This is a genomic window from Blastomonas sp. (assembly GCF_046294995.1).
Lineage (GTDB): Bacteria > Pseudomonadota > Alphaproteobacteria > Sphingomonadales > Sphingomonadaceae > Blastomonas.
In genome coordinates this window covers 66,672-122,855 of record NZ_JBKBOG010000009.1, presented here as the reverse complement: position 1 = coordinate 122,855, position 56,184 = coordinate 66,672, and the positions used below count along the sequence as shown (strand labels likewise).

Annotated in this window: 53 protein-coding genes and 1 riboswitch (2 of these 54 running past the window's edge); of the genes, 13 read left to right on the top strand and 40 right to left on the bottom strand. The window is 63.7% G+C overall.

Going from position 1 to position 56,184, the window contains the following annotated elements; translation table 11 throughout:
* The 4 genes from ACK4R0_RS11555 to ACK4R0_RS11540 all read right to left on the bottom strand — a co-directional run.
* Positions 1 to 162 carry the 5' portion of an esterase/lipase family protein gene (locus ACK4R0_RS11555; protein WP_409674084.1) on the bottom strand. The gene continues 630 nt to the left of window position 1, outside the view, so only the first 162 of its 792 coding nucleotides appear in the window; its start codon is at positions 160 to 162; the stop codon falls past the left edge of the window.
* An 87-nt stretch (positions 163 to 249) separates the two neighbouring features.
* Positions 250 to 1,023 carry an enoyl-CoA hydratase gene (locus ACK4R0_RS11550; protein WP_409674083.1) on the bottom strand — a complete coding sequence of 258 codons (774 nt, stop codon included), beginning with the start codon at positions 1,021 to 1,023 and terminating at the stop codon, positions 250 to 252.
* On the bottom strand, positions 1,020 to 2,075 hold the full coding sequence (locus ACK4R0_RS11545; RefSeq protein ID WP_409674082.1) for an enoyl-CoA hydratase/isomerase family protein: 1,056 nt from the start codon (positions 2,073 to 2,075) through the stop codon (positions 1,020 to 1,022). The genes ACK4R0_RS11550 and ACK4R0_RS11545 overlap by 4 nt, the downstream gene beginning before the upstream one ends.
* 10 nt (positions 2,076 to 2,085) lie before the next feature.
* Positions 2,086 to 3,231, bottom strand: a complete 1,146-nt coding sequence (locus ACK4R0_RS11540) for an acyl-CoA dehydrogenase family protein (protein WP_409674081.1) — start codon at positions 3,229 to 3,231, stop codon at positions 2,086 to 2,088.
* A gap of 204 nt (positions 3,232 to 3,435) precedes the next feature.
* On the opposite strand from ACK4R0_RS11540, the gene ACK4R0_RS11535 reads away from it, so the two are divergent.
* Positions 3,436 to 4,383, top strand: coding sequence for a DMT family transporter (locus ACK4R0_RS11535; protein WP_409674080.1), 948 nt, complete (start codon positions 3,436 to 3,438; stop codon positions 4,381 to 4,383).
* Here ACK4R0_RS11535 and ACK4R0_RS11530 read toward each other — a convergent pair.
* Positions 4,371 to 5,954, bottom strand: a complete 1,584-nt coding sequence (locus tag ACK4R0_RS11530) for a fatty acid--CoA ligase (RefSeq protein ID WP_409674079.1) — start codon at positions 5,952 to 5,954, stop codon at positions 4,371 to 4,373. The genes ACK4R0_RS11535 and ACK4R0_RS11530 overlap by 13 nt on opposite strands.
* 976 nt (positions 5,955 to 6,930) lie before the next feature.
* Positions 6,931 to 7,575: a DUF938 domain-containing protein gene (locus ACK4R0_RS11525; RefSeq protein WP_409674078.1), complete on the bottom strand. Its 645-nt coding sequence runs from the start codon at positions 7,573 to 7,575 to the stop codon at positions 6,931 to 6,933.
* An 83-nt stretch (positions 7,576 to 7,658) separates the two neighbouring features.
* Here ACK4R0_RS11525 and ACK4R0_RS11520 point away from each other — a divergent pair, with 83 nt between their 5' ends.
* Positions 7,659 to 8,156 carry a methyltransferase family protein gene (locus tag ACK4R0_RS11520; protein WP_409674077.1) on the top strand — a complete coding sequence of 166 codons (498 nt, stop codon included), beginning with the start codon at positions 7,659 to 7,661 and terminating at the stop codon, positions 8,154 to 8,156.
* Between the two features lie 55 nt (positions 8,157 to 8,211).
* On the opposite strand, the gene gcvPB is transcribed toward ACK4R0_RS11520, so the two are convergent.
* The 11 genes from gcvPB to ACK4R0_RS11465 form a co-directional block, all read right to left on the bottom strand.
* The gene (gcvPB, locus tag ACK4R0_RS11515) at positions 8,212 to 9,792 is read right to left on the bottom strand and encodes an aminomethyl-transferring glycine dehydrogenase subunit GcvPB (protein WP_409674076.1); all 1,581 of its coding nucleotides are present in this window, start codon (positions 9,790 to 9,792) and stop codon (positions 8,212 to 8,214) included.
* Entirely contained in the window at positions 9,789 to 11,147 is a 1,359-nt protein-coding gene (gene gcvPA / locus ACK4R0_RS11510) for an aminomethyl-transferring glycine dehydrogenase subunit GcvPA (protein ID WP_409674075.1), read from the bottom strand. Before gcvPA ends, gcvPB begins: the two co-directional genes overlap by 4 nt.
* A gap of 58 nt (positions 11,148 to 11,205) precedes the next feature.
* A complete protein-coding gene (gcvH, locus tag ACK4R0_RS11505) occupies positions 11,206 to 11,577 on the bottom strand; it encodes a glycine cleavage system protein GcvH (RefSeq protein WP_409674074.1) in 372 nt (123 codons plus the stop codon).
* Between the two features lie 27 nt (positions 11,578 to 11,604).
* Positions 11,605 to 12,741 (bottom strand): glycine cleavage system aminomethyltransferase GcvT, encoded by a 1,137-nt coding sequence (gene gcvT / locus ACK4R0_RS11500; RefSeq protein WP_409674073.1) that lies wholly within the window; start codon positions 12,739 to 12,741, stop codon positions 11,605 to 11,607.
* Positions 12,742 to 12,914: 173 nt separating this feature from the next.
* Positions 12,915 to 13,007: riboswitch (glycine riboswitch) on the bottom strand.
* A gap of 88 nt (positions 13,008 to 13,095) precedes the next feature.
* Complete coding sequence (locus ACK4R0_RS11495) at positions 13,096 to 14,265, bottom strand: deoxyguanosinetriphosphate triphosphohydrolase (protein WP_409674072.1); 1,170 nt, start codon at positions 14,263 to 14,265, stop codon at positions 13,096 to 13,098.
* A 117-nt stretch (positions 14,266 to 14,382) separates the two neighbouring features.
* Positions 14,383 to 15,078: an aspartate/glutamate racemase family protein gene (locus ACK4R0_RS11490; protein WP_409674071.1), complete on the bottom strand. Its 696-nt coding sequence runs from the start codon at positions 15,076 to 15,078 to the stop codon at positions 14,383 to 14,385.
* Positions 15,079 to 15,083: 5 nt separating this feature from the next.
* Positions 15,084 to 16,613 carry an NAD(P)(+) transhydrogenase (Re/Si-specific) subunit beta gene (locus ACK4R0_RS11485; protein WP_409674070.1) on the bottom strand — a complete coding sequence of 510 codons (1,530 nt, stop codon included), beginning with the start codon at positions 16,611 to 16,613 and terminating at the stop codon, positions 15,084 to 15,086.
* The gene (locus ACK4R0_RS11480) at positions 16,613 to 16,897 is read right to left on the bottom strand and encodes an NAD(P) transhydrogenase subunit alpha (protein WP_409674069.1); all 285 of its coding nucleotides are present in this window, start codon (positions 16,895 to 16,897) and stop codon (positions 16,613 to 16,615) included. Before ACK4R0_RS11480 ends, ACK4R0_RS11485 begins: the two co-directional genes overlap by 1 nt.
* A gap of 21 nt (positions 16,898 to 16,918) precedes the next feature.
* The gene (locus ACK4R0_RS11475; RefSeq protein WP_409674068.1) at positions 16,919 to 17,134 is read right to left on the bottom strand and encodes a type II toxin-antitoxin system HicB family antitoxin; all 216 of its coding nucleotides are present in this window, start codon (positions 17,132 to 17,134) and stop codon (positions 16,919 to 16,921) included.
* 99 nt (positions 17,135 to 17,233) lie between these two features.
* Positions 17,234 to 18,361: a Re/Si-specific NAD(P)(+) transhydrogenase subunit alpha gene (locus ACK4R0_RS11470; protein ID WP_409674067.1), complete on the bottom strand. Its 1,128-nt coding sequence runs from the start codon at positions 18,359 to 18,361 to the stop codon at positions 17,234 to 17,236.
* Positions 18,362 to 18,373: 12 nt separating this feature from the next.
* Entirely contained in the window at positions 18,374 to 18,508 is a 135-nt protein-coding gene (locus ACK4R0_RS11465; RefSeq protein WP_409674066.1) for an aa3-type cytochrome c oxidase subunit IV, read from the bottom strand.
* Positions 18,509 to 18,712: 204 nt separating this feature from the next.
* Here ACK4R0_RS11465 and ACK4R0_RS11460 point away from each other — a divergent pair, with 204 nt between their 5' ends.
* From ACK4R0_RS11460 to ACK4R0_RS11440, 5 genes are all read left to right on the top strand, one after another.
* Positions 18,713 to 20,104: a sigma-54-dependent transcriptional regulator gene (locus tag ACK4R0_RS11460; protein WP_409674065.1), complete on the top strand. Its 1,392-nt coding sequence runs from the start codon at positions 18,713 to 18,715 to the stop codon at positions 20,102 to 20,104.
* Positions 20,105 to 20,169: 65 nt separating this feature from the next.
* The gene (gene recQ, locus ACK4R0_RS11455; RefSeq protein ID WP_409674064.1) at positions 20,170 to 21,945 is read left to right on the top strand and encodes a DNA helicase RecQ; all 1,776 of its coding nucleotides are present in this window, start codon (positions 20,170 to 20,172) and stop codon (positions 21,943 to 21,945) included.
* A gap of 73 nt (positions 21,946 to 22,018) precedes the next feature.
* Positions 22,019 to 22,501, top strand: a complete 483-nt coding sequence (locus tag ACK4R0_RS11450; protein WP_409674063.1) for a DUF1330 domain-containing protein — start codon at positions 22,019 to 22,021, stop codon at positions 22,499 to 22,501.
* A gap of 32 nt (positions 22,502 to 22,533) precedes the next feature.
* On the top strand, positions 22,534 to 23,130 hold the full coding sequence (locus tag ACK4R0_RS11445) for a TetR/AcrR family transcriptional regulator (RefSeq protein WP_409674062.1): 597 nt from the start codon (positions 22,534 to 22,536) through the stop codon (positions 23,128 to 23,130).
* 116 nt (positions 23,131 to 23,246) lie between these two features.
* On the top strand, positions 23,247 to 24,068 hold the full coding sequence (locus tag ACK4R0_RS11440) for an SUMF1/EgtB/PvdO family nonheme iron enzyme (protein ID WP_409674061.1): 822 nt from the start codon (positions 23,247 to 23,249) through the stop codon (positions 24,066 to 24,068).
* On the opposite strand, the gene ACK4R0_RS11435 is transcribed toward ACK4R0_RS11440, so the two are convergent.
* The 6 genes from ACK4R0_RS11435 to ACK4R0_RS11410 all read right to left on the bottom strand — a co-directional run bounded on the left by ACK4R0_RS11435 (position 24,025) and on the right by ACK4R0_RS11410 (position 32,384).
* Positions 24,025 to 24,447 carry a hypothetical protein gene (locus tag ACK4R0_RS11435; protein WP_409674060.1) on the bottom strand — a complete coding sequence of 141 codons (423 nt, stop codon included), beginning with the start codon at positions 24,445 to 24,447 and terminating at the stop codon, positions 24,025 to 24,027. The two genes, ACK4R0_RS11440 and ACK4R0_RS11435, sit on opposite strands and share 44 nt — an antisense overlap.
* Positions 24,447 to 26,108, bottom strand: coding sequence for a sulfatase (locus ACK4R0_RS11430; RefSeq protein ID WP_409674059.1), 1,662 nt, complete (start codon positions 26,106 to 26,108; stop codon positions 24,447 to 24,449). The genes ACK4R0_RS11435 and ACK4R0_RS11430 overlap by 1 nt, the downstream gene beginning before the upstream one ends.
* Positions 26,105 to 27,133: a glutathione S-transferase C-terminal domain-containing protein gene (locus ACK4R0_RS11425; protein ID WP_409674058.1), complete on the bottom strand. Its 1,029-nt coding sequence runs from the start codon at positions 27,131 to 27,133 to the stop codon at positions 26,105 to 26,107. Before ACK4R0_RS11425 ends, ACK4R0_RS11430 begins: the two co-directional genes overlap by 4 nt.
* A 53-nt stretch (positions 27,134 to 27,186) precedes the next feature.
* A complete protein-coding gene (locus ACK4R0_RS11420) occupies positions 27,187 to 28,998 on the bottom strand; it encodes an arylsulfatase (RefSeq protein WP_409674057.1) in 1,812 nt (603 codons plus the stop codon).
* Between the two features lie 86 nt (positions 28,999 to 29,084).
* Entirely contained in the window at positions 29,085 to 29,696 is a 612-nt protein-coding gene (locus ACK4R0_RS11415) for a YceI family protein (RefSeq protein WP_409674056.1), read from the bottom strand.
* Between the two features lie 81 nt (positions 29,697 to 29,777).
* Positions 29,778 to 32,384 carry an EAL domain-containing protein gene (locus tag ACK4R0_RS11410; RefSeq protein ID WP_409674055.1) on the bottom strand — a complete coding sequence of 869 codons (2,607 nt, stop codon included), beginning with the start codon at positions 32,382 to 32,384 and terminating at the stop codon, positions 29,778 to 29,780.
* 196 nt (positions 32,385 to 32,580) lie between these two features.
* Here ACK4R0_RS11410 and ACK4R0_RS11405 point away from each other — a divergent pair, with 196 nt between their 5' ends.
* The gene (locus ACK4R0_RS11405; RefSeq protein ID WP_409674054.1) at positions 32,581 to 33,441 is read left to right on the top strand and encodes an oxygenase MpaB family protein; all 861 of its coding nucleotides are present in this window, start codon (positions 32,581 to 32,583) and stop codon (positions 33,439 to 33,441) included.
* Between the two features lie 6 nt (positions 33,442 to 33,447).
* On the opposite strand, the gene ACK4R0_RS11400 is transcribed toward ACK4R0_RS11405, so the two are convergent.
* The 3 genes from ACK4R0_RS11400 to ACK4R0_RS11390 form a co-directional block, all read right to left on the bottom strand.
* Positions 33,448 to 34,320 (bottom strand): S-methyl-5'-thioadenosine phosphorylase, encoded by an 873-nt coding sequence (locus tag ACK4R0_RS11400; protein ID WP_409674053.1) that lies wholly within the window; start codon positions 34,318 to 34,320, stop codon positions 33,448 to 33,450.
* Between the two features lie 64 nt (positions 34,321 to 34,384).
* Complete coding sequence (locus ACK4R0_RS11395) at positions 34,385 to 35,410, bottom strand: SO2930 family diheme c-type cytochrome (RefSeq protein WP_409674052.1); 1,026 nt, start codon at positions 35,408 to 35,410, stop codon at positions 34,385 to 34,387.
* Positions 35,407 to 36,612, bottom strand: coding sequence for a parallel beta-helix domain-containing protein (locus ACK4R0_RS11390; RefSeq protein ID WP_409674051.1), 1,206 nt, complete (start codon positions 36,610 to 36,612; stop codon positions 35,407 to 35,409). The genes ACK4R0_RS11395 and ACK4R0_RS11390 overlap by 4 nt, the downstream gene beginning before the upstream one ends.
* Positions 36,613 to 36,717: 105 nt before the next feature.
* Here ACK4R0_RS11390 and ACK4R0_RS11385 point away from each other — a divergent pair, with 105 nt between their 5' ends.
* Entirely contained in the window at positions 36,718 to 37,140 is a 423-nt protein-coding gene (locus tag ACK4R0_RS11385; protein WP_409674050.1) for a DUF2147 domain-containing protein, read from the top strand.
* 189 nt (positions 37,141 to 37,329) lie between these two features.
* Here ACK4R0_RS11385 and ACK4R0_RS11380 read toward each other — a convergent pair whose 3' ends face one another.
* The 12 genes from ACK4R0_RS11380 to ACK4R0_RS11325 form a co-directional block, all read right to left on the bottom strand.
* A complete protein-coding gene (locus tag ACK4R0_RS11380; protein WP_409674049.1) occupies positions 37,330 to 37,656 on the bottom strand; it encodes a hypothetical protein in 327 nt (108 codons plus the stop codon).
* Positions 37,657 to 37,755: 99 nt separating this feature from the next.
* Complete coding sequence (locus ACK4R0_RS11375; protein WP_409674048.1) at positions 37,756 to 38,409, bottom strand: TetR family transcriptional regulator; 654 nt, start codon at positions 38,407 to 38,409, stop codon at positions 37,756 to 37,758.
* Positions 38,390 to 39,256: a crotonase/enoyl-CoA hydratase family protein gene (locus ACK4R0_RS11370; RefSeq protein ID WP_409674047.1), complete on the bottom strand. Its 867-nt coding sequence runs from the start codon at positions 39,254 to 39,256 to the stop codon at positions 38,390 to 38,392. The genes ACK4R0_RS11375 and ACK4R0_RS11370 overlap by 20 nt, the downstream gene beginning before the upstream one ends.
* A 62-nt stretch (positions 39,257 to 39,318) precedes the next feature.
* Entirely contained in the window at positions 39,319 to 40,101 is a 783-nt protein-coding gene (locus ACK4R0_RS11365; protein WP_409674046.1) for an SDR family NAD(P)-dependent oxidoreductase, read from the bottom strand.
* A gap of 163 nt (positions 40,102 to 40,264) precedes the next feature.
* On the bottom strand, positions 40,265 to 41,437 hold the full coding sequence (locus ACK4R0_RS11360) for an acetyl-CoA C-acetyltransferase (protein WP_409674045.1): 1,173 nt from the start codon (positions 41,435 to 41,437) through the stop codon (positions 40,265 to 40,267).
* A gap of 262 nt (positions 41,438 to 41,699) precedes the next feature.
* On the bottom strand, positions 41,700 to 43,127 hold the full coding sequence (locus tag ACK4R0_RS11355) for an aldehyde dehydrogenase family protein (RefSeq protein ID WP_409674044.1): 1,428 nt from the start codon (positions 43,125 to 43,127) through the stop codon (positions 41,700 to 41,702).
* A gap of 138 nt (positions 43,128 to 43,265) precedes the next feature.
* Positions 43,266 to 44,558, bottom strand: coding sequence for a cytochrome P450 (locus tag ACK4R0_RS11350; protein WP_409674043.1), 1,293 nt, complete (start codon positions 44,556 to 44,558; stop codon positions 43,266 to 43,268).
* A 3-nt stretch (positions 44,559 to 44,561) separates the two neighbouring features.
* Entirely contained in the window at positions 44,562 to 46,100 is a 1,539-nt protein-coding gene (locus ACK4R0_RS11345) for an acyl-CoA synthetase (RefSeq protein ID WP_409674042.1), read from the bottom strand.
* Positions 46,101 to 46,306: 206 nt separating this feature from the next.
* The gene (locus ACK4R0_RS11340) at positions 46,307 to 46,975 is read right to left on the bottom strand and encodes a M23 family metallopeptidase (protein WP_409674041.1); all 669 of its coding nucleotides are present in this window, start codon (positions 46,973 to 46,975) and stop codon (positions 46,307 to 46,309) included.
* Between the two features lie 415 nt (positions 46,976 to 47,390).
* Complete coding sequence (locus ACK4R0_RS11335; protein WP_409674095.1) at positions 47,391 to 47,861, bottom strand: peroxiredoxin; 471 nt, start codon at positions 47,859 to 47,861, stop codon at positions 47,391 to 47,393.
* A gap of 8 nt (positions 47,862 to 47,869) precedes the next feature.
* Entirely contained in the window at positions 47,870 to 50,593 is a 2,724-nt protein-coding gene (locus ACK4R0_RS11330) for a bifunctional [glutamine synthetase] adenylyltransferase/[glutamine synthetase]-adenylyl-L-tyrosine phosphorylase (protein ID WP_409674040.1), read from the bottom strand.
* Between the two features lie 66 nt (positions 50,594 to 50,659).
* Complete coding sequence (locus ACK4R0_RS11325; protein WP_409674039.1) at positions 50,660 to 51,304, bottom strand: sigma-70 family RNA polymerase sigma factor; 645 nt, start codon at positions 51,302 to 51,304, stop codon at positions 50,660 to 50,662.
* 244 nt (positions 51,305 to 51,548) lie between these two features.
* On the opposite strand from ACK4R0_RS11325, the gene ACK4R0_RS11320 reads away from it, so the two are divergent.
* Entirely contained in the window at positions 51,549 to 53,222 is a 1,674-nt protein-coding gene (locus tag ACK4R0_RS11320; RefSeq protein WP_409674038.1) for a M28 family metallopeptidase, read from the top strand.
* A gap of 10 nt (positions 53,223 to 53,232) precedes the next feature.
* Here the strand turns inward: ACK4R0_RS11320 and ACK4R0_RS11315 are convergent, their stop codons facing one another.
* Entirely contained in the window at positions 53,233 to 53,595 is a 363-nt protein-coding gene (locus ACK4R0_RS11315) for a type II toxin-antitoxin system VapC family toxin (RefSeq protein ID WP_409674037.1), read from the bottom strand.
* Positions 53,592 to 54,062 (bottom strand): hypothetical protein, encoded by a 471-nt coding sequence (locus ACK4R0_RS11310; protein ID WP_409674036.1) that lies wholly within the window; start codon positions 54,060 to 54,062, stop codon positions 53,592 to 53,594. Before ACK4R0_RS11310 ends, ACK4R0_RS11315 begins: the two co-directional genes overlap by 4 nt.
* 49 nt (positions 54,063 to 54,111) lie before the next feature.
* On the opposite strand from ACK4R0_RS11310, the gene ACK4R0_RS11305 reads away from it, so the two are divergent.
* From ACK4R0_RS11305 to aguB, 3 genes are all read left to right on the top strand, one after another.
* The gene (locus tag ACK4R0_RS11305; RefSeq protein ID WP_409674035.1) at positions 54,112 to 55,113 is read left to right on the top strand and encodes an agmatine deiminase family protein; all 1,002 of its coding nucleotides are present in this window, start codon (positions 54,112 to 54,114) and stop codon (positions 55,111 to 55,113) included.
* A 95-nt stretch (positions 55,114 to 55,208) separates the two neighbouring features.
* Positions 55,209 to 56,060, top strand: a complete 852-nt coding sequence (locus tag ACK4R0_RS11300; protein WP_409674034.1) for a class I SAM-dependent methyltransferase — start codon at positions 55,209 to 55,211, stop codon at positions 56,058 to 56,060.
* Between the two features lie 10 nt (positions 56,061 to 56,070).
* Positions 56,071 to 56,184, top strand: the 5' portion of a protein-coding gene (gene aguB / locus ACK4R0_RS11295; RefSeq protein WP_409674033.1) for an N-carbamoylputrescine amidase. The gene runs 735 nt beyond the window's last position; the window shows 114 of its 849 coding nt (coding positions 1-114); it begins with the start codon at positions 56,071 to 56,073; its stop codon lies beyond the right edge, outside the window.

Genomic DNA, 56,184 nt, shown 5'->3' with positions numbered 1-56,184 from the left:
GATCACGGCGTGTCCATCGCCCTTGGGCAACCGCTTCATCGCGCGGCGCAGCGCGACGAACCAGCCGAGCTCGAACACCGCCCGCCCTTCGGTCAGAGTGAGCAGGGGATGCGGCGGGCGGGCTTGGGAGGCGGTGGGAGCCTGGGTCTGGGTCTGGTTCATGATGCGGCGGTTCCTGTCTGCTGGAGAAGATAGGAATGCGCCCGCGCGGTTGTAAGTCTCACTCCACCAGCAACTGTCCACCGTCGATCAGCGACCGGTCCAGTTGCCGGGGCGCTTTTCGACGAATGCCGCCATGCCCTCGGTCTGGTCCTCGCTGCCGAACAGCCCGTGGAACAGCCGGCGTTCGAACACGACGCCCTGCTGCAGCGTGGTCTCGAACGCAGCGTTGACCATTTCCTTGACTGCGAGCGTCGCCAGCGGCGCCATGCCCGCGATGGTTGCAGCCGCCTTGACGGCTTCCTCGACGAGATCGGCGACCGGCACGACACGCGCGACCAGACCCGATTGCTCTGCTTCGGTCGCGTCCATCATCCGCCCGGTCAGGCACATGTCCATCGTCTTGGCCTTGCCGATCGCGCGCGCCATGCGCTGCGATCCTCCCATGCCCGGCGTCACCGCCAGCTTGATCTCGGGCTGGCCGAACTTGGCGTTGTCCCCTGCGATGATGAAGTCGCACATCATCGCCAGCTCGCAGCCACCGCCCAGAGCATAGCCTGCAACCGCCGCGATCACCGGCTTGCGCGTCGCGGTGACCCGGTCATAGCCGGCGAAGAAGTTGCTGCCGTACATGTCGGCGAACGACTGCGACGCCATTTCCTTGATGTCGGCGCCGGCGGCGAACGCCTTTTCGCTGCCGGTCAGCACTGCGCAGCCCTGGCTGGAGTCGGCATCAAACGCGGCGAGCGCGGCGATCAGATCGGCGAGCACCTGGCTGTTGAGCGCGTTGAGCGCCTGGGGACGGTTCAGCGTGATCAGCGTGACGGCGCCGCGCTGTTCGACGAGCAGGGTTTCATAGGTCATCGTGCAATCTCCAATGGCGTCCACGCCTGATCAGCGGGAAGCGGCGCAAAAATGGTGTCGAGCAGTTCGTCGGTCACGCCTTCGGGCGTTTCCGGGTTCCAGCGCGGCGCGTTGTCCTTCTCGATGATCAACGCGCGCACGCCCTCGATGAAATCATGCATCTGCACGACGCGCGCGCCGATGGCATATTCCTGGACCATTTCCGACGCGAAATCAGGCATCTGCGCGCCTTCCTTGAGCTGGCGCAGAGCAACCTTGCAGGTCTGCGGCGATTTGTGGCTCAGCGTGGCAAGCTCCTTGGCGCTCCACTCTGAACCCTCGGCGGTCAGCGCGGCGAGAATGTCCTCATACCGGTCTGATTCGAAAAGCCGGTCGATCAGCTGGCGGTTGCCGAGGATGCGCGCGGGCGGCGGTTCGACCGCGAGGCTCTCGAGAATGGCGTCGATCCGGTCGGGATGCTCGGCGATCTGCGCCTTGGCGTTGGCGAGCACGTCCGATGGCAGATAGTGCGTGGCGAGGCCCAGCGCATGGCATTCGGCGCCATCGAGCCGCGCTCCGGTGAGCGCGAGGAATTGCCCGGTACGGCCCGGCAGTCGCGAAAGGAACCAGCCGCCGCCGACATCGGGGAACAGGCCGATCCCGGTTTCGGGCATGGCAAAGCGGGTGTTTTCGTTGGCAATGCGATAGCGCGCGGGCTGCGACAGACCCACCCCGCCCCCCATGGTGATCCCGTCCATGAACGCGACCACCGGCTTGGGATAGACGAACAGCAGATGGTTGAGCCGGTATTCGACGAAGAAGAACGCGCGTGCCTCGACCCCGTCTTGCGCGCCGCTCGTGGCCAGCATGCGAATGTCGCCGCCCGCGCAGAAACCGCGGCCTTCGGCGTGATCGATCAGGACCGCCTCGACCGCTGGGTCATCGATCCAGGCGACCAGAGCGTCGGTCATGGCCTGGCACATCGCGGTTGTCAGCGCGTGGATCGCCTGCGGGCGGTTGAGGCTGATGATGCCGGTGCGCCCTTCGACGCGGGTGAGAACATCGCTGGTCATGGTCGTGTCCTTACTGGCGCAGCATTTCGCGCGCGACGATCATCCGCATCACCTGGTTGGTGCCCTCGAGGATCGAATGCACGCGCAGGTCGCGCCAGAATCGTTCGATCGGGTAATCCTGCAAATAGCCATATCCGCCAAACAGTTGCAGCGCATCATTGACAATCTTCGACCCGCTATCCGTGCTCAGGCGCTTGGCCATGGCGGCGAACTTGGTCTTGTCGGGCGCATTGGCCGAAACCTTGGCGGCGGCAAGATACAGCAGCGCACGCGCCGCTTCGAGATCGGTCGCCATGTCGGCGAGCATGAACTGGGTGTTCTGGAACTCGCTGATCCGCTTGCCGAACTGTTTGCGGTCGTTGGTATAGGCGACCGCCTCGTCGAGGCAACGCTGCGCCCCGCCGAGCGAGCATGCGCCGATGTTAAGACGTCCGCCATCGAGCCCCATCATCGCAAACCGGAAGCCATCGCCTTCTGCGCCGACGCGGTTGGCGACGGGGATGCGGGCATTGTCGAAGATCACCTGCGCGGTGGGCTGGCTGTGCCAACCGAGCTTCTTCTCGTTCGCACCAAAGGAGACTCCCGGCGTGTCCTTGTCGACCACCAGGCACGAGATGCCCTTGGGGCCATCCTCGCCGGTGCGCACCATGGTGACGTAGACGTCGTTCTCGCCCGCGCCGCTGATGAACTGCTTGGAGCCGTTGACGACGTAATGTTCGCCATCGAGCACCGCCTTGGTCTTGAGTGCGGCGGCATCCGATCCCGAACCGGGCTCGGTCAGGCAATAGCTCGCGATCTTGTCCATCGTGACGAGATCGGGGAGATAGCGGCCCTTCAACTCGTCCGAGCCGAAGGTATCGATCATCCATGCCGCCATGTTGTGGATCGAGATGAAGGCGCTGGTCGACGGGCAGCCATAGGCCATCGCCTCCATGATCAGCGCGGCTTCAAGCCGTCCCAGACCGATCCCGCCGCTTTCTTCGCTGACATAGATCGCGGCAAATCCGAGATCGGCGGCTTCCTTGATCGTGTCGCGCGGGAAGATGTGTTTCTCGTCCCATTCGGCTGCGAACGGCGCGATCCGGTCGGCGGTGAACTTGCGCGCGGCGTCCTGGATCGCAAGCTGGTCTTCGGTGAGCTCGAACTGGTCGGTCATGGCATTCCTGTCGCTGCTGTTCGTTCTTCTATGCGTTGAGCGACTATCGCAATCGTCGGACTTTGGCCAGAGTGTCCACCCTGCCGTTTTCCACACGCGGCATGCAGAAATGCCCCGGTTCATCGCGGCTGGTTGCATAAATATCGGCGGAGCCGTCGCTGCAGGGATGACGCGGCGGGTACGGGCTGATAGCAGCCGTGCGACATGGCGCAGCCTTCACCCCCCTCTGCCAGCGACGCGGCGACCCGCATCGACGCGCCGGCCCACCGGCCGCTGTTTGCGGTTCTGACCCGGCTGTTCGCGGCATTGTGCCTCACCGCGATGTTCGCGTGCGTGAAGATCGCCTCGACGCGGGGCGTGCACGTGCTCGAAAGCGTGTTCTACCGCCAGTTGACCGGACTAGCGCTGATGATCCCGGTGGCGTTGGCCGGTGCGGGCATTGCGGTGCTGAAAACCTCGCGCCCCTGGACCCATGCCGCGCGCATGGCGGTCGGCCTGACGGGCATGACGCTCAACTTCCTCTCGTTCACGCTGCTGCCGATCGCCGAGGCCACCGCGATCGGCTTCATGGTGCCGATCGTCGCGACCTTGCTGTCGGTCATATTGCTGAGCGAAGCGGTCGGCGTGCACCGCTGGGCGGCGATTGCGCTGGGCCTGACGGGGGTTCTCATCGTCATCCAGCCAGGCAATGGACACATCCCGCTCAACGGCGCGCTTGTCGCCCTGGCAGGTGTCGGGGTCACCGCATGGGTCAGCATCCTGATCCGCAAGCTGGGCGAGACCGAAAAGTCGGTGACGACGATGTTCTGGTTCTCGCTGACCTCGCTGCTCCCGCTGGGCATCGCGATGCTGTTCGTCGGCCAGGCACACGATCTCGAGACATGGGGCATCATCGGCCTGATCAGCGTGTTCGGGGCCGCGGCGCAATTGGCGATCACCTCGTCGCTGCGCTTCGCGCCGGTATCGGTGGTGCTGCCGATGGACTATTCCAGCCTGATCTGGGCCGCGTTGATCGGCTATCTGATCTGGGACCGTTGGCCGGTCCCCGCGACATGGCTCGGCGCGCCGCTAATCATCGGATCGGGGCTGTACATCGTCTGGCGCGAACACCGGCTCTCGCGGCCGGCGCGCCAGAGCGTTCAGCCGACCTGACGCTCACGCCCCTGCCAGTATGGCTCGCGCAGCGATCGCCGCAAGATCTTGCCCGTGGCGTTGCGCGGCATCTCGGGGATGATGTCGATCGACTTGGGGGTCTTGAACGGCGCGATCCGTTCGCGCGCCCAGGCGATCACCGATGCGGGGTCGACCTCATGACCCGGCTTGGGCACGACCACGGCTTTGACCGCCTCGCCCCATTTGGCGTCGGGAACGCCGATCACCGCGACCTCGAGCACATCGGGATGGCCGAAGATCGCGTTCTCGACCTCGGCGGGATAGACGTTCTCGCCGCCCGAGATGATCATGTCTTTCACCCGGTCCTGGATGAAGACATAGCCGTCGTCATCCATATACGCCGCATCACCGGTGCGCAGCCAGCCATCGGCATCGACTGTTTCGCGCGTCTTGGCGTCGTTGCGCCAGTACCCCACCATGTTGAGCGGCGAGCGCGTGGCGATCTCGCCGATCGTGCCGTTGGGCACCGGGTTGCCGCCACCATCGACGATCCGCACCTCGACCCCGGGAAGCGCCTTGCCCGCCGAGCGCATCCGCTCGTTGCCTGCGGGATCGTGATCTTCGGGCGGCAGCGCGCAGAAGGTGCCGGTGGTCTCGGTCATGCCGTATTGCTGGCAGAAATCGGCGCCCATCGTCTGCATGCACTGGCGCAGCAGTTCGAGCGGGATCGGGGCTGCGCCATACATCACCAGCTTGAGCCGCGACCAGTCGGTGCTGGCGGCGCGCGGGTGGTTGACCACCATCTGCAGCGCGGTGGGCACCAGGAACATGTGGGTGACGCCATCGGCAACGCAATCGAGCACCGCATCGGGCGAGAACTCGGCGCGGATCACCGCGCGGCAGCCATTGTAGAATGCGATCGTCCCCACGCCCGAGCCCGCGATATGCGCCACCGGCATGATCACCAGCATCGAATCGTCGCTGCTGATCTTGTACCAGTCGACATCGGACGCCTCGATGATGGGGCGCAGGCCGAACATATTGCGGTTGCACAGCACCGCGCCCTTGGGGTTGCCGGTGGTGCCGGATGTGTAGAGCTGCAGCACGCCGCGATCGGGATCGGCTTCGGGCAGGTCGCCTTTCGGCTGCGCATCGACCCAGGCCTCGAGCGAGGTCATGGCGCCGACATCGCTGTCACCTTCGACCAGTGTGTACCGCAGCGTATCGAGCCCTTCGCTCGCAGCGGCCGCCAGCCCGGCGCAGGCGCTCTGGCAGACCAACATCGCAGCGCCGGTGTCGGACAGGATGTACCGGACCTCCGGCACCGCGAGGCGCCAGCCGACCGGGACCATGGCCAACCCTGCGCGCGAGGCGGCGACGAGCAGGGTAAAATACAGGCTGGCGTTCTTGCCGAGCCAGGCGATGCGATCACCCGGTTGCAGTCCAGCGCCTGCAAACGCGTGGGCGTACCTATCGACCATCGCATCAAGCTGCCGATAAGTGATGCGGACCGAACCATCGTCCAATGCCACGCCATCAGGTCGCTCCTCGGCCCAATAAGCAATGGTGGAACCCAGGTCGGTACGCGCCTCAGCGACGGTTGCCAGCATCTCTCTCTCCAATATCGTGTGGCGGGCCGTTCCGACCCTGCCGTTTACGTCAACAGGCTAGGCGGAAACCGGGCGGTTTGACAATAGATTTGCTTCAGGCGCGGCGATAGACCAGCGACAGAGCGTCGGCGGGCATCGCGATAACCAAAACCGCGTTGGAAAGCCGCCCCACCCCTCATCGTCACCCCGGACTTGATCCGGGACCCAGAGCGATCACGGGCGCCGCCTGGAATTAAAACCCTGGGTCCCGGGTCAAGCCCGGGATGACGGAAAAAGCGGGCTGCCCGCCAAGGGGTCTGTGAGAGGGTCGCCGGCTTTGGCAGAATTGATCCGATAGCTGCCTGACCGGACTTGGGGAGTTACTGACGCATCGGGAGTGGCTGTTTGTTGGCAGATACCGGCGACGCAACAAAGGCGACTGGCCAATACTCATCAGGCATCGTGGGGCCAAAAGTTAATTCCGTTTTGGGTAAACAGTAAGTGCTGGCACGGCTTTCAGGCGCGTGACTACACAAGATTTTTGTTGTTCGTCTACACCAACGGGGAAATGCAACCCTAACCCGCTGAACGACGGTGGTCGCGCGGTATGATGCCACACGAAAACACTGGGCGGTGCGTTGCACGCATCGGTTGCAGATTTTATATCTTGTTCAGTTTCATTCGGAATCCAATAGCGATCCGTCACGGGACTTCCCCAGTCTACAGTGTAGCCCTTTGGTCCAATTATGAGGTGCTCCGATGCAACGACACTGGATTCAGTCAACGTAGCGCAGGACGAAAGCATAACGACAATTGGCATGATCGCCGCGCCCGGCAACGTCAATCTGAACATCGGATAGTTCTCCTTCCGCGAGCCTGCAAAGACGAATGTGCCTGGAAATTGCTCGGTAACGTAGATGCCCGCAATTGGGTCGCTTGCAGAACGGCCGCTTTTTTTCTACCCTCAAAATCCGACATAGCAACGATCCAGCACGCGCTATGCCGAACGCTTCCGATAAACGAGCGCAAGATTGTTGGCTGGCATTGCATGGCGGCTGGTGCGCGCGAAGCCATGGTCTGATGCCACGCGATCCACGGCATCGAGGTGGCGCAGCCCCCATGCCGGGTTTCTCGCCTTGAGCGATTCGTCGAACGCAAGATTGGAGGCTGCTGTCTCCACGCCCTGCTCGAGATACGGCCCATAGAGAATAATGGGCGCCTCCTCAGTGAGCGCCTGAGCGCAGCCCTTGAACAATCCCAGCGTCGCATCCCACGGGCTGATGTGCATCATGTTGATGCAAAGGATGGCGTCGGCGCTCCCGATCGGCCAGTCGGGCTGCGCGGCATCGATCGGCAGCGGCGGCTGCACGTTGGATGCGCCGGCTTGCGCAGCCCAGGCGGCGATCGAGGCGAGCGCGGCGGGCTCGCAATCGCTGGGTTGCCAGACGAGATGCGGGAAGGCTTGCGCGAAATGCACGATATGCTCGCCGCTGCCGCTGGCGATCTCCAGAACGGTGCCGCTAGCGGGCAGATAGTCGCGCAGGACATCAACGATCGCGTCGCGGTTGCGCAAGGTCGCAGGCGCATGGCGGCGCGCCTCGGAACCTGCCTCGTCGATCAGCCATGGTTTCGGTTCGGTCATGCGAAGGACCATGCCGCGATATCCGTCATGTTTCAATCAGCCAGCTTGCCACGGGCGGTGCGAGCCGCCACGGTGAACCGATCATGCAAGACGAACCACCCCAGTTGCCGCGCATCGATGCCAGCATCGCGCCATCGGTCGGCTTTCCGCCGCCTCTGGTGTTTCTAGGCTTCATCCTGCTCGGGCTGCTCGCCGACCGGGTGCTCGGCCTGCCGACGATGCCGATCGGCCGCGATATCGGCTGGATCGGCTTTGCGCTGATGATGGCGGGGATCGCGGTGCTGATCGTCTCGCTTGGCATGTTCCGCGCCTATGGCGAAAACCCCGAGCCGTGGACGCCGAGCCAGGCGATCATCGCGCGCGGGCCCTATCGGCACAGCCGCAACCCGATGTATCTGGCGATGGTGATCATCCATATCGGCTATGCGATCTGGGACGCGAGTGCAGGCGTGCTGCTGTTCGTGCCGTTCGCGTTCATTGCCATCGACCGGGCGGTAATCGCGAAGGAAGAGAAGTACTTGGCCCAAAGATTTGGCAAGCCGTATCAGGATTATTGCCGTCAGGTGCGCCGCTGGCTGTGACGGTCTAGCGGTGGAAACGGGTCCACCCGGCGCGGGGCCGGGTGGACCTTCTCTCCTATTCTGCAGCTTCGGCCTGTTCGGCGGCGGGCTCGGTCCACACCAGCACGGGCTTGCGTGCCGCCAGCGTCTCGTCGAGACGGCGGCGCGGGGCGAAATGCGGCGCGCTGTGCAGCGACTGGTCGCCCGCCTTGGCCCGCTGTGCCACCGAACGCAGCGCGCCGATGAACTGGTCGAGCGCAGCCTTGCTTTCGGTCTCGGTCGGTTCGACCAGCATCGCGCCATGCACCACCAGCGGGAAATACACCGTCATCGGGTGGAAGCCCTCGTCGATCAGTCCCTTGGCGATGTCGATGGTCGAGAAACCCTCGGCCAGCCCGGCATCGGAGAACAAGGCTTCGTGCATGCACGGGCCCGCCGCACCGAACGGCGCATCGAGAACGTCCTCAAGCGAGCGCAGGATGTAGTTGGCATTGAGCACCGCATCCTCGGCGACTTGCTGCAGACCATCGGCGCCATGGCTGAGGATGTAGGCCAACGCGCGGGTAAACATGCCCATCTGGCCATGGAACGCGACCATCCGGCCGAAGCTCGACGCGTGATGGTCCTCGGCGCTTTCCTCTTCAATCAGTGCCAGATGGCCATCGTCCATCCGCTCGACGAACGGCAGCGGGGCAAACGGGGCGAGCGCTTCGGAGAACACCACCGGCCCCGAACCCGGACCACCGCCGCCATGCGGGGTGGAGAAGGTCTTGTGCAGGTTGATGTGCATCGCATCGACGCCAAGGTCACCCGGGCGCACCTTGCCGACCACCGCGTTGAAGTTGGCGCCATCGCAATAGACGAACCCGCCTGCTGCATGCACCGCGTCCGAGATGGCCTTGAGATCGCGCTCGAACAGCCCGCAGGTGTTGGGGTTGGTGATCATCACGCCCGCGACATCGGGGCCCAGACGCGCGATCAGCGCCTCGAGGTTGATGCGGCCATCGGGGTTGGCGGGGATGTCCTCGACCTGATAGCCGACGAATGCCGCGGTCGCCGGGTTGGTGCCGTGCGCGCTTTCGGGCACCAGGATCACCGAGCGCTTGTCGCCGCGCGCTTCGAGCGCCGAGCGGATCGCAAGGATACCGCAGAGCTCGCCATGCGCGCCAGCCTTGGGCGACATCGCGACGCCCGCCATTCCGGTGAGCTTGATCAGCCATTCGCCGAGTTCATCGATGACGGCCAACGCGCCCTGCACGGTGTGGATCGGCTGAAGCGGGTGAATGTCGGCAAAGCCGGGCAGCCGCGCCATCTTCTCGTTGAGGCGCGGATTGTGCTTCATCGTGCACGATCCCAGCGGGAACAGGCCAAGGTCGATGGCATAGTTCTGGCGGCTGAGCCGGGTGTAATGCCGCACGGTTTCCTGCTCGGAAAGTCCGGGCAAACCAATCGCAGCCTTGCGCTCGAGCCCGCCGAGGCGCGAGGCGACCTTGGGGGCTTCCATCAGGTCAACCCCGGTGCGGGTGGAATCGCTGATCTCGAAGATCAACGCTTCCTCGAGCATCAGCGCGCGGTTGCCGGTGCTGGTCGCCTGTGCGCCATTGGCCGAATCCTCGACCGACTGTCGTGTCGGGCGGCCCTGGTTGTTCATGCTCATGCCAGCACCTCCTGCAAAGCGGCCGCAAAGGCCTCGATATCCTCATGGGTCGCCGTCTCGGTCACCGCGACGATCAGCCCGTTCGAAAGCTCTGCTTCATCGGGATAGAGGCGCCCCAGCGACACCCCACCCAGGATCTGGCGATCGGCCAGTTCGCGCACGATCGCGCGCGCATCCTTGGGAAGAACCAGCGTGAACTCGTTGAAAAAGCTGTCATTCAGCACCGTAACGCCAGGGACCTGTGCCAGACGGTCTGCAGCGGTGACCGCCATGGCGTGGTTGAGCTCTGCCAGCGCGCGCAGGCCCTTTTCGCCCAGTAAGGTCATGTGGATGCTGAACGCCAGCGCGCACAGCCCCGAATTGGTGCAGATGTTGCTCGTCGCCTTTTCGCGGCGGATATGCTGCTCGCGGGTCGACAGCGTGAGCACATAGCCGCGCTTGCCCTCGGCATCGACGGTCTCGCCGCACAACCGCCCCGGCATCTGCCGGACATATTTCTGCTTGCAGCCGAACAGCCCGACATAAGGTCCGCCGAACTGCAGGCCGACGCCGAGCGACTGGCCCTCGCCAACGACGATATCCGCGCCCATTTCGCCCGGGCTGCGCAGGGCGCCCAGCGCGACCGGTTCGGTCACCACCGCGATCAGCAGCGCGCCGGCTGCCTGCGTGGCCTTCGCCAGCGCGGTGAGATCGCCGACGCGGCCGAGGATATCGGGGTACTGGACCACGACGCAGCTGGTGTTCTTGTCGATCTGCGCGATCAGCGCGTCGATATCGGTCTCGGCGGTCAGCGTCGGCGCGCTGTGCACCAGCGCATCGCCGGTAAAGCGCGCCATCGTCTTGGCGACCCCGACATAATGCGGATGCAGGCCCGACGACAGCAGGGCGGTCGCGCGCTTGGTGATCCGCCGCGCCATGCCGATCGCTTCCCAGCACGCGGTCGAGCCGTCGTACATCGACGCATTGGCGACATCGACGCCCAGCAGCCGCGCGACCTGGGTCTGGAATTCGAACAGCATCTGCAGCGTGCCCTGCGCGATTTCGGGCTGATAGGGCGTGTAGGCGGTGAGGAACTCGCCGCGCTGGATCAGGTGATCGACCGATGCGGGCACGTGGTGGCGATAGGCCCCTGCCCCCATGAAGAACGGCACCTCGCCCGCCACCAGATTCTGGCCAGCGAGCTTTTTCATGTGGCGCTCGACCATCATTTCGGGCGCGTGCATCGGCAGGTCGTGGATCGGCCCGGTCAGCCGCGCTTCCTGCGGGATATCAACGAACAAATCATCGATCGTTGCAGCGCCGACGGTTGCCAGCATCGCCTGCCGGTCATGGGAGTTCAAGGGAAGATAGCGCATGGGTGGTTGATGTCCTGTGGCGGGATAGCCAGGGTGAAATCAGGGGTTGCGTGTTAAATCAGAGACCTGCGACGTATTTCTTGTAGGCGCCCTCATCCATCAGGCCCTCGAGCTCGCTCGCATCCGCCAGTTCGAGCTTGAAGAACCAGCCATCGCCCTCGGGGTCGGTGTTGACCAGGGCAGGCTCGTCGGCGAGCACGTCGTTGCCCTCGACGATGGTGCCCGAAACCGGGCTGTAGACATCGCTTGCAGCCTTGACCGATTCGACCACGGCAGCCTCATCGCCCTTGTCGAACTGCTTGCCCTCGGCAGGCACGTCGACGAACACGACGTCGCCCAGCTGCTGCTGCGCATATTCGGTGATGCCGACGGTGGCGATGTCGCCCTCCACTTCGACCCATTCATGTTCTTCGGTAAAGTAGCGGCTCATGATGTGGCTCCGTTCGTTCAGGTAAAATCAGGCCGCTTTGGGCCGGTGATAGCGATGGGGTACGAAAGGCATTGCGGCGACGGTGACCGGAATGCGCTTGCCGCGCACTTCGGCTTCCAGCGTGGTGCCGATTGCCGCTTGGGCAGATTTGACCATGCCCATTGCGATCGGCGCGCCGAGGCTGGGGGCAAACCCGCCCGAGGTGACCTTGCCCACCAGCGTGTCGCCCGCAAACAGCTCAGCGCCTTCGCGCACCGGCTGGCGGCCCTCGACGGTGAGGCCGACCCGCTTGCGCGGTGCTCCGCCGGTCAGTTCGCCCAGTACGCGCTGGGCACCGGCAAAGCCGCCTTCCGCGCGGCGCCGCTTGCTGATCGCAAAACCGAGGTCACCCTCGATCGGGCTGGTGTCTTCGTCGAGATCGTGGCCGTAGAGAGGCAGGCCTGCCTCGAGCCGCAGCGAATCGCGCGCGCCCAGGCCGATCGGCTTGACGCTCTCGATCGCGCAAAGACGGTCGGCAAATGCGGCGGCATGATCGCAATCGATGCTGATCTCGAAACCGTCTTCGCCGGTGTAGCCCGAGCGGCTGATCCACAGCGACATGCCTTCGAAGGTGAACGCACCGGCCTGCATGAAATACAGATCGGCGACCTCGGGGATCAGGCTCGAAAGCGCTTCGGCCGCCTTGGGCCCCTGCAGCGCGAGCAGTGCGCGCTCGTCTAGCAGCGTGATCACCACCTCATCGGGGAAGGTCTCGCGCATATGGGCAAGGTCGTCGTACTTGCAGGCGCCGTTGACCACGAGATACAGATCGCTTGTCCGGCGAGTGACCATCAGGTCGTCGAGAACCCCGCCCTCGTCATTGAGCAGCAACGAATAGCGCATGCGGTTGACGCCCAGGCCCTTGATTTCGCCGGGCACGATGGTTTCCAACGCGCCATCAGGGTCCTCGCCGGTGAGCAGCACCTGGCCCATATGGCTGACATCGAACAGCCCGGCATTTTCGCGCGTCCACAGATGCTCTGCCATCACGCCTTCATACTGCACCGGCATCTGATAGCCCGCGAACGAGACCATCCGGCCGCCGCGATCGCGGTGCCAGGCGTCCAGCGGCAGATGCTTGTCGGGAATGCGCTCGAGCATTTCGGCGATATAGTCGGTGGTCATCAGGCACTCCGGTGGCATGAGGCTGAATGGCACGGCACAGCCCATTGGCCGTGCCCGACATCCAACCCCCTCTGTCACTTGAACCTGAGAGCTTTCATGATGGCCCAGTGCAGGCCGCCATTTACCCCTTCGGTGGAGCAACCCGGCAGGGCCACTCGCTTTCCAGAGCGCCGACTAACGACACGGTCCCGATGACCTGAGAGATTCCGGGGCGGTTGCTCCTTCGGTGGCGGGGCTTGCACCCCGCGCTCTCCCGTGCCGTTTTCAAGGGCTTGCGCCCCATCGACGTTCCACGGAATGACCAAAGCCAAAGGGGCTGTCAATCAAATTACGCTGCAATGCAATATCCGCACGTCAGACGTGGCTGAGACCCTCGGGTGCATGGCCGAACATAGTCCGGTGGCAGGTCAGCGCAAAGCGATCGGTCATGCCCGCCATGAAGTCGGCAATGTGCCGACTTTGCGCGGTTTCGCCCTCGGGCATCCTGGCGCGCCAGTCTTCGGGAAGCAGGCGGTGATCGCTGCGATACGCGGCGAACAGCGCGGCGATGACGTCGCGCGCCAGCGCAGCGGCTTCCAGCTGGCGCGGGTGGTGGTAGACGCGCTCATACATGAACGCCTTGAGCTGGCGTTCCTGTGCCGCCATGCCATCGGAAAACCCTGCGACCGTCTCGCCTGCGCGGCGGACATCGTCGATCGACTGGATACCCAGGCTGGAAATTCGCGCTCTGGTCGACGCAATGACGTCATTGACCATCAGCCCGATCTGGTCGCGGATGAATTCGCCCTGGAGCCGGTCAACGCCGACATCGGCAAAACGCTGGCGGATGGCATCCCATTGGCGGGCGGCGAAAGGCAGCGCGAGCAGATCATCGAACGTCAGAAACCCCGCGCGCAGGCCATCGTCGATATCGTGATTGTCATAGGCGATGTCGTCGGCCACCGCCGCGACCTGCGCCTCCAGCGATGCGTACCGGGTGAGATCGAGGTCGAACCCGGCGTCGATCTGCGCAAGCGCCCAGGGCGGGTTGGCCACCGGGCCGTTATGCTTGGCGAGCCCTTCGAGCACCTCCCAGCTGAGGTTCAGCCCCTGCCAGCGCGGATAGGGCGATTCGAGCACGTGCAGCGCGCGCAGCGTGTGCGCGTTGTGATCGAACCCGCCCTGCCCCGCCATTGCCTCGCGCAGCGCATCCTCGCCGGCATGGCCGAACGGCGGGTGGCCGATATCGTGCGCCAGGCACAGGGCTTCGGTCAGGTCCTCGTCGAGCCCCAGCGAACGCGCGATGGTGCGCCCGATCTGCGCGACTTCGAGGCTGTGGGTCAGCCGTACACGGTAATGGTCGCCGTCGGGCGCGACGAACACCTGGGTCTTGTGCCGCAGGCGGCGGAAGCTGATCGAATGGATGATGCGGTCGCGATCGCGCTGGAAGGCGCTGCGCGGACCGCGGGTCGGGGCGCCACCTTCGGCATATTGCCGCCCGCGCGTGGCGTCGGGATCGCAGGCATAGGGTGCGCGGGGATGCATGATGGGGCGGCTCCAGTAGCAGGCCCGTTCTCCGGCGAAAGCCGGAGCCCAGGGGCGGGATTGCTCTGCACACGCTCTGGATTCCGGGTCAAGCCCGGAAAACGGACGGACAGAGGCTCACCCCTCGCCCATGATCCAATCGACAGCTGCATGCGCGTGGATCGCGGTGCCGTCGTAGATCGGCAGGACATTGGCCTTGGTGTCGATGATCATCTCGAGTTCGGTACAGCCCAGCACCACCGCCTCAACGTCTTCCTTGGCGATATTGGTGAGGAGGGTCTTCATCGTCCGCTCCGATTCGCGCACGACACGGCCTTCCATCAATTCCTCGTAGATGATCCGGTCGATCTCCTCGACCCGCTCCATCTTGGGTGCAAGCAGCCCAATGCCATGGCGGATCAGCCGCTGGCGGTAGAAGCTTTCGAGCATCACGTTGCGCGTGCCGATGATCGCCGCGCGCTTGACGCCGTCGGCCTGCATCTTCTCGCCGACGCAATCGGCAATGTGCAGGATCGGCACCGAAACCGCGCCCTGCACGCGGTCATAGACCTTGTGCATCGAATTGGCGCAGATCAGGATCGCGGTCGCGCCAGCCTGTTCGAGCGAACGGGCCGCAACAGTCAACGTGTCCGCCGCGTGGTCCCACCCCTCGGGCGTGGTGATCTGCGCAATATCGCAGAAGTTCAGGCTCTCGATCGCGATCGGACCGCTGCACAGCGATCCGGCGCGTTTCTGAACTTCGGTGTTGATCAGCCGGTAATAAGTTTCGGTCGAAACCCAGCTCATCCCGCCGATCAGGCCGATCTTGCGCATCCCGCTCAGTGGCCCAGGTTCTTGTTGATGTCCTCGACCATCTTCTTCGCATCGGCCAGCAGCATCATCGTCTGGTCCATGTAGAAGACGTCGTTGTCGACGCCCGCATAGCCCACGCCGCCCATCGAGCGCTTGATGAAGAACACGGTTTTGGCCTTGTCGACATCGAACACGGGCATGCCGTAGATCGGCGAGGACTTGTCGGTCTTCGCCGCCGGATTGACCACGTCGTTGGCACCGATGATGAACGCAACATCGGTCTGCGCGAACTCGCTGTTGATGTCCTCGAGCTCGAACACCTCGTCATAGGGCACGTTGGCTTCGGCGAGCAGCACGTTCATGTGACCGGGCATGCGGCCTGCGACCGGGTGGATCGCGTACTTGACGCTGACGCCTTCCTTCTTGAGCAGGTCGCCCATTTCACGCAGCGCGTGCTGCGCCTGCGCCACCGCCATGCCGTATCCCGGTACGATGATCACGCTTTCGGCCTGCTTCATCATGTACGCCGCGTCTTCGGCGCTGCCGCGCTTCCACGGCCGGTCGATCTTGACCGCGCCTGCGCCGCCGCCGCCCGATTCGGCACCGAAGCCGCCGGCGATCACCGAAATGAAGCTGCGGTTCATCGCCTTGCACATGATGTAGGAAAGGATCGCACCCGACGAGCCGACGAGCGCGCCGGTGATGATCATCGCGGTGTTCGACAGGGTGAAGCCCATCGCGGCTGCCGCCCAACCCGAATAGCTGTTGAGCATCGAGACGACGACCGGCATGTCCGCGCCGCCGATCGGGATGATCAGCAGGAAGCCGATGATGAACGCGAGCAGCGTGATCGCGAGGAACAGCCAGCCTTCGCCGGGGCCGCCTGCAGGCGATACGGTGTAGACGGCAATCATCCCGAGGATCGCGGCAAGCACGCCAAGGTTGATGACATGACGGCCCGGCAGCATGATCGGCGAACCCGACATGTTGCCATTCAGTTTGAGGAAAGCGATGACCGAGCCTGAAAAGGTGATCGCGCCGATCGCGACGCCGAGACCCATCTCGATCCGGCTGACCGCAAGGATCTGCCCTGTCGCGTCGAGAATGCCGAACGCTTCGGGGTTGAGCCACGCGGCCAGCGCAACCAGAACCGCGGCCAGGCCGACCAGCGAGTGGAATGCTGCGACCAGCTGCGGCATGTCGGTCATCTTGATCTTGCGTGCGATAACAAAGCCCGCAACCCCGCCGATCGCGATGGCGGCGATGATTTCGACGATGTTGGCAATGTCATGCGTGATCAGCGTGGTGATCACAGCGATGCCCATGCCGATCATGCCGAAACGGTTGCCGTCGCGGCTGGTCTCGGGGCTGGAAAGGCCGCGCAGCGCGAGGATGAAGAACACGCCTGCGACCAGATAGGCGAGCGACACCCACGGGCTCACCGCAGTGCCCTCGCCGCCTGCGGCGAACGCGGGAGCCGAAGTCAAGGTGCTGGCGGCGGCCGCTGCGAAAGCCAAGGGATGACGGTTGAAATTCATGATTGCCCCCAGAGCCATCACTTGCGCTCCTTCTTCTTGTACATCGCAAGCATGCGCTCGGTGACGGCGAAACCGCCGAAAATGTTGACGCTGGCAAAGACGACCGCCAGCAGACCCAGATATTTGGCGACATCGGATCCCGCTTCCGCGCTGGCAATCAGCGCGCCAACGATGATCACCGACGAAATCGCATTGGTCACCGCCATCAAGGGCGTGTGCAGCGCGGGCGTGACCGACCAGACGACGTAATAGCCGACAAAGCAGGCCATCACGAAGATCGAGAGGATTGAGATGAAGTCCATAAAGCTCGCCCTTTTTCGTTATCAGGCCGCCGCTCGGCGCGGCTGGGGGATGGCACGCCCCATTTCGTGTGATGCCTCAAGCCAGCAGGCAATAGCATCATAAATGTTTTCGAGAGCTTCTTGCGGAGTGGAACCGTCAGAACGACACCCGGGCAAATCCGGAGCAACAGCGCCAAAACCTCCGCCTTCCTCTGGCGAAAGCGGAAATATGTCGACCTCATAATCCTGTGGCTTCATCTCGGACTTCCTTCGACCGCATCTATGAACTTGAGCAATTCGCGGATGTATATTGGCTTGATCGGACGATGCGCCTAGGCTTACCGAAGCGGTCCGGCGTTAACCCAGCAACCTCTCGCTCACAACCTTGCCGCCCATCGTCACGCGGATGCCCTGCACGATCTCATCGTCGTCTGGGAAGACAGGCGCCTTGGCCTCCTTGTCCCAGAACGCGGAGAAGAAGTTGAACAGGTTGCGCGCGAACAAAGCCGAGGCGTCGGTCGCAAGCCGCGAGGGCACGTTGCGGTGGCCGACGATCTTGACGCCGTGCTTGACGACGACCTCGCCTGCAACAGCGCCTTCGACATTGCCGCCCTGTTCGACCGCAAGGTCGACCAGCACGCTGCCGGGCTTCATGCTGGCGATCTGGGCGTCGGTGATCAGCCGCGGCGCAGGGCGCCCCGGGATCAGCGCGGTGGTGATCACGATATCCTGCTTGGCGATGTGCGATGAGACCAATTCGGCCTGCGCCGCCTTGTATTCATCGGACATTTCGGTGGCATAGCCGCCTGCGCCCTCGCCCTCGATGCCAGCGACATTCTCGACGAAGATCGCCTTGGCGCCCAGCGACTGGATCTGTTCCTTGGTGGCCGAGCGGACGTCGGTGGCCGACACCTGCGCGCCCAGGCGGCGCGCGGTGGCGATCGCCTGGAGTCCGGCAACACCGACACCCATCACGAACACCTTGGCGGCAGACACGGTGCCTGCAGCGGTCATCATCATCGGGAACGCCTTGCCGTATTCCGATGCGCCATCGAGCACCGCCTTGTATCCGGCAAGGTTGGACTGCGACGAAAGGATATCCATCGATTGCGCGCGGGTGATGCGCGGCATGAACTCCATCGCCAGCGCCTGGAAGCCTGCGCTGGCATAAGCGTCGATCCGCGCCCGCTCACCAAACGGGTTGAGCGATGCGGCGATCATCGCGCCTGGCTTTGCACCAGCCAGGCTGTCGGGATCGGGTCCCTGGACACCAAAGATGATGTCGGCACCGGCAAGCACTTCGGCGCGCGAGGCGACGGTGGCACCGGCGGCGGAAAAATCAGCGTCGGATACCGATGCAAATTCTCCCGCGCCGGTTTCGACCGCCATTTCCGCGCCCAGGGCGATGAATTTTTTCACCGTTTCCGGGCTCGCCGAAACGCGCCGTTCACCCGGTGCCTGCTCCTTGAGGACCGCGATTTTCATGCAGGTCGCCGCTCAGCTAGCGATAAGGACGACGACGAACGCTGTTACCAGCGCCGCGATGATGGTGCCGGTCTTCATCCAGCCCATGAAGCCTTCATATGTCTGGCGAGCGGATTCGATGTTGTTGTTGGACATGTCGTTGGCCATGGTCAGAGCCTTCCCCATTAAAAAGTTGCCGAAATTTATCTCGGTTCGCCTTAACCGAATGCCGGGTACGGCTCAATCCCGCAAGCGCCAATTCAATAAGGGGGGGGGCAAGCTTAGCTTTAATCGGGTTTTTACCACATGTGCCTAGGAAGGCTCATGATGGCAAAAGAACGAGCAGACACGGATCAGCAAATCCGCCGGGTGATGTTGATCGACAACGAGCCGGCGCAGTGCCGCCTGGTTGCCGCTTTGGCGGCCAAGGCTGGCTGGCGCACGGTATTCGCGCACGATTCAGAAACCGCCATTGCGATGCTGGGAACGCAGGAAGGGATGTTGCTCGACGCGATCATCCTCGACCAATGGGTCCCCGGCGACGAAGCGGCCGAACTGATCGCAGAACTCAAATCGCGCCGCCCGGCGCTGCCGATCCTGATGCTCACCGCCAGTACCTCGCCTCTGCTCGCGGTTGAGGCGATGCGCGCGGGTGCCACCGACTATTTGATCAAGCCGATAGCACCCGATCGTCTGGTCGCGGCGCTCAACGCTGCCGCCCGCAAGGACGACGTCGACGAACTGCGCCCACTGACCGAAAAGATCGCAGCGCCACTCGATTTCGACGAGATGATCGGCTCGTCTCCGCGATTCCGCGCCGCGCTGGCCATCGCCGCCAAGTCGGCGCGCACCCATACCCCGGTGCTGATCGAGGGCGAAAGTGGCACCGGCAAGGAGATGATTGCGCGCGCCATCCACGCCTCAAGCCCCCGCGCCAAGCTGGCGCTGCGGCTGGTCACCTGCGCGGGTGCATCGAGCGGCCAGATCGAATCGCAACTGTTCGGGCATGAGCGCGGCGCCTTCCCGGGCGCGTTCGATCGGCATATCGGCGTGATCCAGCGAGTCGAGGGCGGTACTTTGTTCATCGACGAGATCGATCAGATTCCGCTCGAATCGCAGGCCAAGCTTGCCGATGCGATCCGCGAGGGCGAGTTCCGCGCGCTCGGCGCACGGCACAGCCAGCGCTGCGACGTGCGCTTCATCTGCGCCAGCAACTCGCCGCTCAAGCCGATGATCGAGGCGGGCACCTTTCGCGAAGACCTGTATTATGCGATCGCGCCGGTGCAGATCACCATCCCCGCGCTGCGCGACCGATCGAGCGACATTCCCGCACTGGTGCGCCATTTTCTCAACCGCATCGCCGAGCAACCCGGCATGCGCGGACTCGGCATCACCGATGAAGCGCTGTCGCTGCTCACGAGCTTCGGCTGGCCGGGCAACGTTCGCCAGCTGCAGAACGCCCTGTTCCGCGCAGCGATCTTCTGCGACGGCGACGCGCTGACCACGACCGAATTTCCTCAGCTCACCACCATGCTGGGTGAGGAAGAGCCGCGACGTGCGTCGGCGAGCCATGACGGCATCGGCATTCAGCTGTACGCCGAAGATGGCAACCTTCGTCCGCTCGAGGAAATCGAGGCCGATGTCATTCGCCTGGCGATCGGCCATTATCGCGGAAGGATGACCGAGGTCGCGCGGCGGCTGGGGATCGGCCGCTCGACCTTGTATCGCAAGCTGACCGAGCTGGGCATCGACAACGCCGCCTGACCCCTTTGGGGTCCACGCGGCTTTTTCCCTTCCCTGCGCTGCCCGCCGCCCATAAGAGCGGGCGGATGACTCGGCCCACCCTTGACGTATTGCAGGAGACCTTCGGTTTCTCGGCCTTTCGCGGCGTGCAGGACCAGGTGGTCAGCCGCGTCATGGCCGGGCGCAACACGCTGGCGATCATGCCCACCGGTGCGGGCAAATCCTTGTGCTATCAGCTGCCGGCGGTGGCGCTTGATGGCTGCTGTGTCGTCATCTCACCGCTGATTGCGCTGATGCACGACCAGCTGCGCGCAGCGACTGCGCTCGGGATCCGCGCCGCCAGCCTGACCTCGGTCGATGCAGACTGGCAGGAGACGCAGGACCGCTTTCGCGCGGGCGAACTCGACCTTCTCTATGTCGCCCCCGAACGTGCGAGCTCGGAAGGGTTCCGCACTCTGCTGGGCCGCGCGCCGATATCGATGTTCGCGATCGACGAGGCGCATTGCGTGTCCGAATGGGGGCATGATTTCCGTCCCGATTACCGGCTGCTGCGGCCGCTGCTCGACAGCTTTCCCGATCGCCCGCGCCTCGCGCTGACCGCGACTGCCGATGGGCACACCCGCGAGGACATCCTCAAGCAGCTGGGGATCGAACGCGACGGGATGATCATCGCCGGGTTCGACCGGCCCAATATCCGTTACGCGGTCCACCCGCGCGATGGACTGACACAGCAGATCGCCGGTCTGGTCGCGAGCAACCCCGGCCCGGGCATCGTCTATGCCCAGACCCGCGCGGGCACCGAGAAGCTGGCCGAGCAACTCGGGCGCGAAGGCAAGCGGCAGGTCCGTGCCTATCACGCCGGAATGCCGCCCGAGATGCGCCGCGCCAATCAGGACGCGTTCATCGCCAGCGAGGACATGGTGATGTGCGCAACGGTCGCCTTCGGCATGGGCATCGACAAGCCCGATGTGCGCTTCGTCGTGCACGCCGGGCTGCCCAAGTCGATCGAGGGCTATTATCAGGAATCGGGCCGCGCGGGCCGCGACGGCGAGCCCGCCGAGGCTCATCTGTTCTGGGGCGCGGACGATTTCGCGCGCGCGCGGATGCGGATCGGCGAGATCGAGCCCGAGCGTCAGGCCGGCGAGCGCGCGCGCATCTCGGCGCTGGGCGCGCTGGTCGAAACCGGAAGCTGCCGCCGTGCGATTCTGCTGCGCCACTTCGGCGAGAGCCCGCCCGAGACCTGCGGCAATTGCGACAACTGCCTCAACCCACCCGCCAGCGTCGATGCGACGCAGACCGCGCGCAAGTTGCTTTCGGCCGTCTATCGCACCGGGCAGAGCTTCGGCATCGGCCATCTCGAGGCGGTGCTGCGCGGCCAGTCCAACGACAAGGTGACGCAGCGCGGCCACGACAAGCTGTCGGTGTTCGGGATCGTGCAGGATGACGAGGTGGCGCTGATCAAGCCGGTCGCGCGCGCGCTGCTGCTGCGCGATGCGCTCGACACCAACGAACATGGCGGGCTGATGCTGGGTCCGCAGGCGCGCGCGATCCTGCGCGACGAGGTGCAACTGTCGCTGGTGCTGCCGCCCAAGCGCGCGCGGCGCAGCAAGCGGGGCGGAGGCGACTCACCCAATCCTGTCAGCAATCCCCTGTTCGAAGCGCTGCGGGCTTGCCGCCGCGCACTGGCGCAGGAGGCAGGCGTGCCGCCCTATGTGATCTTCCACGACAGCACGCTGCGCGAAATGACCGACCGCAGCCCGCGCACGCTCGATGCGCTGTCGCGGATTTCAGGCGTCGGCACGCGCAAGCTGGAAGCCTATGGCGACGCGTTCCTGCAGGTAATCCTCGACCACAACAGCTAATCTGCGGATATATTGACATGGTATATGTCAATATATAGTCTGGCGCCGATAACTCCAGCCAGCGAGTCCTGCGATGCCCCAGCCCTTCACCGTGTTGAACGAGGTTTTTCCCGGGAATGCTGCCACCATGGCAGGGCTGATGCAGCCGGGCCCCGATGGACCGATCTTCATGATCAACCTGCTCAAGTTCAAGGACAAGGCAGTCTATGAAGACGGCCGCGAAACCGATCTTTCCGGGCGAGAGGCCTATATGATCTATGGGCGCGCAGTGTCGCAGCTGCTGCCGAAGTTCGGCGGCATGGCGATCTTTGCTGCCGACGTGACGTTCCTGTCGCTCGGCCAGGTCGGCGAGCTGTGGGACGAGGTCGCGATTGGCGTCTACCCCAAGCGCGGCGACATGGTGCGCATGTCGATGTCCGAGGAATGGCGCGAAATCGCGGTCCACCGCAGCGCCGGGCTCGACGGCCAGCTCAACATCGAAACCGTGCTGTCAAACGAAGCGATGGCCATGCCCTGGCTGCAGCCTATCCTTGCCCAGATCGGCAGCAAGGGGTGACAGCGGGAAGGCTTGATAGTAAGCCGATGGACATGGATGCACCCTCCCCAGCCCGCCAACCCGCCAGCCATCCCGATGGCCGCAAACAGCGCAGCGAGCGCAGCCGCCTCGCGATCGTCGATGCCATGCTCGAGCTGATCATGGACGGCACGATGGAACCGAGCGCTGCCGAGATCGCCGAACGCGCAGGGGTCAGCGCGCGCACCGTGTTCCGTCATTTCGAGGAAATGGATACTCTTTACTGCGAGATGACCGAGCGGATGGAGGCGCAGATCATGCCGATCATCCAGCAACCGTTCACCGGTGAGGGCTGGCAGTCGCAACTCGACCAGTTGCTCGAGCGCCGGGCGGCGATCTATGAACGGATCATGCCGCTGAAAATCGCCGCCAGTATCCGGCGGTTCAGCTCGCAATATCTGATGGTCAACTATCAGCGCTTCCTGCATCTGGAGCGCACTGGGCTGGAGAACGTGCTTCCCGAGGCTGTACGGCGCAATGTAGCGCAGTTTTCCGCGATCGAGATGTGCGCCGGATTCCAGACCTGGCGCAGGCTGCGGCAGGATCAGGACCTGACGACCGAACAGGCTACCGAGGTCGTGAAGCTGGCCATCGCCAAGCTGCTGGCCTGATCGCGATGCGTGGCGCGCTGGCCGTGCTGTGTGCAGCGTCGATGGTGCTGCCAGGTTGCAAGGCGCAGCCGCCCACCGCACCGGAAAGCCAGGCAACCGCCAGTCCTGACTGTGCCATGGCGCCTTTCACCGAGGGCCGCTTTGTCTCCCTGCCCGGTGGATCGTTCATCAAGGGCGCCGATCCGCTCTACCCCGAAGAAGCCCCGTCGATGCGGCTCAGCGTCAGCGGATTCGCTATCCAAAGCCATGAAGTGACGAACGATCAGTTCGCCGCTTTCGTCAAGGCGACCGGCTATGTCACCGAGGCGGAAAAGGCCGCTGCGAGCGACGATCCCGCTGCCGGGTCGGCGTTGTTTGTCCGCGATGACCAGGGGCGCAACGGCCGCTGGGTGCTGCGCAAGGGCGCGACATGGCGCGCGCCCGAAGGCCCGGGTTCGTCGATTTCGGGCATCGGCCGCCACCCGGTGGTGCATGTGACGCTCGCCGATGCGCGCGCTTATGCAAAATGGGCGGGCGGGCGGCTGCCGACCGAGGAGGAATGGGAATACGCCGCGAGCACCGGTCTTCCCGACAGCGCGAACCGGTTCTCCGGCGCGATCGACGATGCCGGAAAGCCGCGCGCCAACCATTGGCAGGGCGTGTTTCCGGCCGTCGACGAGGGCACCGACGGCTTTTCGGGCACTGCCCCTGCGGCCTGCTTCCCGGCGGACCGCAACCGCGTTCACGATCTGATCGGCAACGTCTGGGAGTGGACCGACAGCCCGGTCGATGACGCACGTATGATCATCAAGGGCGGCAGCTGGCTGTGCGCGGCGAATTTCTGCGCGCGCTACCGCCCGGCAGCGCGCCAGCCGCAGGAGGCCGACTTTTCCTCCAACCATATCGGCTTCCGCATCATCCGCGATGCCGCAGCGCCAGCGCCAGGAACAGCGCGATGACCGGCAGCGCAATCAGCACCGCATAGCTTTCCGGCGGGTGGTGCGTGCCCGGTTTGGTCACCCAGAAATTGAGCGCGTGCAAGCTGCGCTCGAGCAGCAGCAATGCCAGCACCAAAGGCACCAGCGCGCGATAGCGCAGAGCCACCGCCAGCATCATCGAACCCCAGGCGATCTGCGTCGCGCCTGCCCAGGCGAACAGGCCGATCGTGCGGCCGCCATCGCGCGCCAGATCCAGCCCGGCGATCACCCCCGCCCCGCCATCGGGCGCGAACACATGGATCATCCCCGGTACCACCGCCAGCACACCGCACACCGCCAGAAAGCGCGACGGGGTCGACGCGACCTGTTCAGGCTGGGGAACCGGCAGCAACGCGGCCATCAATTGGGCCAGTAGATATAGGGATCGCTCTTCTTGAACTTCACGCCCAGGGGCTTGTCGATCGCCACCGGCGCCTCGATGGTATGCGGATAGAGCGGCTTGCGTGCGCCCTGGCGGTGCTTGGCCAGCAGCGCCTTGAGTTCGGCCACCTTGGCGGGGTTGGCAGCGGCGAGATCGCGCTTTTCGGTCGGGTCGTCGCGCAGGTTGAATAGCCACGTCTTGGCGGGGCGTTCGGTCACCTGCAGCTTCCAGTCCCCCTGCCGCACGACCTTGTAATAGGCGCTCTGCCAGTAGATCGCGTCATCGGGGCGCTTGCCCACGGGGTTGGCAGGGTCGTCACCAAGCAGATCGACGCCATCGATGACAAGGTCGGCGGGCAAGGTCGCGCCGCCCGCTCTGGCAAAGGTCGGCATCAGATCGATATGCGCGACCGGGGTATCCACCACCGTCCCCGGCTGGATCCTTCCGGGCCAGCGCACGAACATCGGCACGCGGATGCCGCCCTCGAACAGGGTGAGCTTCCATCCGCGATAGGGGGCGTTGACCTCGGGCAGGCCGATATAGCCCGCGCCGCCATTGTCGCTCGAGAACACGATGATGGTGTTGTCGTCGAGCCCCTGCTCCTTCAGCGATGCCATGATCCGCCCCACGCTGCGATCGAGCGCGCGGACCATCGCGGCATACACCCGCAGCCGGTGCGGCTTGATATCGCCCACCGCCTCGTAATCCGCCTTGGTCGCCTGCAGCGGGGTATGGACGTTCCAATGCGCGAGATAGAGGAAGAACGGCCGGTTGCGGTTGGCCTCGATCACCTTGATCGCCTCGTCGGTCCAGTAATCGGCGAGATAGCCCTTGGGCTTGAACCAGTCGCCGCCGTTGTAGCTGTTGGCATATTGCATCCGCGCCCACAGGAACTTGTCGATGGGGTCGAAGGGCAGCTTGGCGTTGACCGCGTCGGGATCGTCCTCGGGCAGATGCAGCGCGCTCGCCATCAGTAGGCTCTCGTCAAAGCCTTGCGCATTGGCGCTGAATTCGGGGCCATCGCCCAGATGCCATTTGCCGATATGCACGCTGTGATAGCCCGCAGGCTTGAGCACTTCGGCGATGGTCCGCTCGCTGCCGGGCAGGCCCTGTCCATCGAAGCTCGGCGCGCCCTCCACCGCCGCTTCCTTGTACGTAAGCGGCGGGAGTCCCGAATCCATCTCGGCTGACAGCGCAGAAACGATGCGGCCCATGCCATCGGGCGTGGGCGTGAACTCGAAACCGGTGCGGGTGGGATACCGCCCGGTCAGGATCATCGCGCGCGATGGCGCGCAGCTCGCGGTGCCGGCATAGGCGTTGGAATAGATCGCGCCCTCGCCTGCCAGCCGGTCGATGTTCGGTGTCGGCACCATGCCGCCTGCGACCCCGCCGCCAAAAGTCGAGATATCGTTGATGCCAAGATCGTCGGCGAGGATGAAGACGATGTTGGGCGGACGCTTGTCGCCCGGCAGAGCAGGTGCATCCGGCCCCTGCTGCCACACGACTTCGCGGTTGGGTCCGACCTCGTGCTTGCCGAAGTTCGCTGCCGCAAACAGCAGGACCGTGCTCTTGTTGAACCACGCCCAGGTCCCGCCCGCCACCAGCAGCACGAGCAGAGCGACCAGTGCCTTGCGGATCATGCCAACTGCTCCGCTACGAACATCTCATCGCATCCGGTTCCCGCGAGCAGTGCGTCGAGCGCCTGCCTGGCGTTTTCGGACAAGGCATCGCGCGCCGCGCGGAGCGTCTGCAGGCACTTGGCCTGATAGGGGAACACCGGCTGTGTCCAAGGCTTGCCATCGATGGTGGTCTCGAACGCGCTCTGCCCGGCAGCGGCGGCCTGGGCATTGGCGAGCAGGAACGGAACATAGACGCGGCCGATCTCGGCCAGCAGCTCGCCCAGATGCGACCATAGCGCGCCATGATCCAGCCACGCACCATCATGATGCCCGGAGAGGTCCTCCACCCGGTCAATCCAGGCGCGCAGACGCGGCGAGGACTGCGCCATGATCCGCGCGGGCGTGGGGTCGACGATGCCCAACTGGGTCAGCTGGCCATAGATCGCGAAGTCGGCCGCTGAGGGGCGCGTACCCAGCACAAAGCCCTGGCGCTGGACGATGCGGTCGAGAATGCCGACCAGCCGCTGATAGCTTGCCTCGATGATCGGCGCGGTGGTGTCGTTGGAGCCTACGACGTACAGCCGGTCGATCTGCCGCCGCGCAAAGCCGTCCGCCATCGGCCCCGCAACGTCGTCGGGGTAGCGGGGGTCCTGCCAGAAAATCAGCAGCGGCCCGGCGTTCGCGGCATCTTCACTGTAATGCCAGCGATAATGGAACATCGCCTTGGTCATCCACTCGTCGGCAAAATCCTCGATCAGCGTATCGAGAAAGCGCAGCAGCTCATCCTCGGGGATGACCGACCGCTCCGGGTGGTCTGCCTCAAGCCGACGAATGATCGGAGTGGAATCCACCACCGCCTCGCGCGCCTCGCCCTCGCCGAAATACACGGTCGGCAGCAGCTTGACCTTGGGCGCGGGATAGCCGGGCACTGGGTTCATATGGCTGCCCCAGATCGTCCGGTGCGCGATCCTGCGATAGCGCAGCAGCGCCAACATCTTGCGCGTATAGGGCGATCCTGGAGCTCCTAGCAGTTCAACCGCGCGCATCCCATCCTCCGACCTGACTTATTGGCATAGGCTATGCCAATACTGTGACCGGGTCAAGCCGGGTTTGCCCTGCCCCGCCGACGGATCAACCGCAGCGCGCCATAAAGTCCCAGCACGATCAGGACGGCCAGCCCGGCCAGCACATACCAATAATGGCCGGCCATTTTCTTGACCGTGTTCTTCCCGATCTGCTGGGTCGAATCGTACCCTTCCGGCATTTCCAGTACGCCGTTGCGCTGGGCATAGGCCCGGTAATCCGCCATCAGTTCGGCAAATTTTGCAGGTTCGGCGGCGCTCAGATCGCGCGTTTCGCCCGGGTCTGTGGAGATATCGAACAGGCGCCAGCGACCATCGCCATAGGGTTTGAGGTTGCGAACCACTTTATAGGGTCCCTTGAACAGCGCGGCATTGCCCGAAACCTCGAACCCGACCGGGACGTCCGGGCCGCGCACGGCGTCGCTTTCGCCCGACAGCACCGGCAACAGCGACGTGCCATCGAACGTCCCCGCATCGGCGTGTCCGCCCGCCATCGCGAGCAGCGTCGGTGCGATGTCGCTTACCGTGGTCATTGCAGCGCTGGGCGCGGCGGGAGCGATGCCGGGCCCTGCCATGATCATCGGCACATGCAGCCCGCCCTCGCTGGTGTAGAACTTGAACATCGCCCCGGGCGAAGACGCTGCGTTGGCGAACTCCGGGCCGATGAACCCGTACGTGCCCTTCTCGCCCCAGTTGTCCGCCGAAACGCTGTAGCCGTTGGCGCGGGTCCACAGATCCATCAACCGCGATCCGGCCATCGGATTGCTGGGCTCAGGGCCGTTGTCCGATGTAAACACGAACACGGTGTTATCATATTGGCCGGTTGCCTTGAGATGCGCGATCAACCGACCGACGTGATGATCCATCGCCTCGATCATTCCGGCGTTGATCGCCATGTGGCGCGCGAACAGCGCCTGCTCTTCGCGGGTCAGGCTTTCCCATGTGCGAAGGCCGTCAACAGGCTCTGCCAGCGGCGCTCCCTGGGGGATCAGCCCGATGTCCTGCGCGCGCTGCCAGCGGGCCTTGCGCATCGCCGCCCAGCCCTCGCGATAGGTATCGGCATATTTTCGGGTGAATTCGGCAGGCGCCTGCACCGGGATGTGGACAGCCTGGAACCCGACATAGGCGAAGAACGGCTGATCGGCCGGCCCTGCATCGATATAATCGATCATCCGGTCAACCAGAAAGCGCGACGAATAGAAGTCCTTTGGCAGCGTTGCCGGCTTGCCGTCCTCGAACCATGGCGCCGTCTTGTAGTACGGCATATAGGACTTCTGCTCCCAGTTGTCCGCGCCCGACGCGTCGAGAACGAACGAACGATCGAACCCGTGATCGTTGGGCAGATCCCCCGAACCATGGCCGAGATGCCATTTGCCGGTCATATAGGTGCGATAGCCTTGCGCCTTGAGCCGATCCGCGATTGTCCTGACACCCGGCTCGAACCGCAGCGAATAGCCCTTCTGCCCCATGTGCTCCGGCGGGATCACCTCCTGTATGGTCGAGACCCCGGTGCGGTGATTGTCGAGCCCGGTCAGCAGCATGGCGCGCGATGGCGAGCACAATGGCGAGGAATAATACCGCGTGAACATCCGGCCTTGGCTGGCAAGCGATTCGATATTGGGCGTGCTGGCCTCGCCGCCGTAAGTTCCCAAATCCATCAGCGCGAGATCATCGGCCAGCAGGACGACGAAGTTCGGCCTGGTTGACGGCCTGGCGGCTTCACCGGTTATCTTCTGCGCGCTCGTTGGAATGCTCGCCGGAGCAGCGCCTACCGCTGCGGCCAAACCTGCCGCGAGCAGCAACGCCATCATCCATTTGGTGCCCGGCACGCCATCTCTCCCTGCCAATCCGCCAGTTGCAGTTATTGGCATAAGCTATGACATAATGTTCGGAAGTGCAAGCGTGTGCGTTACGGTCAGCCTTTGGGGGTAAACACCAGCGAAGCGGTGACCGGCACCGCGCTGCTGATCGCAGGCAGGTTTGCGATGGCGCGCAACTTCTCGACCCCTTCGCCAAGTCCGACCGAAGATGCATCGATGATCAGCGGCGCGGCGGTTTCGACGAGCACCGATTCGCCCGCCAGGCGGGTGACCATCAGGCGAGCCTCGATGGAGTTGGTCGTGCCATGCAGATCGACCGTCAACGGCACGCTCATCGCCTTGCGCTCGCCGGGCTTGAGCGTTTGCAGCGCTGCCGGATCGATCTTCGCGGTCAGCTTCGCCTGCGGGAAGCTGGCGGTCTCGAACAGCATGTCGCGCATCCGCTGATCGCGCACGTCGATCCCGGTCTGCACGCTGGCCAGATCGACAACCAGCACGACGTTGCCATCCGCTGCCACCGTACCATCGATCTTTCCGAAACTGTGCGCCTCGCCGACATCGCCGCCCTTGACCGAGATGAACGCGACGCGCGATTGATCGGCCGCCAGTTGCCAGGCCCCGCCGGGCAAAGGCGCTTCTGTCGTGTCCTGCGCGGGATTACAGGCGCTCAACGCGACGGCGCCGAACAAAGCGAGCAAACGGATCATGCGATAACCTCCCCAACCAAACTGGCTGCGACCATATCCTTGCCGCAGACGGCTGTCACTTGCGGAAGTGGATCGCGCAGATCAGGCGCGCTGCTGTTCGGGGTAGCCGGTGGAGAGTTGCGGCGGAGCCGACTGGCGGAACTTTTCAAGGCTGATCGGCACGTCGAACTGCAGTCCGGTGCGATCCTGCACCGACCATCGGGCGGTGGCGCGAACCTTCAGGTTGACGCCCAGCGCCACCTCGAACTGGGTTCCGGCGGGGACATCCCACAACCCTTCGATCAATGCCCCGCCCGGCGAGATGTTCTTGATTCTGGCGGGATAGCAATAGCCGTCGTGATGGATGCCGATGGTCCGCAGCACCTTGAACCGGTTCTCGCGGCTGCGCTTGTGACCGATCGGCTCGACATGGCTGTCGATCCCGGCGAGCCGTTCGCACGCCTCGGCGATTCCCACGGGCTTGCCATAGATATACCCCTGAACATGGCTGCAACCCAGCGAGCGGATCAGCTCGAGCTCGTCGATGGTCTCGGCACCTTCGGCGGTGGTTTCCATGTTGAGCGCCTCGGCAAGCGACACGATCGAGCGGATGATCGCGCTGTTGGCGCTGCCCGACTGGGCGGCGCCGCGCACGAAGCTCTGGTCGATCTTGATCTTGTCGAACGGCGCGGTCCGCAGATAGCCCAGAGCCGAATAACCCGTGCCGAAATCGTCGAGCGCCAGCCGGACCCCGATGCCCTTCAGACGCTCGAAGATGCGCGCGGCATCGAGCTTGTCGTCGAGGAACACGCTTTCGGTGATTTCCAGCTCGAGCCGCTCGGGCTCGAGCCCGCTTTGCGCCAGCGCGTTGAGCACGATGGCGGGAAAGGCGGGGTCGGCAAACTGCATCGGCGACACGTTGACCGCGATCCGCACCTGCCGCGGCCAGGAGGCTGCGTCGGAACAGGCGGTGCGCAAGACCCACTCGCCCAGTTGCATGATCAGACCCGATTCTTCAGCGATCGGAACAAAGATAGCGGGACTGATCGCACCCCGGACCGGGTGGCTCCAGCGGGCGAGCGCCTCGAATCCGGCGATCGTTTCCGTCGCCACATCGACCACGGCCTGGTAGGCGACGCTCATGCCGCCTGCCTGCAAGGCCGCGCGCAATTCGCCTTCGAGCGCGCGACGCTCGTGGGCAACCTTGTGCATGTCCTCGCTGTAGAACTTCCAGATGCCGCGCCCGTTTTCCTTGGCGGAGTAAAGCGCCAGATCGGCGTTGCGGATCAGCGTTTCGGCACCCGAGACATGCCGTCCATCAGCGACCGCAATGCCGACCGATGCGCCGATGACGATCTGGTTGCCCTCCACCATATAGGGATGGCTGAGGTTGACGATGACCGAGCGTGCGATGTCCGCCAGCCGCTCCTCGCTGATGATCCCTGGCAGCACCACCTGGAATTCGTCCCCGCCCAGGCGCCCGACCTCGCCGCTGTCGCCGATCGTCCGTTTGAGACGTTCCGACACCTGCTTGAGCAGTAGATCGCCAATGGGGTGGCCCAGCGTATCGTTGACCTGCTTGAACCGATCCAGGTCCAGCAGGAACAGTGAGCACGGGTTCGGTTCGCCACGGTGCCCGGTCAGTGCCTTCTCGAACAGTTCCTTGATGTACAGCCGGTTGGCCAGCCCGGTCAGATTGTCGTAGCGTGCGAGTTGGGTCACCGCCTCGTGCGAGCGCCGGACTTCGGTAAGGTCCGTGCCATGCCCGCGAAAGCCGACGAACTGGCCGAATTCGTTGTAGAATGGTCCGCCTGAGAGCGACCATGCCCGCTCCTCCTCGGAACGAGCGACGCGCACGGCAAGATCGCTGAACGCGGTCCGGGCCGAAAAGTGGAAGTTGAAGGTCCGCTCGCTGCCGCCGCTTTCCGAGCCGGGCGAGCAGATGACCGAACTCAGCGGCTGGCCGATGATCGTCTGCGGATCGCCCTCGATCGCTTCGATGGCCGCGTCGCTGATATAGGCGATCCGGCCGTGCCGGTCGGTTTCCCAGAACCAGCCGCGGCCCGATTTCTCGTAGTCCGACAGCAGGCACCTGGCGCGTTCGTTGTTGAGTTTCTGCCGATCGATCTTGGCTTCGGCTTCGCGGTCGTCCTTGCTGCGAAGGAGCGCGACCAGCAGCATGGCGGGCAGGTACACCATCGCCCCCAGCACGAACTGCAGGTCGCCGCTGGCGATGAACACGCCGGCAGCGGTCGACAGGCTCGCCAGAAACATCAGCATCCGGTGGGGAACCAGAACCGACAATGTCGGCAGCAGCGCGCCCAGCAACGCGAGCAACCCCAGCAGGATGCCCAGGCCGCCACTGGCATACGCCACCTTGAGCAGCGCAAAGCCAAACGCAGCGGAGGATACGCACACGATCGAAGCCAGCAATCCCGGGAAGCGCACACCGACCATCTGCCGGGCCCGCTCGCTAAACGAGGGCAGGAATATCGCGATATCGATGCAGAGCGACACCAATACCGCAAGGACCAGCGACACCGACACGAACCCGAGGTGGAAACCGCCCGCCACCGCCGTGATCAGCAGCGCCAGCGACCGGACGCCGAAAACGATGGGCCAGAGTGCGCAAATCGCCAGCAAGGAGACAGCCGACATCGAGTTGATGCCGTGAATACCCTCGACGACACCATTGTTCAGGCGATCCATCAACGGCGCTCTTGGCGTTTCAGGGTCTGCTTGCTTCTGTCCGAACATGCCAGCAGACATAGTGCCGGGCAATTAGCAAAGCGTTACCGATGGCGCAGATCTGGGGCCAAAACCGCGTGAAACCGGCGGTTCCGCAAGCTCGGTTCTGCCGCACTGGGCGATTGGCAAATCACGATCGACGCCCCATATTGGCAACATGCAAACGCTGCGCGACTCCATCGGCACGGAAATCCGCCGGATCTTTGCCGATCCCGGCGGCAAGGTGATCGAAATCTCCCGCGAAGACGACGGGCTTTTCGGGCCGACTTCGGCCTGCTGGCAGGTCCATGGCGATGTCACCGCGATGATGATCGGCGGTATCGCGTCGCTGCTGCTGCAGATGCTGGATCCGCGGGTTCTGGCAGGCGTGTGGGACCATTCGGTCTTCCGGCAGGATATGCGTGGACGGCTGCGGCGTACCGCCGCGTTCCTGGCCCGGACGACCTATGGCGACACGGAGCAGGCGCTGGGCGAGATTGCCCGCATTCGCCGGATTCACGATCACGTGCACGGCACGCTGCCCGATGGAACCCCGTATCACGCCAATGATCCTGAGGCGCTTGCCTGGGTCCACGTCACCGAAAGCCTGTGCTTCGTCGACAGCTTCATCCGCTATCGCAAGCCGCATATGTCGCTGCGCGAGCGCGACCGCTATTTCGAGGAGATGACGCAGGTCGGCGAATTGCTGGGTGCAGACCCGGTGCCCCGCTCCTATCGCGACGCGCAGATGTACATCCGCGATGCCCGATCGCGGCTGCGCTTCGACGAGCGCACCCGCGAGATTGCCGATCTGCTGCTCAACCAGCCTGCGTCGAGCGCTGCGCTGGCACCGTTCCACCACATGACCATGCAGGCCGGGATCGATCTACTACCCGGCTGGGCGCGGTCGATGCACGGACTTTCGATCTCGCTCCCCGCCCGGCTGGCGGTGCGCGGGGGCACCACCGGGATGGCCGCGATCACGCGCTGGGCGTTGGCCCCCGGCCGGACGGTGCGCGGTTCGGGCGCAGCAGCGTAGTACCGCTCACCGGCGACCCAAAGCGCGTCCCGCAACGGCATCCAGCCTGGCGAGCAATTGCGGATCGCGCGCTTCGGGCGCTGTGATCAGCGCATAATCCAGGCACGTATCAATCGGGCTTGCGTCGCGCTGCGACGGCAACGCTTTGGCGAGTTCGATCACCATCTGCCGCGCCATCGCCGAATTGCTGTTCATCTGCGCGATGATCGCGCCGACCTCGACATGCGCCTCGCCTTCGCGCCAGCAGTCATAGTCGGTGACCATGCCGACCAGCGCATAGGGCAGCTCGGCCTCACGCGCCAGCTTCGCTTCGGGCATCGCGGTCATCCCGATGACATCGCATCCCCAGCCACGGTACATATGGCTCTCTGCGCGGCTGGAGAACTGCGGGCCTTCCATCGCCAGATAGGTGCCGCCTTTGGTGACCGTTGCCCCTGCGGCCGATGCCGCTTGCGCCGCCAGGGCCGACAGGCGCGGGCAGATCGGGTCCGCCATCGATACATGCGCCACCATGCCGGTTCCGAAGAAGCTCTTGGTGCGGTTGACGGTGCGGTCGATGAACTGGTCGACGACCACGAAGCTGCCCGGCGGCAGTTCCTCGCGCAGCGATCCGATCGCCGAGATCGCGACCACGTCGGTGCAACCCGCCCGCTTGAGCACGTCGATATTGGCGCGGGCATTGACATCGGTCGGGCTGATCCGGTGGCCCTTGCCGTGCCGCGGCAGGAAGACGAAGCGATGGCCATGCAGTGTGCCGATAACGACCTCGTCCGACGCTTCGCCGAACGGGCTGTCGATGCGGATCGATTGCGCGTCCTCGAGTCCATCAATCGCATACAGTCCCGATCCGCCGCTCACGCCAATCGTCCATTCGCTCATCTGCATCCGCTCCTGCTCGGGTGTGAAAGCGTTCGAGTAGCGTGGCCTATGGCGGGCGCAACGGCTATTTTGCGGGCAGCGAGGAAATCCACGTCCGGATCAGGGCGACGCCTTCGTCGTGGACCATCGAGCGGCCCACTTCGGGCATCGCGACGCCGGGTTCGGTCGAAGACATGCGATGGACCATGATCGAGCGGTCGGGGTCGCCAGGCGCAATCGCGAACTCGTGCCCGCCGCTGCCGCGCCCTGCCGCCACCGGGCGCTTGTAGATGCCGGTGGCGACCGCGATGTCCGCCGCCTCGGGGTTGAGAAACAGGCCGGAGTTGCTCGCCGATCCGGCCGGGTTGTGGCAATGCGCGCAGTTGGTCGTCAGATACGCACGGGCGCGAGCGTCGAGCGAACCGGTGGCCGGGTCGTTCCACACCGGGCCATCATTGGCCACCGGATCTTGCGGCCAGTTCGCCTGGCTGCGAAACCGCTTCAATTGGCCGGCAGCGAAGTCCATGTTGCGGAAATACGGGCCGATCGGCGTGACCGCACCGTTGTGCGCGTGGCATTCCTTGCACTGGTTCTTGTTGGGCACGGCATAGCTGATCGTCGCTTTTTCGCCCGATGGCTTGGTAACGGATACCGCAAGCCGGGTCCCTGCAACCTTCAACTCGGCATCGCTCAGGTCTGCGTTCCAGACATAGGGTATGGCTTCCCACCCGCTCGCACGGCGCAGCAGCACGCGGGTTTCGATCGGCCTGAAGTCCGCGCCGCTGCCGTAACCGAAGGTCTTGATCAGCGCGCTGCCCACGGGAAACTCGACATGGGCAGTTTCCTTCACCTGCGCCCGCGCCCCGGCGGGTAGGTAAATGAACCGCTGCTTTTCTGCGTAATCGGAGAACAAAGGTGTGCGCAGCGAGTAGCCGATGAGCGCGCGGTTCGGGGCGGATACGCCATTGCCTGCAAAAAAGCCGAACTGCGAAAGCTGGCGCGGCAGGCCCGGATCGATGATAGCGCTATCGTTCACCCCTGGCGGCCCAGGCTGCATGCCCAGCAGCGCCGCGGCCACCGCCACCGCGCCCATGACCCTCCATGCCGTCACTTGATCGCCGCCTCCATGGAGGCAGGCATCACGATCTTCGGCAGCCTGGGTGCAGCATCACCGGAAAGCTTGGCCAGAGCGGGCTGAGCGGTCTCGATCGGTTGGTCGGACCGGGTCAGACCCAGGTTGAGCACCGGCACGTCGTCGCTCGAAACGATGTTCGCGTCTGATCCGCCGACGCCGTCCCAGATGATCGGCGGAACACTGCCGCCAAAGGCCGCAGCGAGCATTTCACCCCCGGCAAATTGCGGCGCAAACCCGGTCTTGCCATGGGCATTCTCGCTGATCCGAACGTTGCGCACCGTCGGCTGATACTGGGCGTCCTCGTATGCCTGGCGATAGCCGATGACCATGATGTTCGACGAGCCGTTGCCTTCAAACACGTTGTCGAAGATCTCGATGTCGCGATTGGCCATCACCATGATGCCCGTGCCGGTCGGAACGCTGGCGACGATGTTCCCCTTGGGCGCAAAGTTTGGCGTGTCGTTCTCAACCACCACATTGTCGAACACGCGGACGTTATGCCCGCCTTGCTGCGGCAGATTGGGGAGGTCGAAAACCAGGATGCCGCCGGTGTTCTTGGTTGCGATGTTGTCATAGACATCGGCGTTGAAGCTGTTCTCGATCTCGATCCCCGCGACATTGAACCGGGCGACGGAATCGCGCACGATGATGTTGCGCGATTGGCCGACATAGATTCCCGCATCCGACGCCCCGATCACCAGCACCGAATCGATCAGGACATTTTCGGACTCGACCGGATACACGCCATAGGCACCGTTGGTTTCCTTTGGCCCTCCGGTCCATTCCACCCGCAGGTTGTAATAGACGATGTTGTCCGCGCCCTTGGACTTGATTGCATCGCCCTTGCTGTCCTCCACGGCGAAATCACGCAGCACGACGTTGTCGGACGTCACCAGCAAGCCTTCACCCGCGCCCAGCTGCCCGGCAAAGCTGAGCACCGACTTGTCGGGCCCCGCGCCCTTGATCGTAACGCTCGCGACATCGAGCGACAGACCATCGGTCAGCTCGAACTTGCCTTCGCCGAGCATGACGACGTCGCCGGGTTGCGCCAGGATCAGCGCTTCCTGCAGCCGCTCCTGCGCGCCCGGCCCCGCCGCGACCTCGATGTCCTCTGCGGCCAGAGGACACGCCGCCATGATCGCCAATGTCGACACGATTGCTGCAAATTTCTGCTTCATGCTTTTCAGTCCCCGCGTTATCACCAGTCCGCATTCATCCAGACCTCGCCCCGTCTGCTGCGGGGTTCGGGGCTGAGGCTAATCCTAATCAAGGTGGAGAACAATATGCGCGTGATCGCGTCTGTCGCAATTATGGCTGCAGCGGCATTGGGCATGGCTGCGCCTGCGCATGCGGCGCAAAGCATTACCGGCTCGTGGTACACCGTGGGCAAGCGCGCACTGGTGACGATCGCACCTTGCGGCAAGGTCTTGTGCGGCAGGATCAGCCGCCTGATCGAGCCCACCAAGAGCGGGGTGACCACCGACGTGAACAACCCCGATCCGGCGCTCAAGACGCGCAAGCTTGTCGGCTTGCCCATTCTCAGCGATTTCGTAGCGGATGGTGATAAGTGGCGGGGGAAAATCTACGACCCCAACACCGGCAAGACCTACCGGTCGATCGTCAGTCCCGCGAAGGGTGGCACTTTGAAGGTCGAAGGATGCATTGCAATGTTCTGCCAAACACAAACTTGGACTGCTGCGAAGTAACCGGGCCAATTACATTCCCTGGCAGCGGTGACATTCTGGCATACCCGGTGTCATTAAACGGTAACATCAACATTTGTTAATGGCGGGCCGATCGTGACATGGCTCGATGTCTCGACCGACCCGCCTCTTCGTGCCTGCTTCCGGTTGCGACCCGGCAGGCGTGAAGATCTGGAAATAGCGAAATGATATCTATTCGGAAGACTCGCTGCCAACCTGAGCAAGAGCCTGGTCGCTGACGAAGCGATCGGCCTCCCAGAGCAGCGATACAGTGGCGCGCAAGCCTTGCTTGTCGGCACGCCACATCCCTGCATCGCGGAGCTTTACCGCGATTGCGCGAAGGTCGAGGCGCGCTTCTACCACCTCGGAATGGCGGCCACCACGAGCCGCGCGCTCAAGAGCCTGCCGCAGCCGACGCGTCGCGGTCTCGAACGCATGCTGATCAGCAGCGCTGATGTGGGACGGTCGTACAGGCAATTCAATGTTGTCGGCGGGAAAACCCGTTTTGGGGATGCTCATGACCCCCATTTAACAATCGTTCACTCGATTGAAAGTTTATTACCGTATTACGATTTTATGTAACGACGGTTTTTGCCCGCTCGAGGATGATACCGGTGTCTATGTGGCTTCGGGGTGACGCAGCAAGCCCGGCATCAGAATGTCCAGGGTATGGTCGGCATAGTCGTCACGCATCTGTTCGGTCATCTCGCTCTGGCCGTAGCAGTGATGCAGCACCAGCCGCGCCGAGAAGAACCGATCGGCCGCACCCGTGACGGTGAAATAGAACAGCTGCGGGTCGATCGGACGGAAAAGGCCTCTTTGCACGCCCTCGTCGATCAACCGCGTATACGCATGCGAAATCGGCCGCAGATAATCGTTGGCGATCTTGCGGGAAACTTCGGGCGAAGCATCGCGGACAAGCCGCATCAAAAGACGGTTGAGGTAGGGAAAACGGAAATAGGTTCCGATCACCGCGCGAATGTGCACCCTCAGTTTTTCGTCGGGCGCAAAGTCCTTGGCCACCAGCGCATCGAGGCTGTTGACGATGTTGCGCATATCGCGTTCCAGCAGCGCCAGCATCAGGCCCTGCTTGTTGCCGAAATAATATTTGACCAACGCGCTGTTGAGACCGGAGCGCAGCGACAGTTCGCTGAGCGACAGGTCGACGGTATCGCCGTCGCGCATGATCTGGCTGGCTGCCTCGATCAGCTGATCGCGGGCATTGCGTTCGCCATCGAGGACCGGCGGCGCGTCATTCATAATCGGGTTCATCCCACCATGGATAGAAACCCGGCATGTCCGATGCAACCCGGTCGGGATAAGTCGCGGTGCGCTTTTCGAGAAAACTGGAGATTCCCTCGGCGGCATCGCCCGATCGCGACCGGGTATAGATCGCGCGGCTGTCGATGCGGTGTGCGTGCATCGGGTGCGGAGCCGAAGGCAGCCGCCAGAGCATCGCGCGGGTGAGCGCTACAGAGACCGGCGCGGTGTTGTCCGCGATCTCGCGCGCCAGCGCGGTCGCTGCGGGGATCAGATCCTCGGGTGCATGCACCGATCGCACCAGCCGGCCGGCGAGAGCTTCCTGCGCATCGAACACCCGCCCGGTCATGCACCATTCGAGTGCCTGCTGGGGCCCGACCAGCCTGGGCAGGAACCACGAGGAGGCCGCCTCCGGCACGATCCCGCGCCGCGCAAAGACGAAGCCGAACCGGGCATTGCTGGAGGCCAGGCGCATGTCCATCGGCAACTGCATGGTGGCGCCGATGCCCACCGCAGCGCCATTGATCGCGCCGATGATCGGCTTGGTGCACTGGAACATGCGCAGCGTCAGCATCCCGCCGCCGTCGCGCACGCGCGGATCCGAAAGGTCGGCCACAGGATGGTCGCTGGAAAAAGGCCCGCCGCCGCTGTCGGGCGTCAGGTCCGCTCCGGCGCAAAATGCCCTGCCCTCGCCGGTCACGATCACCGCTCGGACCTCGTCATCGGCGTCGATCCGGTCGAACGCCGCGATCATCTCGGCCATCATCGTGTTGGTGAAGGCATTCATCTTTTCGGGACGGTGGAGCGTGATCGTCGCGATGCCGGCATCAACCGAATATCGGATGGTGGTGTAATCCATTGTGATCGCCCTTCCCGAAAAGACACCCCGCCCGGCGTTCACCGGGCGGGGTTATTGAGGTATCAGCGCGGCGCCATGCGGATGCCGCCGTCGAGACGCACGTCCTCGCCGTTGAAATAGCCGCATTCGATCATCGTCATCGCCAGCTTGGCATATTCGTCCGGATCGCCGAGGCGCTTGGGGAACGGCACCGATGCGCCGAGCGCGTCCTTTACCTGCTGCGGCGCGGCTGCAAGCAGCGGGGTGTTGAAGATGCCAGGCAGGATGGTGTTGACGCGGATCGCCTCGCCGGCAAGATCACGCGCGATCGGCAGGGTCATGCCGACGACGCCGCCCTTGGATGCCGAATAGGCCGCCTGGCCGATCTGGCCGTCTTCTGCCGCCACCGATGCGGTGTTGACGATCGCACCGCGATCGCCGTCGGGCAGCGGGTCGAGCGTCATCATGCCGGCAGCCGACTTGGCGATGCAGCGGAACGTGCCAACGAGGTTGATCTGGATGATCCAGTTGAACGCATCGAGCGGGAAGTGCTTGATGCTGCCGTCGTCGCGCGAGCGGCTGGCGGTCTTGATCGCGTTGCCGGTGCCGGCGCAGTTGACCAGGATGCGCTCCTGGCCGATCGCGGCGCGCGCCTTTTCGAACCCGGCATCGACGCTGGCATCGTCGGTCACATTGACTTCGCAGAACACGCCGCCGATTTCATTGGCGAGCGCGGTGCCCTTTTCTTCCTGCAGATCGAAGATGGCGACCTTGACGCCCTTGGCGGCAAGCGCGCGGGCCGTGGCAGCGCCGAGGCCCGAGGCACCGCCGGTAACAACGGCAGAAATGCTGGAATCAAGTATCATGAAGTGTCTCCTGGAATGAATATCTGAAAATCCTCCCCTGCACGGGGAGGTGGATCGCCGCAGGCGAGACGGAGGGGTGTCCACGTTTGCGATAGGGAGACACCCCTCCACCATCCTGCGGATGGTCCCCTCCCCTAAAAAGGGGAGGATTGAATGGCTTAGCTCAGCTCAACCGCTCGATGATCGTGACGTTGGCCTGGCCGCCGCCTTCGCACATCGTCTGCAGGCCGTATTTGCCGCCGCGCTTTTCGAGCGCGTTGAGCAAAGTCGCCATCAGCTTGGTGCCCGAGGCGCCGAGCGGATGGCCCAGCGCGATCGCGCCGCCATTGACGTTGAGCCGGTCATGGCTGGCGCCGAGGTACGACAGCCACGCCAGCGGCACCGGCGCGAACGCCTCGTTGACTTCGTACAGATCGATATCGTCGATCTTCATGCCCGCACGCTTGAGCGCGCGCTCGGTCGCGAACAGCGGCTCTTCGAGCATGATCACCGGATCGCCTGCGGTCACCGAGACATGATGGATGCGCGCGCGCGGGGTCAGGCCATGATCCTTGAGCGCCTGCTCGGAGACGATCAACACCGCCGAAGCGCCATCGCAGATCTGGCTGGCGTTGGCGGCCGAGAGCACGCCGGTTTCGGTGATGCGCTTGACGCCCGAGATGCCTTCCAGCGTCGCATCGAAGCGAATGCCTTCATCGACCTTGTGCCATTCCTTGCCCTCGGGGGTTTCGATCTCGACCGGAACGATCTCGTTTTCGAACGCGCCTGCCTGCGATGCTGCGGCCGCGCGCCGATGGCTCTCGAGCGAGAAGGCGTCGATCTGCTCCTTGGTCTGGCCATGCTTCTTGACGATCATCTCGGCGCCATCGAACTGGCTGAACATCACGCCGGGGAACGCCTCTTCGAGCCGCGCCGATTTGTAGTTGCCCATGCCCGCCTTCATGTACAGCACCGCAGGGCTGCCCATGGGAACGCGGGTCATGCTTTCGATGCCGCTGGCCAGCACGATGTCCTGCGTGCCGCTCATCACCGCCTGGGCTGCGAACTGCATCGCCTGCTGCGACGATCCGCACTGGCGATCGATCGTGACGGCAGGAATGCTGTCGGGCAGCTTCGATGCCAGCACCGCGTTGCGGCCCAGGTCCATCGTCTGCTCGCCGCCCTGGCCGACGCAGCCGGTGATGACGTCGTCGATCGCGCGGGTGTCGAAATCGTTGCGGCTGGCGATCGCGTCGAACACCGCAGCGCCAAGGTCCACCGGATGAATGCCAGCAAGCCGTCCGCCGCGACGACCCCCTGCGGTACGAACTGCATCGACAATATAGGCATGAGCCATGGAGTATCTCCTGATTGAGTTACGAAACGGGCGGTATGAGGACGATTCCACACCGGATTTAATCGAACGGTTAAACAGCGTTACGCCCTCCGTCAACGGGCAGAAATTGCTTCTGGCGGCAGTCCGTTCTCCGGCGAAAGCCGGAGATCAGGGTTTGGATCATGCGACATAACCACTGGACCTGGGCTTTCGCCGGAGAACGGGGTGGCAAGAACGGTCACCATCTCATCGCCTGCCGCTGCAAGGAAGACGGCTGGAATGCCTACGCTGCCGCCTTCTCGCGCTTGATCGTGATCACCTGCGGATAGGTGAACTCGAGCAGACCCTCCTTGCCATATTCGGCGCCAAAGCCCGACTGCTTGTGTCCGCCAAAGGGCGCGAACGGCGACAGGTGGAGGAACTCGTTGATCCACACGGTTCCGGTTTCGAGCTGCTCGGCGACGCGTACGCCCTCGTCGGTGTCGCTGGTCCACACCGCACCGGCGAGCCCGTAGTCCGAGGCATTGGCGCGTGCGATAGCTTCATCGACAGTCGCGAACTTCATCAGCGGCATGACCGGGCCGAACTGCTCCTCGGCCACGATGCGCGCGTCTTCGGGCGGGTTGTCGAGGATCGTGATCGGCACGTAATAGCCGGGCACCGAGGGATCATGATCGCCGCCGACCAGGAACTTGTAGCCATTGTCCTTGGCATCCTGGATCAACTCGAGCACCCGCTCATACTGCTTCTTGTTCTGGATCGGGCCGACAGCCGTCCCCTGCTCGGCGCCATCGCCCACTTTCACATGGCGGGCGTATTCTGCGATAGCGGCGGACAGTTCGTCGTAGATATCCTCGTGGATATAGATGCGCTTGGCCGCGACGCAGATCTGGCCTGCGTTGGTGAAGCTCGACCAGAACAATTGCTCGGCGACCTTTTTGACGTCCGCATCAGGCAGCACGATCGAGGCATCGTTGCCGCCGAGCTCGAGCGTGATCCGCTTGAGGTCCTTCGATGCGGTTTCCATCACGCGCTTGCCGGTCGCGGTCGATCCGGTGAAGGTGATCTTGTCGATATCGGGGTGCGCGGTGATCATCGGGCCCAGGTCATCGCCGCCGGTGATGACGTTGAGCACGCCTGCGGGCACCACGTCTGCCACCAGTTCCATGATCCGCAACGTCGCCAGCGGCGTGAACGGCGAGGGTTTGAGCACGATGGTGCAGCCCGAAAGCATCGCAGGCACGATCTTCTGGATCGCCATCATCACCGGGAAGTTCCACGGCACGATGCCGCCGACCACGCCCACCGGAACGCGGCGGGTGCGCGACAGCCGGGTTTCGCTGTCTTCGTTGATCTCGTCTTCCAGCGTCAGCGTCGATTGCGCCGCGGCCATCCCGGCGGCGCCATAGATCTCGCCGGTCGCCTGGGCGTGCGGCTTGCCCTGCTCAGCGGTCAGCAGCCGCATCAGCTCGTCGGCGTTTTCCTTGATCGCGGCCGATATCTTCATGATCACCGCGCGGCGTTCATCGATCGGGGTCTTCGACCAGGTCTTGAACGCGGCGCGCGCGGCTGCGACCGCGCGGTCGAGCTCTGCCTGGCCGCAATCGGGCACCTGGCCGATCACCTGTTCGTTCGCGGGATTGACCACGTCGATCCACTTGCCAGGCTTTTCGAGCTTGCCGTTGATCAGTACGCTGTATTGCTGAACCATGAGAACGATCCTTTCCTGAGAAATCTGCCCGGCTGGGTCCGGGTGCTTGGTCTTTTCAATATGGGTCTTGGCGATCAGGCTACATCGCCCGTCCACCGCAGGCCACTATCTATTCATCCGGCCATTCATCCGGCAAGCCTACCGCGCGACGAAGCGGATCGGCAGCGTCTTGGGTCCGCCGACAAAGGTGCTGGAGGCGCGCTGTGGGGTGCCCGCAAGCTCCACCGCTTCCACTCGGTCGAGCAGTTCCTCGAACAAAATCCGCATCTCCATTCGCGCCAGATGCAGCCCCAGACACTGGTGCACGCCTGCGCCGAACGCGACATGTCGGTTCGGTCCGCGCGTCGCATCGAACCGGTCGGGATTGTCGAACACCCGCTCGTCGTAATTGCCCGAGACATAGCACAGCATCAGCCAGTCATCCTTGGCGATCGCCTGCCCGCCAATCTCGCAATCTTCGGCCGCGGTGCGCATGAAATGCTGGACCGGCGTGGTCCAGCGGATCGCCTCCTCGATCAGGCCAGGCAGCAGGCTGCGGTCGGCCTTGATCCGCGCAAACTGCTCGGGATCATCGGCCAGCGCCCACATCGCCCCCGCGGTCGAGGCAGACGTCGTATCGTGCCCGGCTGCAGCGACGATGATGTAATAGCCCGCCGCATTGCGGTCGCTGATCGGCTGCCCGTCGATCAGCGCATTGGCGATGACGGTGGCGACATCGTCCTGCGGGTAGGCGCGCCGGTCGGCGGCGAGCTTCATGAAGTAGCCCTCGAAATCGCGCACCGCGTCAACCACCAGCTGCGAGATCTGTTCAGGAGTCAGCTGGACCGAGCGCGCCCGGTTGAGGTCGGGGTCTTCGCCGCCGAACATCTCCTGCGTCAGCTTGAGCATCAAGGGCTCGTCCTCGTGCGGGACGCCCAGAATCTGCATGACGACATGCAACGGATACAGCGACGAGACCTGGTGCACGAAATCGCAGGTGCCTCCGGTCGCCACCATCGCGTCTATCGAAGCGCGCGCAATCTCGCGCACCTTCGCCTCGATGTTCGCCAGGTTCTTGGGCATGAACCAGCTTTGCGTCAGCTTGCGATAGTCCATGTGCTCGGGCGCATCCATGGTGACCAGCGATCGCACGAGATGCGGGCTGCCGCCGGTGATCATATGCGTCAGCATCTGCACCGCGACCGGCGAGAGCACCACCGATTTGGGCGCGTTGAGAAACCGCGCATTGTCCTTGCTGATGGCGAGGATATCCTCATGCCGGGTGACGGCCCAGAACGGCATATAGCCCTCTGCCTGCACCTGTGCGACCGGCATATTGTCGCGCGCCCAGCGGAACTTGTCCTTGAGCTCGTTCCACTGGCCATAGGCTATGGGGTTGACGATCGCCGATGCGATCTCGGGCGGCAGCGCGGCCGGAGCGATCGTCGCCATGGCTCAGCCTCCCGCCATTTCGGCATCGGCCTTGGCCTTGGCCCAGTATTCGTCGCGCAGCAGCCTTTTGTAGAGCTTGCCGGTGGCATGCCGGGGAAGCTCGTCGCGAAAATCGATCTGGCGCGGCATTTTGACACCCGAAAGCGACTGGCGCAGATAGCTGCTGAGGTCGTCGGCCAGCTCCGCGCCGGCGTCCGCCAGATCGAGCGGCTGGACGATGGCGACCACGCTCTCGCCCATATCGGGGCATGGCGCGCCGATCACCGCAGCGTCGGCGACGCGCGGATGGCTGACCAAGAGGTTCTCGATCTCCTGCGGGTAGATGTTGACCCCGCCCGAGATGATCATGAAGCTCTTGCGGTCGGTGAGATACAGATAGCCCTCCTCGTCGACCCAGCCGACATCACCCAGGGTGGTCCACCCTTGCGGATGCGTTGCCTCGCGGGTCTTGTCGGCATCGTTGTGATAGCTGAACTGACCGCCGCCTTCGAAGTACACCGTGCCCTCAGTGCGCGCGGGGACTTCGTTGCCCTCCTCATCGCAAATCCGCACGATGCCGAGCAGCGCGCGACCAACCGACCCCTGGTGCGTCAACCACTCCTCGCTCGAGATGAAGGTGAAGCCGTTGCCTTCGGTTCCGGCGTAATATTCCTTGAGCACCGGACCCCACCAGTCGATCATCGCCTGCTTGACCGGCACCGGGCATGGCGCGGCAGCGTGCACGGCCGACTTGAGGCTGGAGACGTCATAGCGAAGCCGCACCTCTTCGGGGAGCTTGAGCATCCGGGTGAAATGCGTCGGCACCCACTGGCTGACGTTGACCTTGTAGCGCTCGATCAAGGCGAGGGCTTGTTCGGGATCGAACTTTTCCATCACGATCACCGTGCCGCCAAGCTTGTGCACCGTCATGCACCAGCGCAGCGGCGCAGCGTGATACAGCGGCGCCGGCGACAGATAGATGCTGTCTGCGCCAAAGCCGAAGGCACCCTGTGCCAGCGCCACCAGCGAGTTGCCGGCTGCGATGTTGCCGTCTTCTGGCAACGGCAGCCTTATTCCCTTGGGACGGCCCGTGGTGCCCGAGGAATAGAGCATGTCCGCACCTGCCCGCTCGTCGGGTATCGGCGTATCGGGCATCGCATCGATGGCCGATACGACCGCCGGATCGTCAAGGCTGGCGATCGGCACGTCGGGGCACTCGGCCGCTATCGCCGCCTGCTGCGCGGCGAGCGTGTTCGACGTGAACAGCAATTTGGCGCCACTGTCGTTCAGGATATAGGCGATTTCGTCTGCGGTCAGGCGATTGGAGAGCGCAACGAAGATCAGCCCCGAGCGCTGCGCACCCCAGACGACATCGAAATATTCGGCCCGGTTCTCCAGGCACAGGGCGACCGTGTCGCCCACGCCGATACCCTGGGACCGCAGATAGTGCGCAACCTGGTTCGACCGGCGATCCAGCTGGTCATAGCTGACCGTGGCCCCCGAGCCTGCCATGATGACCGCAGGCTTCTGGCCGTCCGTCCGGGCATGGACCGATGGATGCATTGCGACATTCCCTCCTGTTCGGGGGAATCTGTTCGACCGCCGATCTGGCGCTTGTGCGACGATTCCCGCTCTGCAGCCGATCATGATTTAATCGATCGGTTAAAGCAACGCCTAACTGCGGAATTCCGCCAAGCGGACAAGAAAAAAGCGCCGGAAAACCGACGCTCTTGACTTGATTGAAGGATGTGAACGCTGGCGGAGGGCGCTTATTCCGCCGGGCCGCCCTGAGCCACCTTGCTGCCATCTGCGATGGCCAGCAGATAATCGCGCGAGGAGATGAACGGCATCGGGTTCACCGAGTTTCCGGCGATGCGCACTTCATAATGAAGGTGGCTGCCAGTGGAGCGACCGGTCGAGCCCATCAGGCCGATGACCTGGCCCTTGGTGACGCGCTGGTTGGGTTCGACCAGGATTTCCGACATATGGCCGTAGCGCGTCTGGATTTCGCCGCCATGGTCGAGCTCGACATACTTGCCGTAACCACCGACCCACTGGGCGCGTCCGACAATGCCGTCGGCGGTAGCGTAGATCGGCGTACCGATCGGGCCTGCCATATCGACGCCCTTGTGGCGGGCGCGGCGACCGGCGAACGGATCGGCGCGGAAGCCGTACTGGCTGGTCAGCTTGAAGCTGTCGACCGGCTTGCGCGACGGGATGGCAATGCGACCGGTTTCACGATTTTCGAGCGATTTCCAGTCAGCGAATAATGCGCGAAACTCGGTGTCCTGAGCGCTGCTGCTGGTGTCCTTGATCGAGGAAGCGATGTTCGAAGCGACATCGGCAGATCCGTTTTCAGCAAACGCTGGTGATGCAGCGCACAGCAGGCCAGCTGCGGAAGTGGTAAGGACCGTTGCGACAATTCTGGTTGCGACCATGAATATTCAGCACCTTGTTATCGGGCAGTCGCCTGGCCGGTAGACCATGACGGCTGCTCTCTTTTCCCACGGCCTCAATCGAGGCCAGGGCAGAAAAAAGCGAAAAATCGTTGGAACCCCTTCCCTCCGACTTCGTTAGATTGTGAGTAGAAGAAAATGTTTGTGCACCGCAACCCATCCCGGTCGATGGAGCGTTAAAGCGGCTGGCTCGCGCGTTGAAGCGTTTTGTCGCGGCAAAATGTTGCCGAATGTTGCGCGGTCGGCAGGTGCGTGATTTCCAGAATCGCCCCATCCGCCATACGGCCATGCCCAGATCCGCGTATTGCAGAAATTCGCCATTTATTGAAAAATAGGCGACCTGCTCGGTTGAGCAGGCCGCCGAACGGTGTTTCCGAACTGAGCGTGTGCTGGACGGTCAGACCGTTTTCGCCGCTGCAAGCACTTCATCGACATGGCCTGCAACCTTGACCTTGCGCCATATCCTGACGACCCGGCCGTCCTTGCCGATCAGGAACGTGGATCGGTCCATCCCCATGTATTTTTTGCCGTACATCGACTTTTCAATCCAGACACCCATGGCTTCGGCCAGCCCATCGCTTTCCGCATCACTGGCAAGCGGCACCGTCAGGCCATATTTCTCGATGAACTTGAGATGCTTTTTGGGCGGATCCTTGGAAACCCCGAGCACCGACACACCTGCAGCCTCGAACTCCGCGAGATGCTGGCTGAATTCCTGCGCCTCCCTGGTGCACCCCGTCGTGTCATCCTTGGGATAGAAATACAGCACCCAAACCGTGTCCGCGTAGTCGCTGGCGCGCACTTCGCTGCCATCGGGGCGAGTCAACGCCACATCGGGGATGGTGTCTCCAATATCGGTCATCGTCATCATTCCTTTCATCCGTTCGGCGGAACGCTATCAGCCGCTCCAAAAACCTTCTGCCAGCAGGCCAGCACGTCGGCACGCGCCTCCTCGACCGTGGCTAGCAATTCATCCCATGATCCGCATCCGCACGCACGCGCAATCAATATCTGGCTGGCGGGGACAGGGACGACGCAGTCGGGTGCGACAAGCCGCACAGTTACCAGCAGCCGGGTCAAAAGGTCATGCGCGCGCCCGAGCGACACATCCACCAGCCCAGCCTGCGCCAGTGCGCCCAGCGCATCCCTGAGATCAGGGTAAAACCCCGTATGATGCTGCAGCTGCAGGGTATGCACGATGAACTCGATGTCGATAAGGCCGCCGGGCAACAGCTTGACGTCGAGCGGGCCGATCGGTCGCTTGTGCGCGGCTATATCGGTGCGCATCTTGCGGGCAGCAGCGGCGGTTTCGCTGGCATCGCGCGGCGAATGGAGGACATCGCCAATGATTCCCTCCAGACGCGACCGTGCCGCTGCGGATCCATAGACAACGCGCGCCCGGCACAACGCCATGTGTTCCCACGTCCAGGCATGACCGCGCTGGTAATCAGAAAAGCTGGCGAACGAAACTGCAAGCAAACCCTGGGCGCCGTTGGGTCGCAGCCGGGTATCGACCTCGTACAACGCACCTGCTGCAGTCGCCACGCTGAGCGCCGCGATGATCCGCTGCGCCAGCCGGTTGTGATACTGCGTGCTGCCAAGCGGTCGCGCGCCGTCCGATTCCCCACCGATCTCCCCGCTGAACAGGAAGATGAGGTCGAGGTCCGAAGCATGGGTCAGCGCGCCGCCACCCAGCCGGCCAAGCGCCAGGATGACAGGTTCGCTGTCGGCGATCCTGCCGTGGACGGCGGTGAACTCCTGCACCGCGCAATCGGCCAGCCTGATGATCGCCGCTTCCGCCACCCGCGCATACCCCCCGGCGATGGCGATGGGATCATGACGTCCCTCGATCAGCTGCACGCCCAGCCCAAACCGCATCTCGCCAACCCGCACCCGCACCGCATCGAGCCGCTGCTGATAATCATCGCCTGGCTCTTCGCGTGACAGGCGCTGGACGATGTCTTCCACGCTGCCCACCAGATCATAGGCGCTGGCATCGATCAGCCCGTCGAGCAGATCGCCCCTGCGCGCCAGCGATTCGGCGAGTGGCGGCGCATGACTCAATATGTCGACCAGGGTCTGCATCAGCGCCGGGCGCGCCTCCAACAGGCGGAACACGTTCACGGTGCTGGGCAGCTGCCGCAGCAAATCGTCGAACCGGTTGAGCGCGCCCGCCTGATCGGGGGCGTCGGCAAAAGCGGCGAGCAGCGCAGGCAGCACCGCCTCGAACGCCTTGCGTCCGGCCGCGCTGCGCAACGCGCGCACCGCGCCGCCGCGCCACGCCTGCACCCGCGCGGCCAGGGCCTCGGGCGCCTGCAGCCCGGCGCTGGCAAGGGCATCGACGAGCAACTCCGGATCGCTGCTCAATGTGATCGCGGCATCGTCACTGCTTGCGCGCTGCGATGCGATCAGCCCGTCATACACTTGCCCAACTTCGCTGGTGACGCCTGACAGCACCTCGATCATCGCCGCACCGTCCTTGAGGCCATGCAACCTCGCGACATTGTTCAGCGCCTCGACATCCTGGGGCAGGCTGTGGGTCTGCTGGTCATCTACCATCTGCAGGCGGTGCTCGAGCGTGCGCAGCGTGCGGTAATGCCGCGCCAGCATGTCTGCCTCTTCGTCCGGCACGATGTCCTGCGCCGCCAACGCCGCCAATGCGTCGAGCGTGGAGCGCGCGCGCAGCGCGGGGTTGCGGCCACCATGGATCAGCTGGTGCGCCTGGGTAAAGAACTCAACCTCGCGGATGCCGCCGCGACCGCGCTTGATATCGAAGCCGGGGCCGAGCAACTGGCCCTTGCTGTAATGGTCGCGAATCTGGCGGGTCAGCGCGGCGATTTCGTCGATCGTGCCGAAATCGAGCGACCGGCGCCAGATGAACGGGCGCAGCGCCTCCATGAAATAATTGCCCAGCATCCGGTCGCCCGCAGCCGCGCGCGAGCGGATGTAGGCCGCCTGCTCCCAGGTCAGCGCCTGCGATTCATAATGCGAGATGGCGGCATCGACAGGGATCGCCAGCGGAGTCACCTCGGCTGCAGGACGCAGCCGCAAGTCCATCCGGAAGACATAGCCATAGCCATCGCGCGCGCTCATCAAATCAACGAGTTGCCGCGCAATGCGCTGCGCAGCATCGGCAGGGTCCTCGCGCGGCCTGACCGGCAGGGTCTCAGGGTCGTAGATAAAGATCGGATCAATATCCGACGAATAATTGAGCTCCTGGCCGCCATGCTTGCCCAAGGCGATCACGGCGAATCCGCGTACAGTTTCGCCGGGACTGCGCTTGGCAAAGATATCGCCAAGCGCAGCATCGAGCGCAGCATCGGCAAAGTCGGAAAGGCAGTGCGTGACCTTCTCGACGCCGATCACGCCGGCGAGATCGGCGATGCCTAGCATCATCGCCAAGGCATTCTTGCGCCGACGCAGGCACTCGCCGACAGGGGCATCGGCATAGGCCGCTGCGATCGCCTCGATCGCGGCATCCACGCCTTGCTGGCGCAGAACTTCGAGCAACAACGGGTGCCGGTCCAGCGCGAGCGCCAGAAAGGGTGAGTGGTCGCGGGCGCGGCCTATCGCGTCGGCATAGCTGTCGGATGCATTCATGGCGGCAGTGCTAAACGTCGATCGGGAACTGCACAATCGGTCTTGGCGTTCTGATGGCCAAGCGGATCAATCCTCGTCGCTGCCGCGCCCGGGAAGCCCGCCGCTGACCCTGTCGACATCGGCCATGATCGCCGCCATCGGGTCGGAGGAGCGTTCGCCCCTTTCGTCGTTGGGCAGCGAATCATCGATCAGCGTCTGCAGCGCCGCTCGCCCGCGCGCCACACGGCTCTTGATCGTCCCCAGCGCCACGCCGCAGATTTCCGACGCTTCCTCGTAGGAAAATCCGCCCGCTCCAATCAGGATCAGCGCTTCTCGCTGGCTTTCGGGCAACTGCATCAATGCGCGCTGGACATCGGCCAGGTGCAGTTGATCGCCCTGCCCCGCAGGCATCGACAGAATGCGGTCGGCAACCACGTCGTCCCATTCGGTGGTGAACCGGGCACGGCGGCGCTGCGAGAGAAACGAATTGCGCAGGATGATGAACGTCCAGGCGCGCATGTTGGTTCCTGCCGCGAATCGACCGCGCGCAGCCCATGCCTTGAGCATGGTATCCTGCACCAGATCATCCGCCACATCGCGATTGCCGCTGAGCGAGCGCCCATAGGCGCGAAGATGCGGGATCAGCGCGGCAAGCTGCGCCTTGAACTCACCGTCATCGAGCGGCGCACCGCCGATTTCCGGCGCGGCATCTGCGGGATTTTCCACCGCCATCAGTTTATGGCCTGACCTTCACACATGATTTTGACGGGGGTCGTGACCAAGCCAATCGACCTGCGCCACCTTGACGCATGTTAAGTTTGATACGGTCGATAGGGAAATTCGTTGCATATCACAAGCATGGGGCAAGCCCCGCCGGCGCACCGTGCTTGCCTGCTTTGCGGCAAGGTGGCAAAGGTAGCGGCCCGTCGGGCCTCGCGTCTGGCTGTCTCCCCTCTGGTCGAAAAGCCCGCTGTGCATGATCAAATCCCTGCTTAAGTTCGCGCCCTTGTCGCTGGCCCTTATTGCCGCCCATGCAGGCGCGCAGCAGCCGACGATGCTCGATATTCCGGATGTCGCCCCCCAACCGGTGTCACAAGCTACGATGCAGGACGTAACCCGGATGCTTTCGTCCGATGAATTTGAGGGCCGGGCGCCCGGTAGCGTCGGTGAAAAGAAAACCATCGCGCTTTTGACCGAACGGTTTGCCAAAGCTGGGCTGAAGCCGGGCAATGGCGACAGCTGGCTGCAGCCCGTGCCGCTGGTCAGCATCGAGGCCGGCAAGGTCAGTCCGTTGACGGTGACCGGCGGCACCGGACCGCAGTCGTTCGACTATGGCTCTGACATGGTGGTCGGAACCTATCGCGAGACTGCCAGCATCGATATTGCAAACAGCGAAGTCGTGTTCGTCGGCTATGGTATCAACGCAGCCGAAAAGGGCTGGAACGACTATGCCGGGGTCGACGTCAAGGGAAAGACCGTCGTCATCCTGGTCAACGATCCCGATTATGACAGTGCGGACATGACCGGTGATTTTGGCGGCAAGGCGATGACTTATTATGGCCGCTGGACCTATAAATACGAAGAAGCCGCCCGCCAGGGCGCAGCGGCAGCGCTGATCGTTCATGACGAGGTGCCGGCGGCTTATGGCTGGGGCGTGGTGGAATCGAGCTGGACCGGTCCCCAATTCTTCGCCCAGAGCAACGACAAGGGCGCCAGCAACACCCAGGCGAACGGCTGGATCCAGAAGGCTGCAGCCGAACAACTGCTGGCGAGCGCCGGACAGGATTTTGCGACATTGAGCGCCGCTGCCAAGCGCAAGGGCTTCAAGGCGGTGCCGCTGGGACTCAAGGCCTCGGTGTCCTTCGACAACGCCATCGACACGACGATGTCGAACAACATCATCGGCATTCTGCCCGGCGCCAAGCGGCCCGACGAATATGTGCTCTACACCGCGCACTGGGATCATCTGGGCCGCTGCAAGCCCGCCCCCGATGGCGACGACATCTGCAACGGCGCGGTCGACAATGCAACCGGCACCGCAGCATTGGTCGCGCTCGCAGAAACCTTCGCGCAGGCCGGCGCACCCGACCGCAGCGTGGTCTTCCTGGCTGTCACCGCAGAGGAATCGGGGCTGCTGGGGTCGGCATTTTACGGCGAGAACCCGGTCTATCCGCTGGCCAAGACCGTGGGCGGCATCAACATGGATGCGTTCTTGATGGCAGGTCCATCGCGCAACGTCACCGTGGTGGGCAAGGGCAAGTCCGAGCTCGAGGCGTATCTCGATGCGGCGCTTGCTTCCGTCAACCGGGTCGCAACGCCAGACAGCATGCCGCAGAACGGCTATTACTACCGCTCGGATCATTTCAGCCTCGCCAAGCAGGGCGTGCCGATGCTCTATGTCGATGGTGGCACCGACCTGATCAATGGCGGCACCCAGGCTGGCGAAGCGGCAGCAAAGGACTATACCGTCAACCGCTATCACGGCCCCAAGGACGAATATAATCCCGAATGGGACTGGTCGGGGGTGATGGCCGACCTGTCGCTGTTCTACCGCATCGGCCGATCGCTGGCGATGTCGACCAGCTGGCCGAACTGGGTCGAAGGCGACGAATTCCGCGCCACCCGCGACGCCAGCCGCTCAGGCAGGTAAGAGCGCCGCCTCAGGGCATGAAGGCCATGCCGAGCGCGTCGGCGTGCGATGCCAGTCGCACGTCGCGCGTCCAGAGGCGTGCGCCAGCACCGAAGGCCGCCGCCATCAGATGGACATCGACAAAGCCAACGCCGCTGCCCGCCAGCCGGTGCTGCGCGATGAAGCGGTAAAAGTCGTCCTCACCAACCACGGCGAGACTGGGCAAGGCATTCAGGTCGTCGATGGTATCCTGCCAATCGCGCAACGAGCCCATCGCCAGCTCGCCTGTAACGAAGGGATGCTGCAAAACCTGCCCGCCGATCAGGAGTGCGGTCAGCATGTCGCTTCGCTTCCGAAAATGGTCCACCCAAACCGAGGTATCTACCGCGATCAAACCGCTGGTCTTTCGCGCGGAGGCAATTCAAGCCCGGGCATGGTCCCGCCCATACCCGCAAGCCGCGACGCGGCCAGCGAAGCGATGAGCTGCTCCAGCGCCATTCCGACAAGCTCGTCCCGGTCTGAAATTCCCGTGAGCATCTGCGCGCGTTCAAACAGCATATCGGCATGCGAACGGGCCACCATATCCGGGCCCGAAGACGAGGTAACGGCGGCGCGGCGATCTCTTTCGAAGCGGACTGTTCGTGCCTCGACATCCACCTTGGCGGTGCGCCAGCCGACCGCCGACCAGCTCAATTTCTGACCGCGGCCGCCGTTTTTTTCGTTGGCCCACCATTCAGGATATTTGTAAGCGCTGGCCGGAAGACTAAACCCAAGCAAGCGCTCGATATCGCTGAAACTCGCATTCCAGATGTCGGCCTCGCTGCGCCGCAAGAATTCCGTCAATGGCTCGTATTTTCCCATGGTATTGGCTCCCGCGAATCCTCGCTTATTATGAGATAATATATATTATATGTCAAAATTCTTCATGCCTCCCGAATGGTCGCCGCAAGCCTGGTTGTGGATCGGATTTCCGCACCTTGCCGATGAGTGGCAGGGCTTTCTCGCCGCTGCTCAGGCCGAGATCGCGGCGTTCGCGCGGGCGGTGGCCGAGAGCGGGGAGCCGGCGCGGCTGGTGTGTCGCGACGAGAACAGCGCCGCGGTTGCACGCGCGTTGACCGGTGATGCGGTGGACATCCAGATCCATCATTATGGCGACATCTGGCTGCGCGACACCGGGCCGTTGGTCGTCACCGATGGCGCGGGCGCCCTGCACGCGCGCCGGTTCGGCTTCAACGGCTGGGGCGGCAAATACGTGATGGATGGCGATACCGAAATCGGCGCCGCGCTGGCGCATGAGGCAGGGCTCGAGCAGACGCTGGCCGACTGGGTGCTCGAGGGCGGCGCGATCGATGTCGACGGCGCCGGGCTGGGCATCACCACCGAGCAGTGCTTGCTCAACCCTAACCGCAATCCCCATCTGTCGCGCGCCGACATCGAGGCACGGTTGCAACGTGATCTGGGCATCGAACGGCTGCTGTGGCTGGGCGACGGCTTGCTCAACGATCATACCGACGGCCATGTCGACAACCTTGCGCGGTTCGTGGCGCCTGGCACGCTGGCCCTGCCGGTGGCGGCCGGCGACGATGACCCAAACGCTGTCGTCTATGCCAATGCGAAGCTGCGCGCCGAGGCGTTCGGTGTCACGATCGTTCCCATCCCCTCGCCCGGCCTTGTCGAACGCACCGATGCCGAGGGAGAGCTGAAGATTCAGCCTGCCAGCCACATGAACTTCGCGATCACCAGCCATGCGGTGATCGTTCCGACCTATGGCACGCCATCGGACCAGCGCGCGGTCGAGGCGATCGCGGCGTGCTTCCCGGATCGCAAGACGATCGGACTGCGCGCCGACGCTGTGCTCGCCGGCGGCGGCAGCTTCCATTGCGCCAGCCAGCAGATGCCCGCCTTGGCCTAGACCTGCAGCCTGATTGATCCCCCCGCCGCCGCCGGGTATAGCGGCTGTCAGGTTACTGCCTATATTGCCCCAGAACCGACAAGAGGATTGCCCCCATGCGCCATTTGATCATCCCCGCCCTGATTGCGGGCACGGCCCTGCCCTGCCTCGCTTTCACCCAGCCTGCGTTTGCCATGCAGGCAGCCGATACCGCGAGTGCCGCAGCGATCGATGCTGCCGTCGCCGCAGATCTGCGCGGCGAGGACAAAGCGCGCGACCAGTATCGCCACCCCAAGGAAACGCTCGAGTTCTTCCAGGTGAAGCCCGACATGGTGGTCGCCGAATATGCCGCCGATGCCGGCTGGTACAGCAAGATCCTGGCGCCCTTGACCGCGACCAGCGGCAAATATGTCGCGCTGGGCGTTTCGCCGAGCAGCCCGTCGCTGAGCGCCGAGCGCAAGGCCACGATGGCGGCCTATCCGACGAGCTACCCCGAGCGCGCTGCCAAGGCGACCGGAGTGGGTCCGGACAAGATTCACGCCTATGTTGCCAACGCCGTGCCGGCCGAGATGCAGGGCAAGATCGACCGTGTGCTGATCTTCCGCATGCTCCACAACCTTCAGCGCTCGGGCATTCTGGGCAGCGAGCTTGACGCAATCCACGCGATGCTCGCACCGGGCGGCATGGTGGGTGTCGTGCAGCACCGCGCCAAGGCCGATGCGCCTGCTGCCTATGTCGATGGCTCCAAGGGCTATCTGAAAGAGGCCGATGTGATCGCGATGTTCGAGCAGCACGGCTTCGAGCTCGCCGGCAAGAGCGAGATCAACGCCAACCCCAAGGACCCGGCCGATCACGCCCAGGGCGTGTGGACGCTGCCGCCCAATTATGCGCTCAAGGATCAGGACAAGGCCAAGTACGCCGCGATCGGCGAATCCGACCGCATGACCTTGTTGTTCAAGAAGAAGTAAGTCCGCACCCATGACCGAGATCACCGTCGCCGCCTTGCAGTTGCCGCTGGGCGCAAGCGAAGCCGAAAACATCGAGGCGGTGACGGATTTGGTCGCCCATGCAGCCGACAAGGGGGCGCAGATC

Excerpts from the sequence above, each read along its gene's own strand:
- ACK4R0_RS11550 (WP_409674083.1), bottom strand. The coding sequence starts at position 1,023 with ATGACCTATGAAACCCTGCTCGTCGAACAGCGCGGCGCCGTCACGCTG.
- ACK4R0_RS11545 (WP_409674082.1), bottom strand. The coding sequence starts at position 2,075 with ATGACCAGCGATGTTCTCACCCGCGTCGAAGGGCGCACCGGCATCATC.
- ACK4R0_RS11540 (WP_409674081.1), bottom strand. The coding sequence starts at position 3,231 with ATGACCGACCAGTTCGAGCTCACCGAAGACCAGCTTGCGATCCAGGAC.
- ACK4R0_RS11535 (WP_409674080.1), top strand. The coding sequence starts at position 3,436 with ATGGCGCAGCCTTCACCCCCCTCTGCCAGCGACGCGGCGACCCGCATC.
- ACK4R0_RS11530 (WP_409674079.1), bottom strand. The coding sequence starts at position 5,954 with ATGCTGGCAACCGTCGCTGAGGCGCGTACCGACCTGGGTTCCACCATT.
- ACK4R0_RS11525 (WP_409674078.1), bottom strand. The coding sequence starts at position 7,575 with ATGACCGAACCGAAACCATGGCTGATCGACGAGGCAGGTTCCGAGGCG.
- ACK4R0_RS11520 (WP_409674077.1), top strand. The coding sequence starts at position 7,659 with ATGCAAGACGAACCACCCCAGTTGCCGCGCATCGATGCCAGCATCGCG.
- gcvPB (WP_409674076.1), bottom strand. The coding sequence starts at position 9,792 with ATGAGCATGAACAACCAGGGCCGCCCGACACGACAGTCGGTCGAGGAT.
- gcvPA (WP_409674075.1), bottom strand. The coding sequence starts at position 11,147 with ATGCGCTATCTTCCCTTGAACTCCCATGACCGGCAGGCGATGCTGGCA.
- gcvH (WP_409674074.1), bottom strand. The coding sequence starts at position 11,577 with ATGAGCCGCTACTTTACCGAAGAACATGAATGGGTCGAAGTGGAGGGC.
- gcvT (WP_409674073.1), bottom strand. The coding sequence starts at position 12,741 with ATGACCACCGACTATATCGCCGAAATGCTCGAGCGCATTCCCGACAAG.
- ACK4R0_RS11495 (WP_409674072.1), bottom strand. The coding sequence starts at position 14,265 with ATGCATCCCCGCGCACCCTATGCCTGCGATCCCGACGCCACGCGCGGG.
- ACK4R0_RS11490 (WP_409674071.1), bottom strand. The coding sequence starts at position 15,078 with ATGCGCAAGATCGGCCTGATCGGCGGGATGAGCTGGGTTTCGACCGAA.
- ACK4R0_RS11485 (WP_409674070.1), bottom strand. The coding sequence starts at position 16,613 with ATGGCTCTGGGGGCAATCATGAATTTCAACCGTCATCCCTTGGCTTTC.
- ACK4R0_RS11480 (WP_409674069.1), bottom strand. The coding sequence starts at position 16,897 with ATGGACTTCATCTCAATCCTCTCGATCTTCGTGATGGCCTGCTTTGTC.
- ACK4R0_RS11475 (WP_409674068.1), bottom strand. The coding sequence starts at position 17,134 with ATGAAGCCACAGGATTATGAGGTCGACATATTTCCGCTTTCGCCAGAG.
- ACK4R0_RS11470 (WP_409674067.1), bottom strand. The coding sequence starts at position 18,361 with ATGAAAATCGCGGTCCTCAAGGAGCAGGCACCGGGTGAACGGCGCGTT.
- ACK4R0_RS11465 (WP_409674066.1), bottom strand. The coding sequence starts at position 18,508 with ATGGCCAACGACATGTCCAACAACAACATCGAATCCGCTCGCCAGACA.
- ACK4R0_RS11460 (WP_409674065.1), top strand. The coding sequence starts at position 18,713 with ATGTTGATCGACAACGAGCCGGCGCAGTGCCGCCTGGTTGCCGCTTTG.
- recQ (WP_409674064.1), top strand. The coding sequence starts at position 20,170 with ATGACTCGGCCCACCCTTGACGTATTGCAGGAGACCTTCGGTTTCTCG.
- ACK4R0_RS11450 (WP_409674063.1), top strand. The coding sequence starts at position 22,019 with ATGCCCCAGCCCTTCACCGTGTTGAACGAGGTTTTTCCCGGGAATGCT.
- ACK4R0_RS11445 (WP_409674062.1), top strand. The coding sequence starts at position 22,534 with ATGGATGCACCCTCCCCAGCCCGCCAACCCGCCAGCCATCCCGATGGC.
- ACK4R0_RS11440 (WP_409674061.1), top strand. The coding sequence starts at position 23,247 with ATGGCGCCTTTCACCGAGGGCCGCTTTGTCTCCCTGCCCGGTGGATCG.
- ACK4R0_RS11435 (WP_409674060.1), bottom strand. The coding sequence starts at position 24,447 with ATGGCCGCGTTGCTGCCGGTTCCCCAGCCTGAACAGGTCGCGTCGACC.
- ACK4R0_RS11430 (WP_409674059.1), bottom strand. The coding sequence starts at position 26,108 with ATGATCCGCAAGGCACTGGTCGCTCTGCTCGTGCTGCTGGTGGCGGGC.
- ACK4R0_RS11425 (WP_409674058.1), bottom strand. The coding sequence starts at position 27,133 with ATGCGCGCGGTTGAACTGCTAGGAGCTCCAGGATCGCCCTATACGCGC.
- ACK4R0_RS11415 (WP_409674056.1), bottom strand. The coding sequence starts at position 29,696 with ATGATCCGTTTGCTCGCTTTGTTCGGCGCCGTCGCGTTGAGCGCCTGT.
- ACK4R0_RS11410 (WP_409674055.1), bottom strand. The coding sequence starts at position 32,384 with ATGGATCGCCTGAACAATGGTGTCGTCGAGGGTATTCACGGCATCAAC.
- ACK4R0_RS11405 (WP_409674054.1), top strand. The coding sequence starts at position 32,581 with ATGCAAACGCTGCGCGACTCCATCGGCACGGAAATCCGCCGGATCTTT.
- ACK4R0_RS11400 (WP_409674053.1), bottom strand. The coding sequence starts at position 34,320 with ATGAGCGAATGGACGATTGGCGTGAGCGGCGGATCGGGACTGTATGCG.
- ACK4R0_RS11390 (WP_409674051.1), bottom strand. The coding sequence starts at position 36,612 with ATGAAGCAGAAATTTGCAGCAATCGTGTCGACATTGGCGATCATGGCG.
- ACK4R0_RS11385 (WP_409674050.1), top strand. The coding sequence starts at position 36,718 with ATGCGCGTGATCGCGTCTGTCGCAATTATGGCTGCAGCGGCATTGGGC.
- ACK4R0_RS11380 (WP_409674049.1), bottom strand. The coding sequence starts at position 37,656 with ATGAGCATCCCCAAAACGGGTTTTCCCGCCGACAACATTGAATTGCCT.
- ACK4R0_RS11375 (WP_409674048.1), bottom strand. The coding sequence starts at position 38,409 with ATGAACCCGATTATGAATGACGCGCCGCCGGTCCTCGATGGCGAACGC.
- ACK4R0_RS11370 (WP_409674047.1), bottom strand. The coding sequence starts at position 39,256 with ATGGATTACACCACCATCCGATATTCGGTTGATGCCGGCATCGCGACG.
- ACK4R0_RS11365 (WP_409674046.1), bottom strand. The coding sequence starts at position 40,101 with ATGATACTTGATTCCAGCATTTCTGCCGTTGTTACCGGCGGTGCCTCG.
- ACK4R0_RS11360 (WP_409674045.1), bottom strand. The coding sequence starts at position 41,437 with ATGGCTCATGCCTATATTGTCGATGCAGTTCGTACCGCAGGGGGTCGT.
- ACK4R0_RS11355 (WP_409674044.1), bottom strand. The coding sequence starts at position 43,127 with ATGGTTCAGCAATACAGCGTACTGATCAACGGCAAGCTCGAAAAGCCT.
- ACK4R0_RS11350 (WP_409674043.1), bottom strand. The coding sequence starts at position 44,558 with ATGGCGACGATCGCTCCGGCCGCGCTGCCGCCCGAGATCGCATCGGCG.
- ACK4R0_RS11345 (WP_409674042.1), bottom strand. The coding sequence starts at position 46,100 with ATGCATCCATCGGTCCATGCCCGGACGGACGGCCAGAAGCCTGCGGTC.
- ACK4R0_RS11340 (WP_409674041.1), bottom strand. The coding sequence starts at position 46,975 with ATGGTCGCAACCAGAATTGTCGCAACGGTCCTTACCACTTCCGCAGCT.
- ACK4R0_RS11335 (WP_409674095.1), bottom strand. The coding sequence starts at position 47,861 with ATGACGATGACCGATATTGGAGACACCATCCCCGATGTGGCGTTGACT.
- ACK4R0_RS11330 (WP_409674040.1), bottom strand. The coding sequence starts at position 50,593 with ATGAATGCATCCGACAGCTATGCCGACGCGATAGGCCGCGCCCGCGAC.
- ACK4R0_RS11325 (WP_409674039.1), bottom strand. The coding sequence starts at position 51,304 with ATGGCGGTGGAAAATCCCGCAGATGCCGCGCCGGAAATCGGCGGTGCG.
- ACK4R0_RS11320 (WP_409674038.1), top strand. The coding sequence starts at position 51,549 with ATGATCAAATCCCTGCTTAAGTTCGCGCCCTTGTCGCTGGCCCTTATT.
- ACK4R0_RS11310 (WP_409674036.1), bottom strand. The coding sequence starts at position 54,062 with ATGGGAAAATACGAGCCATTGACGGAATTCTTGCGGCGCAGCGAGGCC.
- ACK4R0_RS11305 (WP_409674035.1), top strand. The coding sequence starts at position 54,112 with ATGTCAAAATTCTTCATGCCTCCCGAATGGTCGCCGCAAGCCTGGTTG.
- ACK4R0_RS11300 (WP_409674034.1), top strand. The coding sequence starts at position 55,209 with ATGCGCCATTTGATCATCCCCGCCCTGATTGCGGGCACGGCCCTGCCC.